Genomic DNA, 57671 nt, shown 5'->3' on the forward strand with positions numbered 1-57671 from the left:
AACCGTCGTTATTGTTTCTTTTAACGGAGTATAAAAATCAGATTCATCAACAGCAACATATTTTTTTTGATTTCCAAGATACACTTTAAATGAAAAATTAGACTGATTGGAATTCACATAACTAACAGTATTGTATATATCCGAAACATCCCAAACTTGACTTATAGATGTGGCATTTGAAATCGTATATTGACCTGTACCAATGTTATTTTCTTGCTCCTTATTATAAAAAACAAATTGCTTACCAAAACCTTGCAAATTTCTTTTAGATTTCAGCATAATAAAATCAAGATAACCATTAGAAGAAGGAACACCTCCATTATTATATTGCAAGCTTATTGTTAAAGCAGAAGAACCTTGAGTTGTTGCATTCAATACATTTTCAAAACCTTCTGCTGTGCTACTTGATTGTAATGCAGGAAAACCAACATTCCCTAAAGATTGATTATTGGCTCTAATTTCAAAAGATGTATTCCCAAAAGAAACGGAAGCCATATTAATCTTAACAGAAATTGGAACAGTCGTATCAATATTAGGAATTGAAAATTCAAAACTTTGAGAGTTATTCACATTAAATTGCTCACCAAACCATCTTCTACCTACTTTTGCCACATTCACTAAATCCTTTTCATATATAATTGTATCATCATAATTTGTAAAGTTTAATGTAGGGGAATTTGTAGGCTCGGATGCAGGAATAATCCTTTTACCTTGTCCGCCACCAGTAGTAACATAATAATATGATTTGTCTGAGAAAAGATTGTTTTTAGTTAAACTTTCTGTATTCCAATTATCAACCCCTTCAGCATAAAACAGAATATAATCGGTATCATTAAAAACACCATCTTCTTCTCCTACAAACTGAATAGCATTCTCAACAATATCATCAGGGTAAGGCGTACTATTTAACAATGGAAGCATTCGACCACCATTCCCATAAATTTTAATAGTTCGCGGATCAACAGAAACATCCACACCTAAACTTTGAAGAAAAGATTTAGACACTTTATAAACCCCAGAATTTTCAACATAAAAACGAAACCAATTCCCAGAAGCGAATACAGAATTTGTAATATTTCTTCTATTCGTAAAACGAGAACCAATTGATTTATAAGAATAACTATAATTTAATGAAACTACCTTCTTATAACCATTACCATCTTTAATAATAGGTGAAAATGTAAACAATGAAACCACTTGATCTTTAGCATAGAAAGATTCAATTTTTGGCTCTATAGTTGTAGGTATTTTTCCCTTATTCAAATTAAACAAATCTTGTTCAGATATAGTTTGAAAAGAAATATTTGTAATTTTTAAGGAATTTTCATCAATAAGCTGAGAAATTAAATCTTCTTTTTTAAAGAAAATTTGTTCATCCCCTAAATCTAAAGAAAAATACAACCCTTCAAAACTTGGATATTTAAAAACCAAATTCTCATTTGAGAATACTCCTCCTGCATTCCAATTTAAACTAATCGAATTTGTGTTTTGCGCAGTCAACACTGTGCTAATCAACAGAAAAAAATATATAATTTTCTTTTTCATTAGAAGAATAACGTAATTTGTAATTTAATATTACAAAGAGAAATAAAAAAAATTAAATATCGACTAATGCACAATAAAAAAAGAAATTATTCGTTGTAATTAAGCAATTTTAACATAAAATTAATTTTTTTTACATTTTTTAAAAATCATGTTGCAAATTAACACATAATTACTATCTTGCGACACTAAATTTATTACCTACTAGAGTATGAAAATTAAGCAAATTATGACTTTGAAGGCGTTATTGATGTTGTCGATAACTATTGGTTTGAGCAGTTGTAGCAAAAGTTCTAACACAAAAGGAGCCTCAAGAGCTACTGGATGGAAGATTAACGACAAAAATGGTGGCTTCCAACACAATTCTAAGTTTACCAAACAAGAGACCCCTCCTGGAATGGTCCCGGTTGAAGGTGGAACTTTTACTATGGGTAAAGTACAAGATGATGTAATGCATGACTGGAACAATTCTCCAAGTCAACAACACATTCAATCTTTTTATATGGATGAAACTGAGGTAACTAATTTAATGTATACAGAATACTTATTTTGGTTAAAAACAGTTTTCCCTCCAACAGAAGAAAATTACAAAAACATTTATACAGGAGCTATTCCTGACACATTAGTTTGGAGAAACCGTTTAGGTTACAACGAAACTATGACTAACAATTACTTAAGACATCCTGCTTATGCAGAATATCCAGTGGTTGGTGTTAACTGGATTCAAGCGGTTGAATTTAGCAAATGGAGAACGGATCGTGTTAACGAAAACATGCTTGAAAAAAATGGATATCTTAAAAAAGATTCAAAAGTTAAATTAGGTTCTGAAGTAACAGCTGAGTCAACTTTCAGTACTGACACTTATTTATCAGCTCCAACAAAAACTTTTGGAGGTAATGAAGATATTCTTTTAAAAAGAGAAATGAATGGAGGAAGAAGAGAAGTTGCTGACACCGCTAAAAACGTGTATGCTCAAATTAACTCTGGTATCATTCTTCCTGAATATAGACTTCCAACTGAAGCGGAATGGGAATATGCTGCTAGTGCTTTAGTAGGAAACAGAGAGTTCAACATCTATAAAGGTCAGAAAAAATATCCATGGAATGGTCAATATACACGTTCTGGTTCAAGACAACAAAGAGGAGATCAATTGGCTAACTTCAAACAAGGAAGAGGAGATTATGGTGGAATTGCTGGATGGAGTGATGATGGCGCGGATATTACTAACAAAGTGAAAAGCTACCCTGCTAACGACTTTGGTCTTTATGATATGGCTGGTAACGTTGCTGAGTGGGTTGCTGACGTTTACAGACCTGTTGTAGATGATGAAGCAAATGATTTCAACTATTATAGAGGTAACGTTTACATGAAAAACAAAATTGGTGAAGACGGTATCGTAGAAGTTGTAACTGCTGAAAACATCAAATATGACACTTTAAGTAATGGTAAAATTTTAGCAAGAAACTTCCCTGGACAAGTTGCTCAAGTTCCTGTTGATGACAATGAGACTTACTTAAGACAAAACTTCTCAACTTCTGACAATAGAGACTACAGAGATGGAGACAAACCTTCAACTAGATTCTTTGACTTTGGTTCTGAAGAAGACGGAGAAGATAATGCTAAAAGAATGTATGAATCACCTAAACACACTATTTCTGTTGATAGTGCATCTGGTGAATTATCTAAAAAATATGATAAATCAGACAAAAGAACAACTTTAGTAAATAATGAAGTACGTGTTTACAAAGGAGGTTCTTGGAGAGATAGAGCATATTGGTTAGATCCTGCGTCTAGAAGATATTTCCCACAAGATATGGCTACTGATTACATTGGATTTAGAAATGCAATGTCAAAAGTTGGACCAAAATCAAACAAGAAAACACCTAGAGGTAATCCAAAATTCTAAAAAAAATTAATTTTCATATCTATAAAAGCCCATTTTAAATAATGGGCTTTTTTATTATATTCGCTTTATGAATATCCAAGAATTATACGACAAATTCCTCGAGTGTAGAGCCGTTACAACTGACACCCGAAAAATCGCACAAAACGATCTATTTTTTGCCTTAAAAGGAACCAATTTTGATGCAAACTTATTTGCTAAAGAAGCACTTGAAAAGGGAGCCAAATATGTAGTCATTGACAACAAAGATTATTTCATTGAAAACAAAACAATTTTAGTCCCTGACACTTTAAAAACCTTGCAAGAGCTAGCCAATTATCACAGGAGGGTTTTAAACACAAAAATAATTGCTTTAACAGGAAGTAATGGCAAAACAACCACTAAAGAGCTAATCAATTCCGTTCTTTCTAAGAAATATAGAACTACGGCTACAATTGGTAATTTAAACAACCATATTGGCGTACCTTTAACTCTTTTATCTTTCAACAAAGACACCGAGATAGGAATTGTTGAAATGGGAGCAAATCACAAAAAGGAAATTGAATTTTTGTGTGAGTTAGCTGAGCCTGATTTTGGGTATATTACAAATTTTGGAAAAGCTCATTTGGAAGGTTTTGGAGGTGTTGAAGGTGTAATTGAAGGCAAAAGTGAATTATATAAATACATTGAAAACAATGAAAAAATTTGTTTTGTAAACCTAGACGATACCATACAAAACGAAAAAACAAAACACTTAAAAAGATTTACTTTTTCAACCAATAAAGACAGTGATGTAAAAATTACAAATATCACAGCAAATCCAATGGTTTCTGTTACCTATGAAAATTTAGTAATTCAATCTCACCTCATTGGAATTTATAACGCAAATAACATTAACATTGCAATTACTATTGGCAACTATTTTTCAATTGCATCCAATTTAATCAAACAAGCAATTGAGAATTATATTCCAACTAACAATAGATCTCAGTTACTAAAAAAAGATTCCAATGAAATTATTTTAGACGCTTACAATGCCAATCCAAGTAGTATGGCTGCAGCTGTTCAAAACTTCACTCAATTAGAACACTCTAATAAAATAATTGTATTTGGTGATATGTTTGAGTTAGGAGCAGAAAGTACTAGCGAACATCAAAAACTAATTTCGTCTTTACAAAATGAAGCTCAAATTCGTTGTTATTTCGTAGGAAATGAATTTTACCAAAACAAAATAGAACAAAGTAATTTCTCTTTTTTTAAAACTTTTGAAGATTTTTCGACTATCTTTTTAACCAACAAGCCTCAAAATGCACTTCTTCTAATAAAAGGATCTCGAGGAATGGCTTTGGAGAGAACACTCGAACTATTATAGGATAAAAACCTTTTAAATTGAAAATCCATATTTAGAAGGTTTTTCTTTCTTTTTTTACACTGTAAATTTCGTAGCCTAAAAAACCTAAAAAAGCAGTATATTCTAATAAGATTAGCATCATATTTTCTTGAAAAGATTCCTGACTGTAAGCAAAATAACTCAAAACAATAGTTAAAGTCCAAACCAATATGAATTTATATTTGGTAAACAGAGAAAGAAAAAGCAAATTGATAACATACCAAGGATGAATAGTAGTAGACACTAAAAAATAAACCAACAATCCAAATAAAGCGTGTTTAAAAAACATTTGCGGCAGCATATTCTTTCTAATTAAAGCATAATAAAGAAGTACTAAAACAGAAAAAACAGGAATAATTTTACCTATAACACCTATTGCATTATATCCTACAAACCAATACCCTATCTCTCGAAATACATAATAAAAGCTAGCATTGAATTCAAAATTAACAAACCACAGCGCAATTGTTTGAGAATAGTTATCTACTAAAGACTCGGAAATAAAAGGCAAAAAAAGGAGGTAATTGAGCAGTAGAATACAAGCATAAAATACAACACTCTTTTTAAATCCTAATTTTTGATAAAAAAAAGGCAATAACAATAAAGGTAATAATTTAGTAGTTATCGACAACGCAATAAACAAGGCTGACCAAATCCATTTATTAATAAAAAAAGAATAGATTCCTAACAATAATAAAAAAAGCATTAGTCCTTCAAAGTGTGTATTTCCTACTAATTCAACTATTACTAATGGATTTAAAAAATACAGAAATACATTTTTAGTACTTATACCTAATACAGCCAACATTTTTTTTCCAAAATGATAAATTCCAATGTCAGCAAAGAGCAGTATAATTTTAAAAATTAAGACGGATAAAAAAATAGATTTTGATGCTAAAATGGCTGCAATAAGAAAAACAAATTGGTTTACAGGCGGATAATTTGAAAAATGAGACGCACTTAAACTTCCCATCTTTTCATACAATTCATAAGAATGCGAAAAATGCACTGAATTAATAATAGCATCTGGTTTAAATTCGTAGGGACTTAAACCTGAACAAACTAATCTTCCATCCCAAATAAAACGATATACATCTTGTGACCAAAATGGCAAACAAAATAGGAGTACAACTCTAAAAAAAATACCATAACCAAATAATTCCTTTTCAGATATATTTGAAGTATTATATAAATAGTAAAAAGAAATAAAAGCTATAGCATAGCATCCAATTAGTAGCGTAAAATTTTCTCTGGGCACCAAATAACCTAAACATCCATAAGCCAAAAAGGATAAGCCTACAGCAAACCAAACTGCATATCTCTTATCTGAAAGGTTCAAAATTAAGTGGATTTAAAAGATTTAACAAATACATATCCATACCCTATTAATAACATTAAATGAAATGGAAGCAAACCAAAATCATTCAAATGGTAAGCACTGTAAATCCCAAATAAAAAATACAACACTAAAACACCTTCAACAATAGTATTTTTAGAAACTTTACGAGAAATATAAATGTTTTCTTTCCATTTTTCTTTCAAAGCTTCAATATTAAATTTTGGTGTTCTTACAAATTCACTCTTCTTTCCAAATAATCCTTCTAAAACCGCTATAGAATTTTGAAATGAAAACCCCATCGCAATAGTATAAAATGTAAAGAACATACTAATATACCTCAAAAAATTAGACACTCCTCCTCCATTTATTTTTTTATAGGTAAACCAATAACAAATAAAAAAGATGACAGAAGTAATTACAAAAAAAGCGGCAACATTAAAAAGTATTTTTAATTGAGGAAATTCATTTTTTATATATAAAACGGGTACACTTAAAACTGCCATTGCAAAAATACACAAGAACATAGAACTGTTTAAAAGGTGTAACAAACCATGAAATTTAGTCTTTGCTTTTACATGATGTGCTTCCAGTACTTTTCTTGACATCTTTTTAAAATTTTCTGCACCACCTTTATTCCAACGAAATTGTTGTGAACGGGCAGCACTTAAAACTGCTGGAAGTTCTGCAGGTGTTTCTATATCTTCTAAATAAACAAACTTCCAGTTTTTTAATTGGGCACGATAACTTAAATCCAAATCTTCCGTTAAGGTATCACTCTCCCAATTTCCTGCATCAATAATACATGATTTTCTCCAAACTCCTGCTGTCCCATTAAAATTTATAAAGTGCTGTTTTGAATTACGTCCCACTTGTTCCAAAGTAAAGTGAGCATCAAGAGCAAAAGCCTGAACTTTAGTCAATAAAGAAAAATCCCTATTAATATGTCCCCAACGCGTTTGCACAACTCCTACCTTATCATCTTTAAAATAAGGTATTGTTTGTAGTAACCAATCATTTTTAGGTACAAAATCGGCATCGAAAATGACAACAAAATCTCCTTTTGCAGTTTTCAACCCTTCTTTCAAGGCACCTGCTTTAAAACCCACTCTATCTGTTCGTCGAATATGCTGAATCTGTATTCCTTTTTGGGCAATTTTAGCAACAATATTTTGTGTTTCCAAAATAGAATCATCAATAGAATCGTCTAACACCTGTATCTCAAATTTATCTTTTGGATAGTCCAATTGCGACACAGTGAGCAATAAGCGTTCTACCACATATTTCTCATTAAAAATAGGAAGTTGAATGGTAACAAATGGAATTTCAGAAGAATTATTAAAATCGAATTTTTCTCTCTTAATACAGTTTTTTTTACTCTTTAAATAATTGAGTAATAAATTAAACTGGGCTAAACTATAGAAGAAAATCAAAACTATGGCTAAGCTGTAAAAAAACAAAATAATATAAGAAAGTAGTAAGTATGCCATTATTTTTTCAAACTATATTTTAGGATCCATCCTATAATTTTTATTCCAGCCATGATGGTTCCTTTTACGGTTCCAGAAACTTTTGAAACACCAATCCTGTTTTTATAACGAACTGGGATTTCAATATAAGACAATTTTTGTTTTAGTGCTTTTAGTTGCATTTCAACCGTCCAGCCGTACGTCTTGTCCTCCATTTGCAAAGCTATCAATTTTTCATACTTAATAGCCCTAAATGGACCTAAATCAGTAAACTTAGCTTTAAAAAAAAGTTTCATTAAAAAAGTAGCCAATGCATTCCCGAAAATTTGCTGAGGGGTCATCGCTCCTTTTTCTCGTAACGCTTTCACACGTGCACCAATCACCATGTCATAATTATGATGCCAAATAGGGTCAATTATTTTTAATAATTCTTCAGGACAATCAGAATAATCTCCATCTAAAAACACAATGATATCTGGTTTCTGATTTTGTTTTTCAATATATTCCATTCCTTTTAAACAAGCATATCCATAGCCTTTCCTATGTTCAAAAAGGACAGTTGCGCCCGCAGCTTTAGATACAGAGGAAGTGGCGTCAGAAGAATTATTATCTACTACAATTATCTCAGAAACTAGATCAGGAATTTCACGAATAACATTTACAATTGCCTTTTCTTCATTGTAGGCAGGAATTATTACTTTAACTAAAGGTGTCATCATAAAAATAAAAACGGATTATCTTTCTTGAAAGCTTCAACACTTTCCCATTGGTTGGTTTTTTTATTCATTGTATACTCTTCGGCTCGTATTATTTTATTTTTATCATACACTATAGTAAATCCATTCAGTTTATTATTTTCAAATTCACTTTTCTTAAGAATTTTGCCTTTACCATCGTAAAATATCCACCACTTCACTCTTTGATTATTTTGATAATGACCTTCTTCTTTTTTGGTCCCGTTTGCATTATAAAAAAACCAATAATCTACTTTTTGATTTCCCTCTACCCATCCTTCTTCTTTTAAACGACCATTATCATAATAATTTTTAACATATGATTTTTGACCGAATACAAAAGACATAGATAAGAAAAAAAGAAAGAATAATAGTTGTTTTTTCATGAGTTTCTAATTTAAATTTGGTACATATCTATTTTACTTTATAACTTCTTGAATTGTGTTTAAAGAACTAAAGCATATAATACAGATATACGTTAAAAAAGCACCCTTGGTTTTGGAAATTACTTTTGATTTACCAAATCCATTAAATCCAAATCATTACCTAATAAAATTTCATTTGGGTTAATTCTGCCTTTTTCTGAACTATTCTCTAATTTCAAAACGCCACGTGGGCAAACAGCAGCGCAAACACCACATCCTACACAAGAAGCTCTTACAATATTTTCTCCTTTCTGCGCATACGCCCTCACATCTATTCCTTGTTCACAATATGTAGAACAATTACCACATGAAATACATTGACCTCCATTTGTAGTAATTCTAAATCTTGATTTAAAACGCTGAATAATTCCCATATAAGCGGCTAATGGACACCCAAAACGACACCAAGAACGATTTCCTAAAATGGGGTAAAAACCTGTCCCAATAACTCCCGCAAATATAGATCCAATCAAAAAGCCATATATTTCATTGATTTTATATGCATTAATCCCAAATAAAGTACTATCTCCAACATTTGATGGATTGTAAACAATATTATAGGTATTATAACCCACTACTACAGTCATTATAATGGCAAAAATTAAAATAGGATAAATGGTCCATCGCTCAATTTTCCATGCTATTAATCGTTTATCCGAAAGTTGTCTGTAAGGATCTCCTAAAGTTTCTGCCAATCCACCACAACCACAAACCCAAGAACAATACCATCTTTTTCCATACAAATACACCATAACCGGAACCACAATCAAACTTAATACAACACCCCAAACCAACATAAATTTTCCTAAATGACCGGCTTCTAAATGTTTCTTTACGTTCCAATCAGTTACAAAATTATAATCCAAAGGCCATGCATTTTTCAAATCAACACCTGGTAAATCAAACAATGGTAATATTTCAACTAATAGAAATGCAAAAATGATTTGAAAAAATAAAACACTAGCTGTTCGTACAATTTGATAGGTATTATGTCTGTATTTGATAAACATTCGTACCCCCATAACAATCATTGAAACACAATATAAAATTCCATAAAGAAACCATTGTGATGCACTAGCGCCTTTAATAAAAATACCTTTTAAAGGATCTACAATACGAGTCCAATTAACAATATAAAAGGGATAGAAATAGAGCAAAATATAAAAAGACACTAAAAAAGTAAATACAAATAATGCGACCCAACCTCTATTAGTAGCTTCTGAAAGATAAATCCCATTATTTTTTATTCCTGGAATAGGTTCTAGAAACAAACCCGTAAGAATAAACATTAAGGAACCTATGATTCCTAAACCGAACGTTAAAAACAAATACAAGGTGTTATTTTCTTGTAAAGCCCCTACGATCGAAGCTTTCACTAAGTCAAACTTGGTGTATTTGTTTGGATATAGTAAATATTCTTGTGCATTATTTCTATTAATATCAGAAATTTTAGAAGTAAAATCATTTTTAAAATCGGCTGGCTTTTCATATTTTTTAGTTCCAACATACATCCAATTCGTTGCTTCATCTAGTAATTTTACTTTAGCAGCATCATTTGGAAATACATTTTGCAAAATTTCTTTAGAATATACTACTGCATCACCTTGAATGCTTTGTTTAAAAATCTGATTTATTTCCTCTTCAGACAATCCTTTTTCTTTTGCTATTGCAGCAGTAACTTTAGTATTGTAGCTTTCTAATAAAGATTCTATTTCGTTAGTAAAAACAAAAACGTTGTCAATTTCTTTATTTAAAATTTCTTTTTCTTGAGCAACTTCTTTTAAAGTAGTTGTTACATAATCCGTTTTACTTGAAAAAACAGTCTCTATTGTTTTTTCAGTTAAAGCGTATCCACCAATGAACAATGTTGCTATAAAAACCAGAATAGAGGCTATAAAGACAACTAATCCTAATAATCGTAATGTTTTTAATATTTTCATGAGATAGCTTTTAAATTGGATAAATCATTTTTAAATTGAAGCGCGATATCTTTCTCGTAATGCTTATAAAATTCAGGATCAAAATTAGCTTGCTTTAAATTCTCAATTACATACGTAACACTTTTTTGAGCTGTTAAAATGGCATCAAAAAATTCATGTCGCATCCGAATTCCAAAAGTATTTATACCTAAAAAAGCATGTGTTTCTTTATGATACGCAATTCTTACGGCTTTTTTACCAGATGGGTGTTCCCAATACAAATGTTGTTCATATTCTTTAGGTTTCGCCCAAACCCAACCATACGTTTGATATTCAATATCCAAAAATTTAGCAGAGTTAAACCAATGACCCGGATTATAACGCATTTTATTGCCACAAATGGTTTGTGCTAATACCTCTCCCATCATTCTTCCTGTGTACCAAACTGCTTCCACTGGCCTTCTGTAACCAATAGCTTCACTTTGCTCGGCACAATCTCCAATAGCATAGACATTGGAATAATTGGTTTCCAAATAACGGTTTACCAAAACTCCTTTATTGGTTGCTATACCTGAATCTTTTAGAAAATCAATATTAGGAGATACTCCAACAGTTAATCCTACAATATTACAAGGTATTTCTTCACCAACTTCTGTAATTACAGCTTTTGCTCTTCCTGTTTCATCAACAACAATTTCTTTTAAATTAGTGGCTAATCGCAAATCAATATGATGTTCTTTGATATGCTTTCCTATTAATTTTGCTTCTCCTTCTGGCAAAACACTTCCCCAAAATTGAGATTCTCTGACTAAAAAGGTAACGGGTATTTTTCGAGTAACTAACATTTCCGCTAATTCTATACCTATCAATCCTCCACCAACAATCACAGCGCTAGTTGCATCAACAGATAACGATTCTAATTTCTCTAAGTCTTGTTTATGATACAATCCTAATACTCCTGTAGCATCTTGTCCTGGCCAGCCAAACTTATTTGGTTTTGAACCCGTAGCAATCACTAAACGATCATATTTAAAATGGGTATTGTCATCTAATCGCAAACTATTTTCTTCAGGCAGTACTTGAACTACTTTTTTAAACAATAGTTCAATCCTGTTTTTTTTCCAAAAATTAGCCTCATAAGGTTGTGTATGTTCAAATTTCATGTGTCCCATGTAAACATACATTAAAGCTGTTCTAGAGAAAAAATACTCTGATTCTTCAGAAATTATAGTAATCCTTTTATCTGAGTTTTTACGAATATGCCTTGCTAGCGTAACACCTGAAATTCCATTTCCAATTATGACGATGTGTTCCATATCAAAAATTTAACTGGGTAAAAATAGACTATTAAGATACTAATTAAAGTTAGAAATCTTACTTTTATTTAAAAAATGGCCCTCAAACCCATATTAAAAGACTGCCCAAGACCACTTTCATAACCTCTAACGAATTTAGAATATAATAATTCTACATTTAGTATCTCAGATAATTGATATTTAGTTCCAGCACCTAAGGCAGAATAATTTTGAGAAAATTCGTTTCCTAAATCGATTAATTGAGCATGTTGCACATAACCTAAAATGGTAAACTTAGAAGTCGGAAAATAACTTAAGAAAACTCCTGGAGCTACTTCTAAACTTGTATTGGCAAAACCACCATTGGGATTAAAAGACCCATCTTCATTTTTATTTTTTTCACCTAAAAACAAACGGGTACCTAACTCTGAAAACAATTGAAACTTCTCACCTTGAAAAGTATAATCATAAAAAAAGTGATTTTGCCAAATAAAACTCTTTTGAGCTAAATATCCATTTTCATTCGTTTCTTTATCAAACAAAGGAATGTAAAAAGAACTTTGTATCGAAAATCTTGGCAATTGATGAAACGGAGCCACTTTAATAGAAGGTGCAATATGCGCAACTCCGCTTCTAGATTTTTCTACTTCATTTTGAAAAGAAAATACACTTGTTGCTTTTTGATTATTAAAGGTATTGGAACGAAATTCAAGAATAACTCCAGCATTCCATTTTTTATTCTGACTTATTCCTGTAAAAATTTCTAGTGAAGTATTAAAAAAGGTAGATCGAGGCACTTTTAAATTTTTTCCATTGGCATTGGCTCTTGTTTGTGTATATAAATTATTAAACCATTTGATATCCCATTTTCCTTTTTCTAATAATTTGGAAGGTGTATAATTTTGAATATTACTAGTCCCTTCGAATAGTTCCTCTTCTTCTTGGGCAAATAAAAACAAGGAATTAAACAACAACATAAAACTAAGTATAAAGACATTTTTTATCATAACAAGTACTATTAATTAATAGTTGCTTCTTTTGTAAGAGACAACAAATTGAGTAGAAGTACAAAGGGGAAATAAATTCCCCTTTGTAAAAAATAAACTAAAATTAAGTCAATAGTTGGTTAATTATCTACTTACTGTTCCTGAAGGAAAAGTATTTAAACTTGTCATCATACTAATAGTTTGACCCGTTACTGCAGGATTAGCAATGGTATGTACTAGTGGTTTTAAAGCAAAAGGCATGGGCGAATTATCTGGTTCAGGCTCTACAGAGATTACTACTGTAGCACCACTTAAATTACCAGGAAAAGTTAATCCTGCAGGAGCATTCATCAAAAAATCTTCTCCTGGAAATGGAGGAGCCATTTGAGACCCAGAATATGGAGCCGCTTCATCCGAATCATTTGGTGAAGAAAATCGCCCCGTACTCAACACAGTACCATTGGTTACTATCCAACCTTCATATTTCCAACCAGCATCTAAATCAGGTAAATTTAAGCCTACCATAGCGGAGCCACTCGTATCATCTAAAAACCAAATTCCCGATTCTGGATTCGCATTGCCATTTGTAGGTGTACCTAAAAAATAGTTTCCTGATACATTACTAAAATCCCCAACAACAGCAGTAGAAACAGTTGCTGTATTTCCTGAAAAATCACCTACTAGGTATTTTGTATTAGAAGGAGCCGGACTTGGGTCAATTGCAGGTTCAATACTTAAAACAAATTTGGTCGCTTTAGCTAAATTAGAAGCATCCACCACGAAAGAATTTTGAGAAAGCATTCCTGAATCATCTACTGTAAAAATTCCTGTAGAAATTGGGCTGCCTTCTACAATAATCCAGCCTTCATACTTATAATTGGCACCCAAATTTTCAAGACCGGTTACATTTAGTTTTAATTCTGATGTTGAAGACACCTCATCATCATTATTGCAAGAAGTCAGGAATAGACTCAATACAAAAAGTGTTAAAAAAAGTTTTTTCATAGCATTTTTTTTAGTGTTTATTATTTGTTCTTTTTCATTTTTAACAAATTTCATATTAAAATTTTAGAGACGAATTTTCGATTTTTCCTATATACTTGGCAATTTTACCTCAAAACATTAATCGATTTACTTTTTTATTGATATTTGAAAAAAAACTATGAAAAATAGTATTTACATATTTAGTTTCTTATGGTGCTGTACTCTATATTCTCAAGAAAATAGTATTCGCAAAATTAACTGGGTCGGACAAAAAAAAATGGATGTTACTTTCATGGCTCATTTCATCCAAAGCAAAGAAGGAGAAGCTTTAGACAGCACAAAATTGAATTATGACATACAAGCATTGACCCGTTTAAATGGTATTACCAAAGCTACCTATACAGTTGAGAAACAAACAGAGAATGATGAAACGTATGAGATTACATTTTCTCTTATCGAAAATTACACTTTGATTCCCAATTTAAGCTTATGGACAACGGATGATACTGCTGCAGCCTATCGATTAGGACTTTATGAATTCAATTTATTAGGTAAAAACATAACTATAGGTGGGTTTTATCAGTTTAATGGTGTCAATTCCTATGGCTTACAGTTTTCAGCTCCTTATCTTTTTAATGAGAATTGGGGTTTAGAGACCAGCGTTCAACAGATTGGCAGTATTGAACCCATTTTTTTTAATAACACTTCTGCTAAATATGAATATACCAATAAAGCAATTGAATTATTAGGTGTTTATCGAACCAATTTTAAAAACACCATTAAAATAGGTGGTTCCCTATTTAATGAAAAATACACCTATATAAATGGAGCAACCAATTCTGAAATACCACAAGATTTTACAATTGACAAGATATTGTTTAAAATAAACAATCAATATGATAATTTAAAATACGAATTTTATTTAGTAGAAGGCATTAAAAACAGTAGTTACTTTCAATTTGTAACACAGACCAATACTTTTCAAAATGAATTTTTAATAGGTTGGAATGATTTTGTATATTTAAAACGTTATGGGAAAACCGGAAATTTTGGAACACGAATACGATTAGGATTAGCTTCCAATGATGTGTCACCCTTTGCTCCTTTTGCTTTAGACAATAATATTAATTTAAGAGGTGTCGGAAATATCATAGATCGAGGCACAGGATCTTTTGTGATGAATACAGAATATCGGTATACGCTCTATGAAAAAAAATGGTTTGTGCTCCAAAGCAACACTTTTATAGATTTAGGTTCATGGCGAAAACCTGGTGGTAATTGGAATGATTTTGTGGCTTCTGAAAATTTTAGAATCTTCCCTGGTGTTGGATTACGTTTTATACATAAGACCTTTTTTAATGCTATTTTTCGTATCGATTACGGTATTGGTATTCATGAAAATGGAGCTAAAGGATTGGTTTTTGGAATTGGTCAATATTTTTAAAAATGAAAAAAATATATTATTTCGTCTTTCTTCTTTTTACTTTTTGTGCATCACAAGAGAACAAAATCAATGGTATTAGTTTTGTCGCTTCCAATACCTTAACGAGTCAAAAAGAAGTACTTCCTGTTTTAGAAACCCATGCCAATTGGGTTACCCTTATGCCTTTTGCTTTTATGAAATCGGTACAAGACACCACCATTCATTTTAATTCTAAAAGGCAATGGATTGGCGAAAGAAAAGAAGGAATAGAACATGCAAGTACCGTTTTTCATAACAACCAGATGAAAATTATGTTAAAGCCTCAAATTTGGATTCACAAAGGTTTTACTGGTCATATTGAAATGAAAACAGAAAAAGAATGGGAAGTTTTTGAAGAAAATTATGCGCAATTTATTCTTTTTTATACGTCAATTGCTGAAGAACAACATATTGAATTGTTATGCATTGGCACCGAATTAAATTCTTTTGTTAGTCAAAGACCGCAATTTTGGAATCAATTGATTCAACGTATCCGAAAAATTTACAAAGGGCAACTTACTTATGCTGAAAATTGGGATACCTATCAAAATGTTCCTTTTTTTACCAAATTGGATTATATTGGAATAGACGCTTATTTCCCTTTAGCAAATGAGCAAACGCCATCAATTGAATTACTTGAAAAAGAATGGAATCGTCATAAAAACAGTATGGAATCCTTTGCCGAAAAACTCAATAAAAAAGTTTTGTTCACCGAATATGGTTACCAAAGTACAGATTATACTACACACGAACCTTGGAATTTTTCTAAAGAAAAAAAAGTCAATTTAGTCGCTCAAACCAATGCTTTAACTGCTTTGTATAATCAATTTTGGAAAGAAGATTGGTTTGCTGGTGGTTTTTTATGGAAATGGTTTGATGCCAATGAACAAGTTGGCGGTGAAAATGACAGCGATTATACGGTTCAAAACAAACCTTCATTAGAAGTGGTAAAGCAATTTTATAAAGAATAAAAATCGTAAACTAAAATACCTACAGCAATTTTTTGCCATAGGTATTTTAAATAAAAAACAAACAGAACTAAAAGGTTTAGACTAATTCTTGTTCAATCGGAGTTGCAATTGGAAAATCGATAGCAAAATCTGTTAGATTATGAATATAATTACTAATGATTTTATCGCCTATTACTAGTACAACATCAATCATATTCGCTTCATTATAACCTGCTTGGAAAAAAGCTTCTTTTGCTGAAACTGTAGCTTTACCTTTATTCACTACTACAGAAGCAGCAAATTTCACTAAGGCATCTAATTTAGAATCAAAAGAAGCTGTTCCTTTTCTTAATTCGATGATTTGTTCCTCAGAAAAACCATTCATTTTCCCAATTAAGGTGTGAGCAGATTGACAATATAGACAATTGTTGATTTGACTTGTCACTAAGTTGATTACTTCTCTTTCTTTTGCTTTTAATGTACTTTTTCTGTTTTGTAGTGCTAAATAATCGCCTAAAGCAGTTTCATTCTTAGCAAAGTAAGCATATAAATTTGGAACAAATCCTAATCCTTTTTGAAGGTTATCAAAAATAGCTTGATTGTTTTCTGAAACTTCTTCTCTTGTTGGTACTGTGAAATTTGACATAATTTTAAAAATTTAAATGAATTATTGTTCGTTTAATTTGACAGTACAAAGTTGCATCAAAAAGCGTCTTAAGGGTTAGACCATATTTCCTTGAGTTTTGTCTATTTTTCCCTTTAGGCTTTTTTCTTAAATTCAGAAGGAGAAACGCCTTTTATTTTTTTAAAAAAACGACTAAAGGTTTGTATATCTTCATAACCTACATCGTAGGTAATTTCTTTAATAGACTTGTCAGTATATCGCAATAGCCGAATTGCTTCTAGCATAATTCGGTCTTGGATGATTTGTAAAGGTGTTTTCTTACCAACTTTCTTAAACACATTGGATAAGGTTTTGGGGCTTTTATGTAATAAAGTAGCATAATCCGCAACTTGATGTTTGGTTCTAAAATGAACTTCCACTAAATAATTATATTCTCTAATCAAATCAAATTGTTGTTTGTCAAAATCAACTAATTCTGTTTGTTCTTTATAAATCCGAATACAGAGAATAAGAAGTCGCTTTAACATCATTTGTAGCATTTCACTTTTAAGTTCGTCTTTGGAATGCATTTCAATGACAAACATTTTCCAAAGCGCTTCAAATTTTTCCAATTCAAGATTGGGTATTTGGATTTTTGCCAAATGGGAAGCTCCAAAAAACAAAATCCCTTTACAACCTACTTCACTATCATGGTCTAAAATACAATAGAAAGCTCTATTAAAACGGACTAACCTTACTTTTTGAACCTCAATCAAGGTTACATTATGATATTCCGTTACAAAAATGATTTCATTTTCTTTTAAAACGGTATTAACGCCATCTACTAGAAGATGTACTTCTTCGATAGCCCAAATAATGCTGAGTCCTTCTTTTATTTTTTCTTTTAACAGCTCACAATTTTGTGGTGTAATTTCTTCTAATCGAATGAATTCATTTATTTGACCTGTGTAAATCATAATCGAGCGTTTAAGTTGAAAATTTTCCTTCCTTTTATTTTAAAAACAATAAAACTGATAGTAAAAAGCACTATCAGTTTTATTCTAATTTTTATAAAACGATTTATTTTAAGGTTACTGGTATTTCAGCAATGGTTTTGTCCCAACCTATTTTAATGTGTACTATATTTTTACTTTTTTCATATAATACAATAGATAAAGCTTCTATTTCAGCATCCGAAGTTGAAGTTGGAATCGTCACACTAGCAATATCAAAAGCAGGATCATAAGAGTAATTTCCCCAACCATCGTTTACGGTATTTAATTTGATAATCCATTCTTTTTCAGTTGGAATAGCAATTAAAGTATAGCGACCTGCTTTAACATTGGTTCCGCCAAAAACAGCATCCGTTAAAAATAAAATTTCAGTTGATTCATTGGCTCCAATTCTCCATGCTTCACCAAATTTTACAACATCACCAAAAATTGTTCTCCCTTTTTTTAAAGGACGTGAGTATAAAACTCTTATTTTAGGTTCTGCTTCTAATTGTTTTTCTTTGTCTTTAATGAAAGCTCTTTTAGTTGCATTATCTGGAAAATAAGAGGCATCCATAACACTTTTATCTATTTTAGGAAATTCTTGAGCATTACTAAATAAGCTACATGCACCTAGTAACAGTGTAAGTACGATTTTTTTCATAATTGTTTGCTTTAGTTGATATTAGATTGATTGTATATTTTTCACATCGCGATAGGCTTTGGGAGAAATTCCCATTTTATTTTTAAAAAAGCGACTAAAAGAAGGCATATCTTCAAAGCCTAACTCAAAAGTAATCTCTTTTATAGGAATTTCGGTACTAATTAACATCCTTTTAGCTTCCAAAAGGATACGATCTTGAATGACTTGTAAAGGTGAGCGATTACTATGTGACGAAAAAAGATTAGTAATCGATTTAGCGGGTTTATTCATTAAATCAGCATAGTCAGCAACCAAATGTTTCTTCTTGAAATGTACTTCAACCAAGAAACTGAAATTTCGAATCACATCCATTTTAGTTTCTTGTATAGTTATACTTTTATGTTGGCATTTAAAGATTCTGGTACATAAAATTAAAAAGCGTTTTAGGAGCATTTGTAACATTTCACCTTGCATTTCATCTGTTGCTTTAAATTCGTTATGAAATACCTTCCAAAGAATTTCAATAGCCTTCTTATTTTCTTCTTGTAATGTAATCATTGGAACTTGGGAAGCACCAAAAAACAAAAGTCCTTTACAGCCTATTTCACTATCATGATTTTCTAAACAATAAAAAGACCGATTAAAGCGAATAACATTTAAGGTATTAATTGACGATAAATCCACTGAATGTAATTCCGTTAAGAAAAGAATTTGATTGGGTTTCAATTCATAGGAAACATTATCTATAATTAAAGAAGACGTTGCTTTTGTATTCCAAAAAATAGAAAGATAACTTTCTTGATCTTGGGTTACTTCTGAAATTGTTTCTTTTGTTATTGTGGAGAGAAGAAAAAATTCTCCGTTTTCACCTTTGAATTCCATAGCTTCTTATTTTATGTTTTTTTTATAGTACTTGTAAATTTCTTGGTGATTGTAGACTTTTATATGATATAAAAGATGAATCATCATGAAATGAAATTGCAGTTTCCAAAATCCGTTTTCTTGGTATCGTCTGCTAGAAGTTACAATCGGTTTTTGTATTACATGAAAGCTTGCTTGCTTATACAATCTATGAATAAACTCATTGTCTTCATACACTATAAAATTAGTATTAAAACCTCCTAAGCTGTCAAACAATTCTTTTTCAATAAATAAAGATTGATCACCTCCTCTAAAATATTGTAAATTAAATTGGGTAAACCATTCCGATATTTTTAAAAGCAAATGATTGGATTCAAACTTCATTTTAAAACAACCTGAGAGCTTTCCATCATAAATAGAATCTAGAATTAACCCATCAAATCCTTTGGGAGGAATGGAATCGCAATGCAAAAAATACAACACTTTTCCAGTAGCATAAGAAGCCCCGTGATTTAATTGTTTTGCTCTTCCTTTACCACACTGTAAAATAGTAACAGACTCATATTCTTTTGCAATTGAGATCGTTTGATCTGTACTACCTCCGTCAACAACAAGTATTTCTTTACAATTTTTTGGATTGGTATTTTCCAGTAAGTAAGTAATTACTTTACCTATATTTTTTTCTTCGTTGAATACAGGGATAATTATTGAAATCATTACTTACTCATTTAAACTCCAATTGTATTTTAAATAGCGTACTTTAGCATTTGCTTCAACTTTTACTGCAGCATATTTATTAATATAATCTATTATATCAGAAGATGTAGTTTTAAAGTCACTAGAAAACCAATTGAAAATTTCTGAAATTTTAATTTCATCAGTAGTAATACTATTTTTAGAACCATCATTGATGAAATTTCTAGCTGCTTTATCCAATTGAGTATCTAATGTAGCTGGCAAATAAGGAACATTTGCTAATTGTGGACAAGAAAAAGAAGCACAATTGATTGCAAAATGGATTCTAGGTTCGTTCATTTTTCTAAGAATACCATGTTCAATATAGGAAAGAGACACTTTCTTTTTTCCTAAAACAATAAATTTATCATCCCAAGCATTATTAATATTTTTAATACTCTTCGTCGGATAATTATCTACAACTTTTTTTAGCGTATACACATTATACGCATTAATATAATACGCTAAAATCTCCTCTTTAGCCCAACTTTTAGTAGGGTAATTACTTTCAAAACCTATAATCACTTGATTCAATTCAGCTGCATTCTTTTGTAACAGTTCATAATTTACGTTTCCATTAGAACTAACATATTTCGCTAATAAATTTCCATAATTTTTGTAATCAAAATTCTGACTAAAACCTTGAATACTGATTAGCAATATAACTACTATTTTTTTCATGCTTCATTTTTTAATTTTAATGGATATAATTCTTGTTCGATAAAAGAATTTGGAAATTTTTCATCATCCTCAAAACCTAATTCAATATCCTTGCCATCTTTTGGAATATAATTACTTCCAAATAAATAATCCCAAATACTCAACGATATTCCAAAATTGGCTCCGTACTTTCTAGGCATTTCTTTACTATGATGCCAAATATGCATTTTTGGATTATTAAAAATATATTTTAAAGGTCCGTAATCCCAACCAATATTAGCATGATTTAGGTGTCCAATGGTAATTGCAACAAAATGAACTATAAACACATCTTGAATAGAATAACCTCCTATAATTGCCATAGGCACATATAATAAGGTTTTATAGACAACTGGTTCCATCCAATGGTATCTCAAATGAGCTGCAAAACCCATTTGTTTCACCGAATGATGTACTTTGTGAAAATTCCAAAAGAAATCAACTCGATGTAATAATCGGTGCGTATTCCATTGTACAAAATCAGCTACCACAAAGAAAATCAATAAAGCGACAACTTTTGGCACATGAGATAAGTCAATCAAATGCAAGGATTCTAAATTCATACCAAATACTCCTAAAAAGTCATTGAACAATTGTGCGGTTACGTTATTCAACGCCATTAGAATAATGAGATTGAGAAGGAAGAAATTAAAAAACATATAAAAGGTATCCAACCAAAAATCTTTTCTAATTATAGGCTGATTTTTTCTCCAAGGAAATAAAAGTTCCAAAATAAAAACGAGTAAAGAAATTATAATTAACCCATAGAAGTAATTTTCTATATGTAACGTTATCAATTCATTTTTTAAATAATTGAAATAATCGGAATAGGATTGAATTACAACTTCTTTGTACTTATTCATTTCTTATAATTTTGTATAAACACCAATATTTATTGTAGGTGCCAAAGGTGCATTATCAATTCCAAAAGCACCAAAAACAGAAGCATTAGCACCTAGTTTATTTTCTATAAATTCATAATTTGCTTTTAATCCAATTGCATTATACGTTTGTCTGTCTAAATGAGACGCCCATTGTACGGAATCCTTCTCATAAGCATCTTCTTTAGTGACAGGATTTCTTGTATCTAGTACAAACATTAGGTGTCCATTAGGAATAATAGTATACCCCACTTCTATTGTTGCTTTCAAGTAATCAGAGTAGTCATTATCCATGTAACCATATCCTATGTTTCCAAAGTAATACCATTTGTTATGACTGGTACCAATACTAAAATAAGGCAAAAAAGTAGATGCATTTATTCCTGTTGAACTTACAAATAAGGTTTCATCCTTTTTAATAGAATTAGCCGAATAAAGCAACCCTGAACTTATTTTCCAATTGGTATCTGACAGTTTATATTTTAATCCTAATCCAATATTACCAATTCCGGAAATACTTTGGGAAACACCTACATTTTCATAACTAGCCGTTTTGTAAGGTAAGATTACTTGTGCTTCTAATTTACCACTAATACCATATTCTGCATATACTTGTAAAGTAATATCTGAATAATCCCCAATATTTTCTAGTTTTTCTCCGTCAAATTGGACTGCACTATAGGACAAACTTGTAAAACCTAATTGTACATAGGCTTTCCCTTTTTCTCTTGTCCAAGGACTTTGTGCCTGCAATACGTGCCATCCAAAGACACAAACAAATAATAAAATAGCTGTTTTTCTCATAGTTTTGTTATTGAATGGGATAAAAGTAAGATACAACAAAAAAATAAAAAGTTAGCTATCTGACATAACTTAAATTTGACCCTTTCAAAAAAAATGAATCAACAACAACCTCCACCATTATAATGATAGGTACTTTCACTTATAAAAATATCTTCTCTCTTTAAATCTGCTAATGCTTTAGCTGTTTTATCACAAACAGACAAAGGTTGGTTTTTTAACAAAACATGCCCTTTTTTATCATCGAAATAATTCTCTTTTCCAAAATAAATAGCCGCTTTACCAGTAAAAACACAAGGTCCATCGATTGGCATTGGGTCTTTAATTGCACATACTTCAATACTTTCAATATAAATTAATTCGTCTGTTGGATAATTAACTGTATCTAATATACGATAAGGACGTCTTCCTCGGATTTCTATTGTTCCAAAACCTACATCTGTTAAAGCTTTAATATATGCTTTAATAGGTATACTTCCACTCAAACACAAGGCTCTCAAATGGTCGTCATTGCGAAGGGTTTCATTCATTTCTTGCTCGCAAGTAGGATCACTCATAACTAATCTTCCATGAGGTTTTAGCACACGATACATTTCTTGCAATGCTTTTTTTAAATCTTCCGCTTTAAAAATATTAAAAAGGCAATTTTGAGCAGCTACATCGATACTTCCATCTTCTATAGGTAATTGTAAAGCATTTCCTTTTCGCAATTCAATAAAATCACTCCGGAACCAATCGTTTTGCTCTTCGGCAATTTTACAATTATTGCGAGCCGCTTCAAGCATTTCATCAACCACATCAACCCCTATTACACCTCCTTTTTGACGCGAAAAGTAAGCAAATTGCAACAATTCCATACCGCCACCTACACCTACGTACAAAACCTTAGGATTGTTAATTAAGTCCTGAGCAGAAATAGTACTTCCGCATCCATAATTCATTTCTTGCATGATTTTTGGAATTTCAAGTCCTGGAAATTTCCAAATGGGAGTTGTGGTACAACATAATCCTACATCTGGTATTAATGCTGCATTTTTATACAAATCGTTGGTTGCGTTTAAATAACTCATGTTGTTTGCATTAAGTTGTTGTTCTTTAAATTTGACCAATTAACGTCTTAAAGAGTGTAATCATTTTTGGTTCAGCTTCACCAGCAACTGCAATAATTTCTGGTATGTTAACGGGTTTTAAATCGTCTGGATTACATTCATCAGTTAAAACAGAAACCGCAATAACGGGTAAATTCAAATGATTCGCAACAATTACTTCTGGAACGGTACTCATACCTACTGCATCCGAACCTATTATTTTCAAATAACGATATTCAGCTCTCGTTTCTAATTGCGGTCCAACCACAGCTGCATAAACTCCTTTGTGTAACACGATGTTTTTTTCTTTGGCTATTGCCAACATCTTTTCGTTTAAAGTTGCATCATAAGGCGCACACATGTCGGTAAAACGCTCTCCAAAGTCGGAAACAGTTGCAAACGCTAAAGGAGAACCGCCTTGCAAATTGATATGATCGTCTAAGAGCATTAAATCTCCCTTTTTATAGTTTAAATTAATTGCACCAGCTGCATTAGAAATTAACAAACTTGAAACACCTAATGCTTTCATTACTCGCACTGGAAACGTCACTTCTTGCAAATTATACCCTTCGTACAAATGAAAGCGACCTTGCATTACTATTACTTTTTTGCCTTCTAAAGTTCCGTAAACTAATTTACCTGAATGAAACTCCACTGTACTTACAGGAAAATGTGGAATATCACTATAATTAATTGCAACCTCAACTTGTAAATGAGTTACTAATTGGCCTAAACCAGTTCCTAAAACAATACCTATTTGAGGTTCTAAAAATCCTTTTTCTTTTAAAAAGGAGGTCGCAGTGTCTAAAATTGCTTGTGTCATTACTGTATGTATTTTTTAAAAACTGGAATATCTTTGATATCCTCAAAAGTATCGATATCATTCTTTTCTTCCAGCAAACTGTATTTTAAATTTTTAATATTTTTTAAGGTGTCTTTTAAAACGGTATGGGTTCCCCATTCTTTATTTTTAAATATATTTTCTGGAATGCTTTTTAATCCTAACAAATAATAACCTCCATCTTCAGCTGGACCAATTACCACATCATTCGTATCTAAAGCTGCAAATGCTTTTTCTAAATCATTAGCTTCTAAAGTGATTAAATCGGAACCAATTATTACGATTTTTTGATAACCGTCTTCAATTCCTTCTCGAAAAGCATTATACATTCGTACTCCTAAATCTTTACCAAATTGCTCTTTTTTTTGAAACAAATGATTGTTCCACATATCTTTAGTATTTATCGCATCAGAATACAAAACCCGTTTATCATAATCGGTTTCCAAAACAACTTTTCTAGTATGTTGAAGCAGTTCAATATACACTTGCAAAGCATTTTCTTCACCTATTGAAGCAGCCAAACGTGTTTTAACTTTTCCAAGCTCAGGATTTCGGGTAAATATTAAAATTAGATTTTTATTCATTTTAAAATAAAATGGGTTTTCCCTGCATTTTTGTTTCTGTTTCAGGTAAAATTTCGGTATTATCCCAAATACCTGTTAGAATGGTTTTCGCATATTCCTTTGGCAAACCATTTTGCAACATTAATGCATTCGTTAAACTATGGTTATAAGTCAGTGATTTATGTTCGAAAGTTACTAAATTATTCTTTTCCTCTAAAATAACATACCAAACAGCTGTATTCCCATCATTGGCTGGCATACCAATAACACCTGGATTTAGCCATAGCAGATTATTTTGTTCTTGATGAAAGGGTAAACCGCAATGTCCAGCAACAATAATATCACTCTGAGTTACATTAAAATTAGCTTGTTTCTTTTCCCAAGGAGTCGATTTAAAAATAAATTCTGAAGTGTTAAAAAAAGAGCCATGCACCACAGTAATTCGTTTATTAGCAAAAGTAAAATGAATGAATTCGGGTAGTTTTTTGATAAATTCTAATGAGGCATCGGTGAGTTTACTTTTAGCATAAGGATACCAAAGTTGGGAAAATCGATCACAACGTGAGCCTTGCGTAAAATCACACCCACAATCCTCAGCATTTTCACTTAATTGAAGCTCTACATTACCCGCAATGCTTTTAGCTTTCCAATGCTTAAAAAATTGAATCGTTTCTTCAGGTTGTGCACAATAACCAATGATATCACCTGTTGCAATACAATTTTCAGGTGCAATGTTCTCAATTTTTGCTATTTCAGCAATAGCTTCTATAGCTTGAAGATTACTATAAACACCTCCAAAAAGCAATACTTTTCCTTTTAACACTCCTAAGTTTTCTATTTTTTTATCCATTTTGGCAAACAATATAAAATGATACAAGTGGTAATTCCCCAAACATTTACCCACAATAAATCGGCATACTTGCCATTGGTAAACTGTAATTCATTGGGAAACCAATTAAAAACTAATAAAAAACCAAACAACAAACCCGTAATCACACTAAGATAGAAACTAATACGCGGAACTTTCATTTTCCAAAATAAAAAGACTGGAGTTAGTCCAATAATCATAGTACCAGAGATTGTTGTAGCCGATAAAATTTCGGCATTTAAAAAAACGGGAATAGTACCTAAAACTGCCAATACAATCATTGAAAGTCTTCCAAAAGTGACAGTTTTGCCCCATTTTAAATCGATTACTATTAATTTCGAAAAAGAAGAGAACGTAGAATCGATTGTAGAAGCTGCAGAAGTAATCATAATAAAATTAATCACTACTAAAATGAGTACACCAAAAGCTTTTCCAACCGCAATGGCTGCATCACCACTCATTCCTTCAAATTTTGCATATACACCAATAGTACTAAATAAAACAATACACAAACCACCTAAAAAACTTGCCCAAAGAAAACTTTTTCGGGTTACTTTTGGACTACTAATAAAAGCTCTATCAGTTAAAACTGGATCATGAAAAGGATAACTAAAAGACTGTAAAAGAGCTGCAAAAAAAAGATTCAATCCGAATTCGAAGCTCCAAGTACTGGACTGTATTACTTTCGTAATGGTAAACGATTCTACGGAGAAAACGTTCCATAAAATTATAAGTAGCAATATGGAAAATAAAACCATTTGAATGACATCTGTAAAAATCGAACTACTTAATCCTCCTTTTAAGGAATACGCGAGTATCAAAAAAGTAAATACTAATATGGATACATAATAACCCCAACTTCCTGGTGTTCCAAAATAACTTCCAATGACCATAGTATTGCTCCATACTTCATTAAAAAGGCGAATGGTTATTAAGATTGAAAATAAGAGCATGGCTTGTTTACCAAATTTATGCGTTAAAAATTGATGAATACTTGTGTAATTTCCTTTGGTACGCAATTGATAAATTAGAATTCCTGCTACCGCAAATGACAAGTAATAGGCAGCGTAAGCTAACCCTCCAAGAATTCCAAATTCCAATCCGAGATTAGCCGCATTTGTAATGCTTTTGGCAAAAATCCAAGAAATAATTAAGCTCCCTGTAAGCACCATCGTATTTGGTGCTTTACGGTTTTGTATCGCTTTATAAAATTGATCAGTTGTTTTAGCAAATGGAGAAAGAAAAAAAAGTATCAAACTAGACACTATCATAATTATCCATTGCCCATCCATTATTCCCATTCGTTCAATTATTCATCCCACCAAACTGGGAAATTAATACTATTATTATTTGTTGCATTTGCAGCCAGAATATAATTTTCTCTATTTAACGCTTCTTCTTCAGCGGGATAAGGCATTCGTATTGGCAAAAGATTATTATTTAAACTGGCAGCTATCGTTCTTAGTTCCGGAAAACCTGTTCTTCTATATTCTACCCAACCTTCATAACCGTTAATGATATTGGCTATCCATTTTTGCGTAATAATTTGCTGTATTGGAGAAGTTCCTAATGCATTATAAGCAGCGGGTCCTGTTAAATAATTTGTTGGTAAAGGTGTGTTCCAATATTCAAAAGCTAAAGCCACTCCGTTTTCGTATAAAGTTTGAGCATCAGCTGTGATTAAACCTCTTTCTGCTGCTTCTGCCAAAGCAAATTGCACTTCCCAAGCCGTTAAAAAATTAGCATCAAGCAAAGAGGTATCTTCCCTAAATACAGTTCCTGCTAAAGAATAATTGGATACTGCTACCGATGTATTAGAAGCATCAATTCCATTCAACAAGCCATTGAACGCATCCGAATTTGAATTGGCAAAAGGACGAAATAATTTTTCAACCCGTGTATCATTCAAATCGGTTAGTATATCTTCCATAGTTTCCGACAATACAAAGTTGTTAAAATCACCTACTCTTAGCTGAGCTAGTCTAAAACTATTTGGTGCCGTATTTGTAAAATTGAAAATAGCATTTTGTGAATTGGTCATCATATAATTGCCTTCATCAAATAACGCTTGCAACTGTTGACTTACATCTACTTTTGCAGAAATGCGCAATAAATATTTTATTTTCAAAGATTTTCCAAAACGAATCCACGATTCTAAATTTCCATTAAATAGAATATCGCCTTGTAGAGGTATGGCATCGGTATAACTTTCCAACTTTTCAATTCCTTTATTTAAATTATCTAAAATACCACCAGCGTCTAAATAAATACTCTCTTGAGAATTGTATGCTGGAGTAACTTCCCCTTCGGTTCCATTGAAAGCATTAAAATAAGGCACATCTCCAAATAAATCGGTTAAACCAGCAGCCATGTAAGCTTTTAAAATTAAAGCTGGACCTTCATATATTTTTAATGTATTACTTTGTCTTGACAGCTTTAAAATGATTTCATTATCTCTTAGATTTTTATAAAAAACAGGCCAGGGATTACCTCCTAATTGAGGTGATTTTAAGGCATGTCGATCGAAGAGATTAAAATCGAGAGCCGTTCGGTGTTGGGCTAATAAATCACCTGCCACAAAACCTTCATAACTCATGTTTTCACCAAAATCGTAAATTACTTGACGCAATAGCAAATTTGGTTGTACAGAATTTGGTGCATTTGGATTCGTATTTATTTCCTCGAAATCTTTGGTACAACTTACAACTATAAAAAGTAAAGATAGAGGTACTATATATTTTTTTATTTTCATTATAATTCTTTTTTTAAAAGTTAAAACCAAGTTTAAAACCAATACTTCTAGTGGTTGCGTAACTCATATCTTCTACACCACTTACAAAACCATTTCCTTGAACAGCTAACTGTTCTGGGTCAAAATGAGGGTTTTCGGTAATTGCAAATAAATTGTTACCAATTATTGACATGCTTATTTGTCCTTCATCTTTTAATCCCATGAAACCTTCTTTAACTTTAAAAGTATAACCGAGTGAAAATTGTCTTAACTTAATAAATGAAGCATCATAAACATTATTTTCTTCATGATTTCGATCATAAAACTGGCGGTAATAACTTTCTGCCGAAACAGCAACTGTATTAGGTTGACCCGAAGGAGTTACACCTTGCGCCACAATTCCTTCTAATGGTCTATACGCTGTTTCTGCTAATTGCCCTCCAACATTTCCTAATGCTTTTGTTCTTGAAACCAATTGTCCTCCTTGTCTCCAATCAAAAAGAAAGCTTAAATTCCAATTTTTATAGTTTAAATTATTGGTCCAACCCAATGTAAAGTCAGGGTTATAGTTGCCTAATTTTTGTAAATTATTATCGGCAATATAACGCCCATTTTCATCAATAATAAATTGTCCTTGCTCATTTTTCAAGTACCCTGTACCATAAAAATCACCTATTCTTCCACCTTCTTCTACTTGAAACCAAACGGTTTGATTGGCACTATCATAAATTCTACTATAGGCTAGCGTTAAACGACCACTTTCTTGAGGTAAACTTTTAATAACCGAACGACTTTGAGCAAAATTAAAGATGGTATTCCACTTAAAATGTGCAGTTTTAATAGGAATCGCATTTAAAATAATTTCTACACCTTGCGTATTTACTTTTCCACCATTCACTACTTGTTGATTGTAACCAGAAGAAATGGCAATGGGTAACGAAATAATCTGATCTTTAGTTGTAGCATTATAATAAGTAATGTCAAAATTGAGACGGTCATTAAAAAAACGAATATCTGTACCCACTTCATAAGAGGTTGTTTGCTCTGGTTTTAAATTCGCATTGGGAATAAAATTTTGATTACTGAAAGCGGGCTGACTATTATAAGGTGTTTGTGATACAAATGCTCCTGATGTTTGGTACGGACTTGTATCATTTCCTACTTGAGCAATACTTGCCCTCAATTTTGCAAATGAAATAGGCTTTGGTAAATCAATTATATTAGAAATTATAAAACTAGATGATAAAGAAGGATAAAAAAAGGAAGTACCACTTACTGAAAAAGGAGTTGCCAAAGCGCTCGACCAATCATTTCTCCCTGTTATGTCTAGATAGAGATAATCTTTGTAGCCTAATTTTACTAAGCCATATAAAGAATTAATTCTTTTTTTACTTTCGTATTGAAAAATTTCAACTGGAGAAGCCGCGTTATTAAGGTTAAAAATTCCAGGTTGTGCTAAATTAACGGTTTGCGATTGCTTCGTTTTAGCCAATTGATCCATTCGGTTTCCACCAAAAGAAAAATCATAGGAAAAATCAGAAATTACATTAGAATAATTAAATAAAAAATCTGTATTTACTTCTCTATATTGAACATCATGCTCGGCATAACCTCCATTTTTAAAACGATTACTGCTAAAGTTACGTATCATTTGTCTTGATTCTGTACTGTAATCCATCCCTGTTCTAACTGTAACACTTAATTTATCAATGATTTCTTGTTTGAATAAAAGGTTCCCAAAAACACGATCTCTATCAAATGAATTGCGATTTTCTAACAACGTAAAATACGGATTATCAAAATAGGTATAATTAAAAGAATACTGTTGGATTCCTTCTAAACCAGGTTGCCAATATTGCTTTAAACTATGTATATCGAGAGATCTTGGTCCCCAACCCACCAATGCGTAGTTAACGTTTTCACTTCCGTATCCATTAGAAGGTCTATTCTTACTACTTGAATGCACATAATTTATAGAAGAGGAAACGGTGGTTTTATCAGACGGATTAAAATTTAGTTTAGCCGCAACTGTTTGACGGTCTAAATTTACACCTGGAATAATCGCTTCGCTTCTTAAATCGGTGAAAGACAAGCGATAGTTCCCTTTATCAAATCCATTAGATAACGCAATATTATTAATAGTAGTCGTACCTGTTCTATAAAAATCTTTTAAGTTATTTGGATGCGAAATAAAAGGTGTAGGTGTAATGGATAAACCATCATATAAGGAAGTATCACCACCACGAACAAAATCTCCATTTGGCAATTGAACTGGACTATCGAATTGAGAAATTAACAAACCTTGATCCAATCTTGGTCCCCAAGAATAGCTAATTAAATCATTGGTTCCTCCTCCTAATCCATCCACAAAAGCAAATTGGCCCGAATTCCCTTGTCCGTATTCGTTTTGAAAATCAGGCAATTGAAAAGCCGAGTCTACCGTTAATGAAGAATTAAAACTAACGTTAAATCCTTTCTTTTTATGACCTTCTTTTGTTTTAATCACAATAACACCATTAGATGCTCTTGTTCCATATAAAGCTGCTGCACTTGGACCTTTTAAAACTGAAACCGATTCAATATCATCTGGATTTACTTCCATAGCACCGTTTCCATAATCTATTTCTTGAAAACCCGCTGCTGCTTCATTCGTAAAATTAAAAACCGTTTCATTATTTATTGGAATTCCATCAACAACAAACAAAGGATTATTATTAGAAAAAGAAGCTTCTCCTCTAATCGTTATTTTAGAAGAAGACCCCACACCTGTAGGGCCTTGTGTAATGGTAACACCAGCAACTTTCCCAGCTAAATTATCTAAAAAGTTGACTGTTTTTACTTCTTCTAATTCTTTGGCTTGAAGGGTTTGAACAGTATAACCCAACTCTTTTGATTCTCTTTTTAAGCCAAGAGCTGTAACGACTACTTCATTCAAAATTTCACTTTCTTCTTCCAATGCTACATCAATTTGAGTTTGATTCCCAATCATTAGAGTTTTCGTTTTAAAACCCAAATAGGAAAAAGTTAGTTTCGTTGCAACAGAGGGAACTGTTATGGTATAATTTCCTTCTTCATCTGATGTAGTCCCTTCAGTTGATGTGGAAGTAATATTTACAAAAGGTAAAGCAGTACCATCATTGGAACTGGTAACTTTTCCTTTAACTGTAATTTGTGAATAGCCAGCCCACGAAAATGTGAGTAGCAATAGTATATAAATTTGCTTCATTTAGGTTTTAGTATATAATTAATTGTAATCTGATTCTCAGAAAAATAAATTAGTATACTAATGGCGACCCTTTATTGAATCTATGCGTTAAAAAAACAGAGGTCTTTTTTTCTACAACATGGGTTATGATTTGATTCGCTTCAAAAACCAATTGGTTTAATAATTGGTTTAAAGTAGCATACACTTTTTTAAAGCTATTTACAAAATCAAAAATATCGTTATATGTATCTAAATCCGCTAATGTTTTTAAGTGCGTTACCGAAATAGACTTCAATTCTAAAAAGCTACATAATGAAGCACTTAAAGTTTGCTTTTGCCATGGAAGCTGCAATAATAGTTCGGGTTGGAAATCTTCCTTTTTTATACCTAAAAGATAAAACCCTCCGTCTTTTGATTTCCCTATGACCGAATGATTTGCAAGTAGTTCTTCATGCGCTTTTAAGAGTTGTTTTGAGGTTAATTGAGGGGTATCATTACCAATAGCTATAACTGATTGGTAACCTAAATCGTAAACAGATTGAATCGCGTTTACAAATCGCTCTGCGAATGAATCACCAACTTGATTCTGCTCGGTAAATAAGAAAAAAGGCAATTGTGTGTTTTGGACCAATTGCATGGTGCGTTTTTGTAAGGATTCAAAAACTGCTTTTGAATTTTGAAAAGTTTTTATTTTTGCTTCATATGCTGCCGAATGTGCAAAAATTAAAATAGCTGTTTTTGAATCTTTTATCATACTCTTTTCTTTAAACAACTACACCTTGACAGCTACTTCCTGCTCCAGCAGTACATCCATAGCAATGTTGAGATATAACAATATTTCTTTGAGTCAATTCCGTTTCATTAAATTCGGCAATGTGTTTTGATTTTGAAGCAACTTTTAAACCCAACATTTGATTGAAGTCGCAATCGTATAACCAACCATCCCAACTTACCGAAATAGTATTGGTACACATTACATTAGCCACCGCTGCAGGATTATATGCTTCTACTAAAGCATACATATAATCTTCATAATTATCGGAAGCAATTAGATAATCTAAAAAGCGAGAAATAGGCAAATTGGTAATCGCAAATAGATTATGAAAATCGATATTAAAATCTTCTTTCAAGGCTTTTTTAAAATCTTTTTCCATAGCACTTTGATCTGCAGGTAAAAAAGCTCCCGAAGGGTTGTAGACCAAATCGAGTTTTAGATTACTTCCTGGCCTACCATATCCTACTGCATTTAAATCCTGTAAGGCTTGAATGGATTTATCAAAGACTCCATCACCTCTTTGCACATCAGTTTTACCCTTTGTCCAATGCGGCATTGAACTTACCACATGAATATTGTGTTTTTTAAAAAACTCTGGTAAATCGTAGTACTTCTTATTGGCTTTTATAATAGTTAGATTGGAACGCACTATAAAATCTTTAACACCTAGTTTGGATGCTTCTTCCACAAACCATCTGAAATGGGGGTTCATTTCTGGTGCACCTCCAGTTAAGTCTAGTGTAGTTACCGCTGTTGTTTTTAGTACTTCTAAAATTTGCAGCATGGTTTCTTGGGTCATAATCTCTTTTCGATCAGGACCAGCATCCACATGGCAATGGGCACAAACTTGATTGCACATATAGCCAACATTAATTTGTAGAATTTCAATTTTCTTGGGTTGCAAAGGAAATTGATTGGATTTTGCAATTTGGTCGGCAAAAGTGGGTAAAGAACCATCTTTAAAAATACCATTTGAAAGTATCTCCAATTGCTTTTCAGTTTTAGACAACGGACTTTCTTTGGCTTGAAGTGATTTCAACATAGTTTTTTTGTTTCTTCTAATTGTGTAATCTAAACAAAAATAGACCAACATTTGTAATAAAAATGTTAGCTATTTTACATATATACGAAAAAACTACATGGATAGTTTTTTATATTTATTCATCATTTGAACACCATGCACTAAAGCGGCACCACTTTTTATAGCAGCTGTAACATGAACTGCTTCCATCATTTCTTCTTTGGTAATTCCTCTTTTTAAACCATCTCCAGTATAAGCATCAATACAATAGGGACATTGAACAGCATGTGAAACCGCTAACGCAATTAAAGATTTTTCTCTTGCAGATAAGCTACCTTCTTCAAAGACTTTTCCATAATATTCAAAAAAACTATTTCCCAATTCTTCACTCCATTCTACAATTTTTCCAAATTTTTTTAAATCAGCAGGATCGTAATACGTTTTTTCCATCGTTTATTTTTTATTTTGATTATATATTTTTATTCCTTTCAAGAGATATTTACCCCATGTTTTTGAAAAAGCATGGACTTCATCTGTTATTTCACCATTCGCATTTACAACTGTATAATTCTTGTTTTTCCATTCAAAAATACCTCCATATAAATTTTTAACATTGGTATACCCTAATTGAATTAATTTTTCACCAATATCTTCGCTTCGCACCCCAATAGAACAATACACCACTATAGGAGTTTGTTTATTCGGAATTGCTTTTAATAATAAATCTGTATCAAATTTTTGATAACCTACATGGATTGCATTTTCCAAATGACTAACATTGAATTCTTCCAATTCTCTGGTATCTAAAACTGTACTATTTTTGCTACTTTTCAATTCTTCAGCACTAATATAAGGAACCGAATTTGTATTGAATTTTTGGAGTACCTCAGGAATGTTTTTTTGTGCTACACTTAACTGTAGGAATAAGAGTAGCATTAAGAATAAACTTTTCATTGCAAAATAATATTAAAATTAGAATACGTTTGCAAACCACATTGAAGTTACAAAATATAAAAGGATATAAATGACCTAGCAATTAATTTATACTTGCATTTTATTTTTTTGCTCCCTTTACATGTACTTTAGTTTCACCTGTAATTTTAAAAGAATTGATCATTTTGTCCATTACGGCTTCATAATCTGACCTTCTATTTAAAAGGGTCCAAGTCATGATTTGGTAATAATTGCTTACACCGTTAACGAAAGCAATTTCATAGAAAACCTCATATTCTTCAATTTTACCTTCGAATTTGAATAATTTCGCTTCTAAAGAATTAATAACTGTATCTTTTTCTTTTTTATTTTTAAATTCTATATTATTTTCTAAGCTTGTGGTGAGTAATTCAACGTAACCATTAAAATCGTTAGAATAAATATCTTCAAGTTCATTTACAGCAATTGCTTGTTCAAATTCTTGTTTGCTTTCATCAATAACAATTATATATAATTCTCGAAAAGGATTTTGATATTGCAAAGAAGCATCCTCATTTAAATCATTCGTTTTAGAAAGATAACTTGGAAGCTGTAAAGCATAATTTTTAACTTCAATTTTTTTTAATTCTTCTTCCTTACTACAAGAAAGCAATACAAGTGTTACAAATAAAAAGTAAATTTTTTTCATTGACATATTGTTTATATTACAAAAATATAGAATAAAAAATGAAAAAAACGCATCTTTTTATAGCATAGTACAATTTAATTGAACTGTTCTCTAAACATCATTGGAGTTAAACTCGTCTTGGCTTTAAAAAGTTTACTGAAAGATTGCGAATGTTCAAAGCCTAATTCATAAGCAATTTCACTTACCGAAAGCGCTGTAGTAGAAAGTTTTTCTTTGGCTTTTTCAATTAATTTTTCATGAATGTGTTGTTGTGTAGTGTGTCCTGTAAGCGATTTCAACAAACTACTAAGATATGTAGATGAAATATGTAGTGCATCTGCAATATATTGAACTGTTGGTAAACCAATATTATTCTCATCATTAAAATATTCCTCAATCATTTTTTCAACCTGATCTAAAATCTTATGATTATTTACTTTTGTTGTGAGAAATTGGCGTTGATAAAAACGATTGGAATAATTTAACAAGGTTTCAATTTGCGAAATGATAATATTTTGACTGAATTGGTCTAAATTTCCATTATATTCTAATTCAATATTAGCAACAATTCCTTTTAAAATAGCTTCTTCTTTTTCAGTTAAAAACAAGGCTTCATTGACCGCATAATCAAAAAAATCATATTTTTTAATGGTTTGTGCCAAAGTAGTATTCCAAAGGAAATCGGGATGAATCATTAAAATCCAGCCGCTTTTAGGACTTGCTATTTCGGCTATAGGTTCAATACCAAAGACTTGATTAGGTGCAATGAAAAACATTACACCTTCATCAAAGCCATAATTACCTTGTCCGTATTTATATTTTGTTCCTACACTTCTTTTACAAGAGATATGATAAAAGTCGAAAACAAAATTTTTATGATTTACTTCTTTAGAGCATTCCACTTTGCTATAGTCAAAAAGACTAATTAAAGGATGTTGAGGAGCAGGCAGCCCTTTCATTTTATGAAATTCTGCAATAGATTTTACGCGATGCACATTAGGCTCATTCATAACTCAAATTTACATAATTTTACACCATCATACCACCAGAAAGTTCGATACGTTGGCCATTCATCCAACCTGCTTCAGGAGTACAAATAAAAGCCACAACACCGCCTATATCTTCTGGTTCCCCTACACGACCTAAAGCCGTTATACTAGCGATTGCATTTCTTTTCCCTTCATCTGATTTGTTTGAACCGCCACCAAAATCAGTTGCAATTGCTCCTGGTGCAACACAATTAGCTGTGATTTTTCTTGGCCCTAATTCCTTTGCCAAACATTTGGTATACGTTTCAATAGCACCTTTCATACTCGCATAAGCAGAAACATTTGGAAAAGAGACTCGGGTTAAACCAGAAGAAATATTTATAATTCTTCCTCCATCATTTAAAGTAGGCAACAATTTTTGTGTTAAAAAATAGACCCCTTTAAAATGAATGTTCATCATGTTATCGAAAGCTTCTTCAGTAGTATCTGTTACCGAACCATATACACCAGTTCCCGCGTTATTAATTAAAAAATCAAAATTAGGTGATCCTTCATGCTCCCGTAAATGTTGGCTCACTTTTCCAACAAAAGTATCAAAAGTATCTACCTTACTTGTATCGAGTGGATACGCAATAGCTTTTTGTCCTAAAGCCAACACCTCAGCAACCACTTTATCTGCTTCAATTGCATTTGTATGATATGTAAAAATGATGTTGTTTCCATTTTTAGCTAGGTTAAGAACCATGTCTCTTCCTAACCCTCTACTACCACCAGTAACTAGAGCAATTTTTGTTTTTGTTTCCATAAGTACTTCTATTATTAACTATTTATGGTACAAATTTCAGAACTCTAACTTGAGTTGAAGTAGCCAAATCTTTGAATATTGTAGCTGAAACTATTCTTCGTCTAATCTTCTCATGGTTCTATATTCTATTCCCCAATCTGCTATGGTTTCTGTAACTTTTTTTAATGACAATCCTATTTCAGTTAAAGAATATTCGACTCCTATGGGTTTCGTATCCAACACTTTTCTTTCAATAAGCTTATTCATCTCCAATTCTTTCAACTCTCTACTTAACATTTTTCCTGAAATTCCTTCTACCTCATTTAAAAGATCAGAATACCTTTTATTTCCGTAGCACAAAGACGTAATAATCGAAATTTTCCATTTCCCTCCTATTATATATATTACATCGTGAACGGCTTTTATCTTGAGTAAACAAGTACCGTTTGTTGTTGCTTTTTCAATTGTTTCTTTCATAACATGTTACTTTGTTACCTCTTTGTTACTATTACTTTTTGACACAAAGTTACTAAAAGTTACAAACATTCTATACTTTTGAAAAAAAATAATCACAATACTATGAGTTTAATAAATGATTTACATTGGCGATATGCCACCAAAAAAATGACAGGTGAAAAAGTCTCTCAAGATAAAATAGAATATATTTTAGAAGCCGCACGATTAGCACCTTCTTCGTCAGGTTTGCAACCCTACGAAATTTTTGTAATTAGTAACCCTACGCTTTTAGAAAAATTAAAACCCTATTCATTTAATCAAGAACAAATAACACAATGTTCTCATTTATTAGTTTGGGCAGCTTGGGACAGTTACAGTTTAGAAAAAATTGAAAAAGAGTTCAACTATATTTTATCAGAAAGAGGTTTGCCATTAACACAAATGGATGATTATAAAAAACTTTTATGGGGTATGTATGAACCTTTAGGTGCAGAATGGCATGCAATTCATACCGCAAAACAAGCCTATATTTCTTTTTCCATGGCAATTGCTGCTGCTGCTGAACAAAAAGTAGATGCAACTCCAATGGAAGGTTTTGATCCACAAGCTTACGATCAAATATTAGGCATGAAAGAAAAAGGTTTAAAAACAGCTGTTATCTTACCTATTGGATATAGAGATAGTGGTAATGATTGGAATGAAAACTTGAAAAAAGTAAGAAGACCTATGGACCAACTGGTTACAGAAATGGAATAATAAAAAAAGCACTTAAAGTGCTTTTTTTATTTCCAATTGTATACCAATTATTCCATAATAATTATTTACTTTCTTAATCATATTACCTTCTAATTTTTAACGCAAATGGTATCAGGCATGACCTGACATTCAAAACCCATTTGACGCACCATTTGCACTATAGATTCTAATGATATCTTTTCACCCTCTACTCGAATTACCGTATGACCACAAGGGAAATGCAACGCGGTTTCATTCAAATCATAATCAATTTTAAATTCTAAAAAACGATTCGAAAGCTGTTTAACAACCTTTTTTGCTTGATACTTTTTAGTAATATTGGTAATAAAAACTTCAATCATAATCTATTATCTAAAATTCCTCCTTAATTAATTCCATATTAACCATTGCGCCGCAAATATTCCCTGTAGCAACTGCATTAGCTACCGAACGTATCAAGGAACTAGTATCACCACACGCATATATACCGGAAACAGTTGTTTTTTGAAATGCATCTACTTTTAAATGCCCCGTTTCAGTTATAGCACACCCTAATTCAACAGGGATAGTACAATGCTGTTGGAAAGGTATAGCAGCATAAACGGCTTCAAAATTTTCTCGACTTCCATCGTTAAAAACCAATTGGCTTACATATCCTTTTTCATGTATGACTTCTATGATTTTTTTATCTATAACTCTAATGGTATGGTTTTCCAATTTTTGCAATTGCTCATTGGTAAATAAATGACTATCTGAAGTAATTAAAGTAATATCTTGGGTTAAATTATTAACCAAAGAAGCCAAATGAAATGCTTTTTCACCCTGTGCCAAAATAGCAGTTTTTTTGTCTCTTATTTCATAACCGTGGCAATACGGACAATGCACTACTGATATTCCCCAGCAATCTGAAAAACCTTTGACAGCAGGAAATACATCTTTTATACCTGTGGCAAAAATTATTTTTTTTGCATAAAACACATCTGATTTATCAGTTAAAATACTAAAACAATTCTCTTTCTTTTCTCCTTTTACAGCGATACCTTCATAAAATGAAACTGTATTATAGTGGAGTACTTGATCCTTAGCCTTTGTAGTAATGTTAGCAGGTTTTTCTCCATCTAAAGTTATAAAGTTATGGGAATGTGGTGTTTGCCGATTACAAGGTAATCCACTATCAATAATTAATACTTTACGCAGAGAACGCCCTAAAGCCATAGCTGCAGATAAGCCTGCATAACTACCACCTATCAGTATAACATCGTATTTAATTTCATCTTTCATGATTTTATGTATTAAGGATTATAAAATATTAATGCAACTTAATCGCGTTAAATAACTTTGCAAATGTAAAATTATTTTATAATATTGCAACTTAATCGCATTAATTTATTGCAACTAAATCGCATTTGTCATGAAAAGAAGAAATACAGCTAGCCAGGAAGTTGTTTTAAACGTATTAAATAGTACAAAAAAAGCTATGAGTCATGATGCTATTGAAAAAAAAATAAACATAGCTATTGACAGAGCCACGATTTACAGAATTTTAAATCGTTTTTGTGACGATGGGATTGTGCATAAAATAATAGCAGATGATGGAAAACAATATTTTGCAGTTTGTATGAAATGTGATGAAAATAAATTGCCAAACAATCATTTTCATTTTAGATGTACTCATTGCGACACTATTGAATGCCTTCCTTCTGTTGTAAATTTCTCCCTTCCCGAAAATTATCAAGTAGAAAAAGTGAATTGCGTTTTAGTAGGAACTTGTAAAGAATGTTTCAATGAGATGGAATAATAAAAAAGTTTCTACTAACCTATTCTTAAATTTTTAATCAAAAGTTGATTATAAAATAAAAACAAAAAAAACCTTACAAGATTGTAAGGTTTTTTAATTAGAGCCGTGCTCTGCGGAGAAAGAGGAACTAACATCTACTTTATTTGGCTTTACCTCATCTTACTAAAACAGCTGTTAACCCTTGAAAAATAAGAGATTTTTAAAAATATGTAATAAAGTAAAATTAAGCTAATTATATATAAAAATGACAAATGTGGGGATTATGTGGGGATAATTTTGTATCTTTAAAGTGTTGAAAAACTTAATGATACCGTACCAATGGCAACAATTAACTACCTTATAAAAGGAGAAAAAAACGCAACAAATATACTTTTGCGTTTCAAAAACGGAAGAAAATTCGATTTAACAGCATCAACCGATTTAAAGGTAGAGCCTAAAAGATGGAGTTCTGCAAAGCAAAAAGTTAAGCTTACAGCTGACGATACTACAAAAGATGAAATCAATCAAAAACTTTCAGAGCTTGAAAAATTCATATTTGACGAATTCAATTCAGATAATAGCAAAGGTGAGTTTATCGATAAACATTGGTTAAGAAAAAAGATAGCTAATTTCTTCAATAGACCTATTGACGAAACAGCCGTTGACCAAATATTTTTCATTCCTTTCATTGATACTTTTATTAAACAAGCACCAACACGCATAATAAAAGGTAAAAATAAGCCAATTGCTAAAGGAACTATCACAAAGTATAATACAACACTTAACAAGCTAAAAGAGTACGAAGAACGCTTTAAAACGAAGCTGAAGTTTACCGATTTAGATTTAACCTTTTATGATAGATTTGTAAACTTCCTTTCACAAGAACAAAAGATAAATTTGGGTACAATTGGAAACTACATTGGAACCATTAAAACGATTGCCAGAGATGCAAAATTAAAAGGCTTGCCGGTACATCCACACATCGAGCATCCTAACTTTTTTGTGCCAAAAATTACAGCCGATAGCATCTATTTAAAAGATGAAGAAATTAATAAAATATTCAATCACAATTTTAAAGGAGTTGAAAGATTAGAAAACACAAGAGATTTATTTATAATTGGATTACGTACAGGATTAAGAATTTCAGATTTTTTAAGATTGAAAGATGCTAATATCAAAAACGGCTACATTGAAATTGAAACGCAAAAAACAGGTCAAACAGTTACTATTCCATTACACCAACAAGTAAAAGCAATTTTAGAAAAAAGAAACGGTTTCCCAAGAGCAATTTCAGACCAAAAATTCAATGAACACGTAAAAGAGTTGTGCAAAGTAGCAGGATTCAATGAATTAACACAAGGCTCAAAAATAAATAAGGACACTAAACGAAAAGAAGAAGGAGTTTTTGAAAAATGGGAATTAGTATCATCGCACATTTGTAGACGTTCATTTGCCACAAATCTATATGGTAAGTTGGACAATTTAACCATTATGGGAATAACTGGGCATCAAACAGAAACTCAATTTTTGAAATACATTAAAATAACAAGAACCGAAAAAGCAGAAAAACTAAAAGAATATTGGAACAAACAAAACGAAGAACAAGAAATTGAAGAGAAAAAAATGAAAGTAGTAAAGTAAGGTAAAGTTTAATATATTTAGCTTTTTAATTTTGTATGAAAAGTGTTAATTCATTTATAAAAGCTTTAAGTGAAAATTATTATTCTGAATTTCTTACTGATGCAATAGCTGAAGAAATTGATTTTCATAGATATTTTTTGCCTGTTAATTATCAAAGTCATTATTATTATGAGTTGAGAATTAATGAAATTCATTTAAAAAGAAGAGAGATAATAAACAATGTAAAAAAGCTATATCAAAATGCTTTATCTCAAATTTACATTGAATTATCTTCACAAGACCCAGACAATTTTGATTCTTTTTTAGCATTTAATATTGAGGCAGTAAAATTGCAACTAAAAATATTAAGAGCTGATTTTTATGTAGATGATAAACAGTCAAGATACTTTTCAGTTATTGATGATAATCCAAATCTTCAAGAATTAATTGCAAGAACTCACGATAGAACAAGTTCAAACGAAATAGAAATTGATAAAAAGATTTTTGATTTAATTTCTGATTCTAATTTTAGAAAAGTTGAAAGTATTTATTATTTAGGAGCACTTTATGAAAGATCTAAAGCATTAAGTTTTCTTCCATTATCATTATTTGTAATAGGACATGATTTTGTTGTTCAGCTTAAAAAAATACAACAAATCTTATTTGATTTAAAAGAAGAAAAAGCAGTTAATCCAAAAATCAATTGGATAGGCAAAAAGACGCATATCGGATATATCTTGGGAACATTAGCATTAAATGGTTTTATTGATGCGCCAAAAAATAAAAACGGTGAAATTAATTATACAGCTTATGCAAGATTGATAAAACAAAACTTCAATGCTGAAATTTCCGAAGAGTCATTAAGAAAATACCTCAACCCTGAAGATGATAAATTCGAAGAAAATAGAAAATCTTTTGAGAAAGCAAAGTTCAATATGCCTAACATTATTGAAGTAAGTTAAAGCGTTCCGGAACGTAAAGGAACGTTTGCTGAAATATAACCAACCTTACTTTGTACCATCAATAACGATAAAAGCGTATCACGATGGAACAAAGTAAAATCACACAAGTATTCGGAGTTTCTCCCGAAGAATTCAAAGAAAGCATCTTAACCGATGTTAGAGCAGAAATTAAATCCTTAGCTCAAAATTTCCAACCTATTGCACCACAAGAATATCTTACACGCCAAGAAACGGCAGAAATTCTAAAGGTGTCATTAGTAACACTTTCCGACTGGAACAAAAAGAAAATCCTTAACCCATATCGTTTAGGAAACCTCATCAGGTACAAACGTTCCGAAATTGAACAAGCTTTAGTTAGTATTAATGCAAAAAAACAATAACTATGAGCCATCCATTTCAAGAGAGTTTAAGCAATATCGAAAAACGATTGGAAGAACTAACCCAAGCCGTTTCCAAAAAACAAGAAAGAATATTCGATAAGGTAATTATAGATAACGATGAGTTTCAAAAACTGTTTAAAATTAGTCCAGGAACAGCTGCTAATTGGAGAGAGAAAGGATTGATTGCGTACAGCCAAATAAACAATAAAATTGTCTATAAAATCGAGGATATAAATAAAATGCTTGATGATAACTATCGACCATTTAAAAAGTAATTCTTTAGGTCATGTTAGACTTTATCAAGTTTAAAATTACTGATGAAGTCTTGATAAATGAAATTTGGAGAAACCCTATTTTAGTATATGATGGTAAAGCCGATAAAATCATTGATAATAAACTCAAAAAGAGAATCACAAAAAGATATGAAAATCTATATTTTACAAAGTTTTTCAACAGGTTAGAAATATCAGGAAGCATTCATAAATTTTACAATAATGATGTACACAATGCGGACGATTTTACAATAAAAAAAGTAATCCAAGTAATAGATCATCTCAAAGAAATATTCGAGTTAGATTTAGAAAAATGTTTCATTATAAACTTGGAATACGGAATCAATATCATTTCGCCAATAGCCATTAATAAACTAATAGCAAATTTAATTTATCATGAAAAACGTCAGTTTTACAGAACAACAAAGCATTTATATTACAAGATAGCGGGTGTTGATGCCTACAAAAACATAAAAGTGTACAACAAACACATTCAACATCCTAAATTTTGCAAAGAAAATACCTTTCGATTTGAAGTAAAAAGCAAACAAGCTAAATTTATAAACAAGTTAGGAATACACACCTTAAGCGATTTACTTAGCAACAAAACCCATCAAGCGTTAGGTTGCTCTTTACTTCAAGAGTGGAACAATATCCTTCTATTTGACAAAATAGCGAATGTAGATGAAAAATATTTTAATACTAATTTTTGGGAAAATACAATAACAGTTAAAAGTAGAAATCTATTTAACTATCATAAAAAAAAGTATTTCAAACAATTAGGTAAAAACAATTTACATTCAAAAATTCACGGTTTAATTCATCACAAAATCCTTCAATTAATGTAGTGCAGTTTCCAACTAATATATACTTGGAAATTGCACTATAATTATTGTGATATAAAAACAGGAATTGCATTATTTTTTGTATAAAAATTAACTAAATTTACCCTTTCTACAAAAATAAGTGCCAGAACCATGATAAAAAACATCGAAAAAAGCAATGAAATCGTTGCTATCAATGATAAAGAAATTGCCATATTAAAAGAACATTTCCCAACTTGTTTTAAAAACGATGGAAGTTTTGATATAGAACGATTCAAAGAAACATTGAAAGATAAATTAGATGTAGTGCATGAAGGCTACGAGCTTAAATTCTTAGGTAAAAGTTATGCTAAATTATTAGCTTCTTTAGACACTACAACAGTGATTACACCTAATGAAGAACACAATAGCCAACCCGAAAACACTAACAGCGAAAACATCTACATAAGTGGCGATAATTTAGATGGGTTAAAACATCTTCTAAAATCCTATGCTAAAAGTGTAAAATGTATTTACATTGACCCACCCTATAACACGGGTTCTGATGGTTTTGTGTACAAAGACAATTTCAATTTTACTACCGAAGAACTACAAGATAAATTGAGTGTAGATGAAAACCAAGCCAACCGCATTTTAGAGTTAACTCAAAAAGGTTCTGCTTCACATTCTGCATGGTTGATGTTTATGTATTCTCGTTTGCAATTGGCAAAGGATTTATTAAAGGACGATGGAGTTATTTTTATTTCTATTGATGATAACGAGCAAGCGAATTTAAAGTTGCTTTGTGATGATATTTTTGGGGAAGAGAATTTTGTTTCTAATATTATATGGGAAAAGAAATACTCTCCACAAAATGATGCAAAATGGTTTAGTCCAAATCATGACTATATTTTATTATATTCCAAATCAAAAGAAATTTATAGACCAATACAATTAAAAAGAACTCCAGAACAACTGGCTAGATATAAAAACCCTGATAATGACCCGAGAGGAGTTTGGAAAATGAGTGATTTATCTGTAAAAACTTATTCACCTGAATATGATTATCCAATAATTACTCCATCTGGTAGGGTTGCAGAACTACCTTCTGGTAGATGTTGGATGACGAACGAAACAAAAATGAAAGAATTAATTTCAGATAATAGAATTTGGTTTGGAAAAGATGGAAATAACATTCCAGCATTAAAAAGATTTTTATCAGAGGTTAAGGATGGGGTAACTCCCATGACAATATGGAATAGAAAAGAAGTGGGCGATAATCAAGAAGGGAAACAAGAATTGTTAAAAATTATGCCTGAAAATGTTTTTCAAACGCCAAAACCAATTAGACTATTAAAAAAAATATTAAGTGTTACAGTTGATAAAAGTGATTATATCTTAGATTTCTTCTCAGGTTCTGCTTCAACAGCTCATGCAGTATTAGAATACAATAATGAGAATAAATCAAATTTAAAGTTTATATCTGTACAACTTCCAGAGACACTTAATCAAAAAGATTCAACTCAGAAAACGGCATTTGAATTACTAAAATCAAATAATTATCCACCTACCCTTGATTACATCGGTTTCGAAAGAATCAAAAGAGCATCAAAAAAAATAAAGGAAGAAACCAATTCAGAAATAGATTATGGTTTCAAGCATTTTATTCTAAACGAACCTAATCCTAATACTTTAGACAAATGCGAAACATTTGATAAAGCGAATTTAATAGCTAATGATTCCATTTTAGACGATTTTGGAGTATCTACGGTTTTAACCACATGGTTAAATTATGATGGTTATGGCTTAACTACAAAAGCAACCGAAATAGATTTAAAAGGTTATACGGCTTATTATCATCAAAAACATCTGTATTTAATTCACACCGATTTTACCCAAGAAGCCGTAATGGAGCTTTTTGAAAAATACGATACCATACCACATTTTAATCCTGAAAATATTGTATTGTTTGGATACAGCTTTAACGAATGGTCAGTTACCGAAATGTTAGAAAAGAATCTAAAAATCTTAAACGACACCGAAAAGAATTTAAAAATTAACATCGAAGTAAGATACTAAAAGTAAAAGCTATGGAGTTAATTTTAAAAAATGGCTTACCACATCAAGACAAAGGTGTTCAGGCTGTAGCCAATGCATTTTCGGTAAATAGTTTCTCAAAAAACAAAGTATATTATGCTAACCCTACTTTAGAGTTAGATAAAGAAGCTTTATTGCATAACATTAAGGAAGTTCAAAAAACAAACGGTATTCATCCCGAATATACAGCTTTAAACGGCATACAAGATTACTTGAACTTAGATATTAAAATGGAAACCGGTACAGGAAAAACCTATGTACACACGGCTACTATTTTTGAGTTACACAAACAATACAAAATCAATAAATTCATAATTGTTGTGCCTACTTTAGCCATTAAGGCAGGTACACGACAATTTATACAAGACCCATATACAAAAAAGCATTTTAAAGATGTTTGTGGTTATGGCACAGAAATAGAATTACAAGTATTAGATGCAGCTAAAAAGAAAAAAGGAAAACAATTTTTCCCAAGTGCTGTGCGTGAATTTGTTTCGGGTTCCAGTCAAAATCAAAATAAAATTTATGTTTTATTGGTTAATATGGCTTTGCTAACCAATAGTAAAATGCTAAAAGACCAATACGACTCTGGAGTAGAAGATTTTTATAAACCTGTTGAAGGTATAAGTGCTACAAAACCTTTTTTATTAATAGATGAACCACATCGATTTTCTAAAGCACAAAAAACATTTGAATTCATCACAAACGAAATTCAACCGCAATGTATTATTCGTTTTGGTGCAACTTACCCTACGGTTACTATTGGAAAAGGCACAGTAAAAAAAACAATTAAAGACTATCATAATTTATTATATGATTTGAATGCTTGTGAATCGTTCAATCAAAATTTAATTAAAGGAATAGCCAAAGAACACTTTGAACCGCTTTCTAAAAAAGAAGACAAAGTAAAAATAATGGCAATCCAAAGTAAAACCAGTGCAAAGTTCAATCTAATTCAAAAAGATGGACCAACTAAGAGTTTTGAACTAAAAAAAGACGATAGCTTATCCATTATTTCAGAAGAGTTTGAAGGAATTGTTATTGATGCTATTGGTTCTAATTTCATTGAATTGTCAAACGGTCAAACAAAATCACAAGGCGAAGAATTTAGCACCGATATTTATTCGTCATCGTATCAGGAACAAATGCTAAAATTAGCCATTGACCGACACTTTGAAACAGAACGTATAAACTTTGATAGAAAGTTTAAGATTAAAACATTAGCCTTATTTTTTATAGACGATATTTATTCCTATCGTCAAGATGAAAAATCAGGTAAAGAAACTTATTTAAAAAATACGTTTGAAAAACTGTTATTGGATAAAATAAACCAAGTAATACCAACACTTAATAAGGATACTGAAAAAGAATATTTAGAATTTTTAGAAGCTTCAAAAAAAGATATTACAGCTTGTCATGCGGGTTATTTTTCACAAGACAACAGTAGTTCTGATGAAGAAATTGCAAACGAAATAAACGAAATACTTTTCGAGAAAAAGAAATTATTATCCATTAAAAAAGAAGATGGTAGTTACAATACACGTCGATTCTTGTTTTCTAAGTGGACATTAAAAGAAGGTTGGGATAATCCTAATGTATTTACAATTACAAAACTACGTTCAAGCGGTAGCGAGTCGAGTAAAATTCAAGAAGTAGGACGAGGATTGCGTTTACCTGTAGATGAATTAGGAAACCGTATTTCAAATGAAGAATTCAAATTAAATTACATCATCGATTTTACTGAAGCAGATTTTGCAGATAGATTAGTGAAAGAAATAAATGATGAATTACCAAAAGGATTTGTCATTACTGAAGAAAAACTAAATGAAGTAGCTAAAAAATTAGAACACGATCCAGACGATTTATTCTTTGATTTAATTTCTAAAAAATACATTGACAGAAAGTACAACATCAATATTGAAAATCAAATTCAGTTCTTTGAAGAATATCCTGATTTTGCTATGGGATTAAATGGCAATAAAGTAGTAGATAGAAACACTAAGAAAGATAAAAAGATAAAAATTCGTCCAGCAGTTTATAACGAATTAAAAACACTATGGGAAGCCATCAATCAAAAGTATGTGTTGTTTTACGACAAGATTGAAGAAGATAATTATCTTAAAGAAGAATTGGTAAAATTATTTGAAAACAATGTATTTACTGATGTAATCATTACAAGTAGACGTCAAGTAATCCAGACTACAGATGACAACCAAATGATGGCAAATGAAGATAGTGGTGTTCAATATACAATCAGTCGTCCATTACCTTACAGTGAATTTTTAAAACGAATAAACAAACAAACTAATATACCAATTCAGTTGATTCATGAAGCATTAATAATCTATGCTTCAAAACAACCAATTGATAATGATAAAATCAATGAGTTTAGTGTAGCAAACTTTGTATCACGTTTCAACGATTGGAAAATAAATAAACTACAAGGAAGATTCAGTTACAGCAAATCGAATATTAAATTATATGGTACAAAACTGTCGTTTCCTAATGGTCAGCCAAAAGAAGAAATTACCCAAGGAATTATTGGAACTAAATTCATTGAAGGCACACCTGTAGAAAAATATTTGTATGATACTTATGCTTATGATTCTCCATTGGAAAAGGATAATATTCAAGCAGTAATTGATGAAGTAGTAGTTTACGGAAAAATTCCAAGAAGCAGTATTTCAATTCCAACAATTACAGGACAATCATACAGCCCCGATTTTATGTATGTAGTCAAAAAAGTAGATGGTTCAAAAACATTAAACATTGTAGTAGAAACAAAAGATGTAGAAAACCAATCCACGTTAAGAAAAATAGAAGAAGTAAAAATCAATTGTGCTAAAGAGTTTTTCAAACAATTAACCATTGACGGCTACACAGTAGAGTTCCACGAACAATTGAATAATAAAAAGATTAAGCAAATAGTTGATGAGGTTTTAATAAATAATTAGTAAAATGAGTTTTGCTGAAAGTATAAATAAATTTGAAGTTGAAAATAATTTTCAGTTTGGAAAACATATAAATGGTAAAAGAGGGTTTAATTTAATAGAAGGGTTTTACAATGCTTTTGTTGATTATAAAGTTGAAACACAAAGAATTGAAAGTTTATATTTTGATTTTTTTAATGGTAAAACTTATAATAAAATAGAAATTGAATATGATAGAGTTCAATATAATTCAAGTTGGTTTTTAAATATCTTTTCTCAAATATCTGAACACTACTACAATAAATTAAACATAGAAGAAGCAAAATTAGTATCAAAATATAAAATTGAAATTATGAATTTTAGTTTTGCTTGTTTGGACTTTAGTATCAAAAACTTTAATGATTTATCATTGTACAACTATTATTTTTTCAGATTAGATAACAATGTAGGTTTCAACTACGATAGTTATATAACATTTATAGAATTTAAGCAAGATTGGAAACTGATTGAAAAAATGGATAAAGACGATTTCATTAGATGGCATAATGCACAAAAACTCATGTAAATTTGAATAATAAGTATTTGATATAGATGTCAAAAATTTTACATAAAATTCAAAAATATTTTATTCATGGAAATAAGTATAAAAAATAACATATCATACACTGAGATTGAAAAGGCTTATAAAGAGTTAAAAAAATCTTCAAATGTAGATTTATATATTCCAGCTAATATTACAGGAAAACAACTTGGTATTTACACTGAGATAATACAATTAATTATTACTTGGAGTAGATTAAGTAAAGGAAAACTATATATACATTACAGTTCCGACACAGATGAATTAGATGATAAGATTGATAAAATGTTCAATCGATATTGGAATTTTGTAGCTGGATGTATGGGTTATAAAAACGGTATTTTTCTGCTTGATCAAGTGGAAGTTTCTGATAAAGTAGCAAATGTTATAAAAGAAAGAACTTCATTTTTTAAGATTAATGAAAATTGGAAAAAGGGAACGAATAGTTTTATTTCTTCAGTACAACATTCGATGAATCCTTATCCATCAGCATTTTACTTATCAAATGGTATATTAAAATCAAAAAAAGAAATTATTGAATTATCAAAAAACATATTAATTGATATTTCAACAAGCTATAATTCTAATACTTCTACTTTTGTAATAGAACACTATGAAAAATTAATAGGTGAAATAATATTTGAACTTATAGAGAATACTCATTTTTGGAGTCAAACAGACTATTCTGGAGAAACCACACCAACAGGTTTTAGAGGATTATTATTTTCATCTCATCAAGGAAATAAAGATACATTACTCAGCAATTGCAAAGATGACAAACCAATGTTTAATTACATAAATAGCTTAATAACTAATAATGAATCTAACAATGCTATTGTTGAAATTTCAGTTTTTGATTCAGGTTCAGGTTTAGCAAGTAAATGGTGTAAAAAAGATGTTACTGATTTTAATTCCCGAGAAGAAATTTATGAAAGTATAATTGATTGCTTGATTAAAAATAATACAAGTGATACATCAAGTAGTTACGAAAGAGGTTTTGGATTACATAATATAATGTCATTATTAGGAGACAGAAAAGGGTATCTTAAATTAAGAACTAATGGATTAAAACTTTATAGAGATTTTAAAGAAAATCCCTTTAATGGTTATATTGAAAACTGTCGTGAAAATTATAAATTGGAAGATTGGCATAGTGTTCAAAAGAAAACAATTCCAAATTACAGAACCGAAGGAACAATGTTTTCAATTTTTATTCCAATTCAAATCAATTAATCTATGATTATCACTTCATTTAAACATTCAAATAAATTACATTGGTGTATTGCAATTTCTTCTTGTGATAATGGTGTAGAGTTAGAAACAGAAATAAAAAACTTTTTAAATTATAATTATACTCCGGAATATATTCATTTATTGAGACCTGATAATTCCGAAAATTATAAAATAACAAAAGAAAGAATACCAAATTTTGAGAAAATTAAAATCGATGAATTTAAATATAGTTCTGATGGAAAAATAATTAATACATCAAATGGTTTAGAAATTAATGAGAATATTTATTCAGAAATTTCAAAATCTATATGTACATATTTTTTAGTTAAATATGATTCAATTCTAAAAGCGGGTTTAGAATCCTACTTTTTATTACCTTCTGGTGTTCATGCTACACACTTTATTAGAATTGCAAATATTTTTAAAGAGAGCCATGATATAAATATTTTAGCAATTTTTTTGCTGCCTTATTTTAAAAATAATCCAGATATAATTTATTCAGATACGCCAACAATTTTTCCTTTAGTATATTCTTGTATACTGTATAAAAACATGAATAATGATAAGGTATATAATCCGAGAGTTAAATTTTATTCATCAAATAGAGTTACAAAAGATGAAATTGAAAATATCGGTAATTCTTTATTCATTGTTTCAACCTCTATAAATGGTTCTTTACCAAAAAAATTAAATGATTTAGGTGTAGATTGGTCTAAAATTACTGTTTTGTTTTCTTTTGATAAAAATAATGAAAGTTTATACTCAGTCATGAGTAAACAAAATTCATTAGAAATTTTGAGCACTGAATTTGTTTCTAAAAAGCCAGAAGAATTTAAGAAGCTATTTCCCAATAGAACTTTTGAAATAAAATTTGAAGATGAACAATTTATACCTTCTCCACCAACTATATCTCGATTCAAAATAATTTTAAAAGACGCACCTGAAAATTTAAGTGATTTGATGTATAATTACTTGAAATATGACTTTGTAAGTTGTTACAAAGGGCAAAATTCCTTAGGTAAAACAAGAGATATTTATATTGATGTAAGTAAACTTTTTATAGATATTAATAAAGATAATGAGGATTTAAATCATTTTGAAAAAAAGACAAAAAATTTAATAATAAATCAACTTCCAATCAATATTAAAAGTATAATTTATGTTGATGATGCAGAATCAAAATACATTGCTGATAAAATTAAAGAATACTATAAAATAGCACATTCTAAAGATGTAGAATCAGTTTTTTATAAAGATTTAAAATTAGACGATTCGTTTTCTGAACCCTCTTGTTACCTTGTTTGTTCATCATGTATATCAAATGGTAAAAAAATATCAGATGTTAGTCGAAAATTGAGGACACAAGAACATTCTCAAATTATATATTTTAATGGTTTTGTTAGATGTATTGATGAAAAAGCATATTCAAACTTAATGAGCAATATTAAGTATGGTAAATACAATGATTTTTCAACATATAGTTTTATTACAATAGATAAAATATTATTGCCTAATGAAGATAGTGATAGTATAAGCTGGGAGTTTGAAAAAGAATTACTAAAAAGTTTATTACACGGTTTTAATGATTTTGGAACAAATCAAATAATTAATGAAAAAACAAAATCATTTTTTCAAGAACGCTATGATGCTTTAATTAAAAATAAAGAAGGTCTAATAAATAATGTATATCTTAATAAGTCTAATGGTAGTAGATTATTTTTAAATAAGAATTTTGCATTTTTTAAGTTTACTGATTGGAAGCCTGAAGAAATTCAACAATCTAAAGTATATTTTTCAATTTTATCTGTATTGCATAATTTTAGAATTAAAAAAAATATTAAGCAAACTATTTACGAGAGACATATTTTTGATCCTGAAAATTTTAATAGATACAATGATGGGATAATTCAGGCTTCATTTTTAAGAGCAGCAACAAATAAAGAATTAAATTATGAAATAGATAGAGATTCAAGTTCATTAATGACTACTATTATAAATAGTTCTATTGAAGAAAATGAAAACAAAGACACTGCACCATACGAGTTTTTAATGGCTATTTGTATAGGTAAGCTAACTCTACAAAAAAATGATTTGAATTCAATTTATGAAAAGTATAAAGAACATCCTGATAATATAATTGGAGTTTTATTACAGGTTATTTATTCTAAATATCTTGAAAAGAATGAGTAAATTAAGAAATAAAATAATTCACGATTCAAAATTAAATCCATTCAATGATAATTTTGATATTAATTATATAAAATCAGTCGTTTCAGAATTAGAAGATAATGAAGAATCTCATAAACTATTTCCTTTTCTTTTACTTGCAGATGATTTTAATAGTTTATTTCAAAGTACTTTTAATCAATTAAAGAAAATAATTATTGAATCAAATTTGAATTATAATGAACTTATTGAATTCATAATTTCTTCATCAAATAGACACTATTTACTTCTTCATAAAACTTCAAGCACAACAAAACATGAGCTTAATTTTCAAGATTTTTTCAAAAGAACAATTGAATCTATCGACAAATCAATCGGTAAAATAGATGCAAGAGCAGCACTTGAAACAGAAATAGACAATATTAATACATTAATAAACTATCTTAAATATTTCGAAGGAGAATTAAAACCTTCACATGAAATTGAAAATGATACGTTAAGAGTTGATAGTATAATTAAATTAATGCTGTCTACAAATTATTACAATGTAATTAGGTTTTCACATGAAGATGCATTGTTCAACAATGGTTATATCGAATACATAAAAGATAGCAATACAATTCACTATAAATATGATAATGTAAATGAACTATTTCTGGGCAAGATTGGTTACTTCAGGCTCAATAGAAATGTTTCAGCTCATTTTTTTATTTTAAAAGAACATTTAGATAATTATTCAGATGTTAGAAGTTTAATTTCTAAAAATTATGAAGGTAAGAACCAAACTAAAAGAATTAAAAAAACAAAAATTACTCAGGGATTAGTAGAGTTTGAATTAGCTTCTGGTCTTGATACAAATGAATTTTACAATTTCCTGTTTTTGGATGTGCAACTAAGAACATATTATGATTTCATTTATAATGTAATAATGCCAAATGCTGAAGGTCTTACTTTAAAAGATTGTCTTATTCTGTTTAATATGACACAAAGCATTTTTAACAATGTTGTAACCTTTAATAACGTTGAAGATGATAGTGTAATGAGAATAAAAGAGTTTGGTAAATTTCCTTCTAAAATAAATTCAAATAATTTAAAATTTTACTTAAAATCAAGAACAAAATATTCTGCTAAACAAATAAATTATTTTTTAAATTTATTAGTAAACAAAAAAGACCAAAGATTAAATTTCTGGAGTTATCCATTTCTTGAAAAAAATGGCTTTTATTATGTTCCACTATTATCATTTTTAAGCCCTCTTATTTTTGTTTTATCAGATAAATGGTTAGAAGATAGCGGCTTTGATTTAGAAGAAAGAGGTTCTTACTTTGAAAAAAATATCAAAGAGAATTTTACTGAAGCATTAAAAAATAAAAAATACGATTTTATTATTCCTAATATCTCAAAATACACTTTATCTGATGGTAAATTTGAAGAGATAGATCTAATTATGAATCTTAAAAATGTAGTTGTCATTGCTGAGGTAAAGTGTATTAAATACTCATTAACTCCAAGAGATGAATTTAATGCTTTAAAAAGATTAAGAGAAGGAGCAAGACAAATAAATAGAAAAACAGAATTTATAGTAAACAATTCAGAAAAATTTAAAAAAGAAATTGGAGATATTTCAGGAAAAAAAATAATCAAAATTGTATTAACAAACTTTCCAAGTTATAGTGGTTATATCTTTGAGGATGTTCCAATAGTCGATTATTATTTAATCGAGTCTTACATTAAATCAGGTAAAATTTCAAGTTATAAACTTGTAAGTGAAAATGGTAAAATAACTGAAAACAAATTAAGAGCTGAAGAAAAATTCTATGATAATGAAGATGAGTTTTGTAATAATTTTGAAAGTTTTGTTTTTAAACCTGGTTACATAGAAAAGTGTAGAGATTATTTTGAATTTAAAGCAAATAAATTATCAGTTGAAAATGACGCATATAATATTTATTTAGATAGTGTTGAATTTAAAACAGTGTAATTCATAATTTAAACTTTAACACTTTATTTGTAACTTTATGAATATTATAGCGTTTAATACATAAAAGCAACTTAAGTTCAAAATGAAGTAAATAGCAATTTTACACTATTTAGATATTGTTTTATTAATAAAAATAGTTACATTTGGAACGTAATTTGCATTACAATCAGCATTATGTACTTAACTATCGACATACAAGAAATGGCACAACCTGTAGTAAATGATACTAAAAGGGTTCCATTAGTATTAAAGTTTCTTTACTTTTTAAAAGGTAGATTAGTAACTAAATACAATAAACATCTTACTACTTTTAATTTAGCTTTAGAAGGCGCTATCAATCGTGTTGATGACATTTCTGTTGAAAAATCTAAAAAACTTTTAGATGAGACAAAGAAGATTATTCTTTCTATTGAGAATGCAGAATCTGATTTGTCTAAATCTAACTATTTAGATAGTGAAGAAGTAAAAGAGAATATAAAATATTCACTTAAATGTTTATATACTTTTGAAAGTAAACTTCATAAACAAGCTTATAAATCTTCACCAACAATCAAAGTTGATAAGGATTTAAAAGAAGGTATAGCAAGAATGAATAAAACTAATATTCATAATTTACTTTCTTGTTAATGAGTTTTCAAAAAGGAGACATCATTGAGGTTTATTTTGATTTACCTTATTCAAAAGAAACAAAAACTCACCCAGCAATTATTATTTCTAATGAAGACGTTTATGATAAAGACGATATTTACGTCTGTGTTATGATGACTTCGAATAATCAAATTGATGCGTTTTCTTTTGAAATTACTCAAGATATGCTTAACCATACAAACAATAAAGATTTTAGTCAAGCACGTTGTCATTTAATTTCTTATGTTATGGACAAACATATTGTTGGCAATAAACCTAAAAATTCTTTAAAAGAGAATGCATTAAATCGATTAATAGTTAGAATAAATAATACTGTTTTTTAAATTGAATAGGTACGCTATCGCTGTCGTATTTGCATCCCACCCGTCCAACGCTCCCCAAAGCATTAGTGTTTTTTTTCCCAACGCAATAAGCACTTGTTTTCCCATAAGTAAGTCAATAAAAAAAGGTTTTCTGTTTTTCCAACCCCACGCGCACAGTAAACCTTTTTTCATCCACTTACACCCAAGCTAAAAAACAAGAGCTTCCCAACGCTAAAAACCACTCCCAAGCTATTTTACATAATGATGGCAACATTATAGTTCAAAAAAAAGCGGTAATAATTTTAGTGGTAATTTTTTAGAACTATAATTTCATTATGTAAAATATCCGCTCAGCCAACGCTCCCACCCGTAATAGGAACAGTATTTTCATTGTTTTTTGAAGATGCTTCACATTTTCATTAGACTTTAACTGTAAACTGCGACTGACAACTTCTTACTGACTTTTCAAGCATCCTCAAAAATCAAAATTGCCCGCAAGAGTATAGTTTTTCATTTGCCACACCGATAGAATTAAAATCAAAAACACAGTAAGCAAATAAAAATCTATACCCTTGCTTCGCTACTGCCAACGCACTCGGTAAGCTCAGTAGGGGCAATCTCCCATTTCCCCAAACCCCTATGGATGCAATTTTTTTTAAAATAATGCCAGACGTTTTTCACTCCGATTGAAATTAATCAATAAGCATTCTTTCAAAAAAAACAGCTAAAATTTTCACCATACTGGAAACATTTTTACCAAACGGAAAAACAAGTACATACTTGCGATTGTGGAATGGTTAAAAAAATAATGTTCTTTTTCTTAATACTGAATTCTAACAATTTATGATAATTAATAACAAATTTTGACAAAACAATTAAGATTTAAAAAAATAATGTAAAGAAGTAATAATTTTGAGTAAGTAAAAATCAATACCAAAGCCGTACCAAGTCCGCAAAATTGAATTTTTAATTTTTAAATTATATAGACATGGGTAAAATAGGTAGAGGTATTCTTGGAGGAGTATCAGGAAAAGTAGCCAATATTGTTGGTTCAAGATGGAAAGGAATTGATTACATTAGAGCTAAACCTCAAAGTGTAGCTAATCCAAGAACACTATTACAAGTGAATCAAAGAACAAAATTTGCTTTAGTGTTGAGGTTTTTACAACCTAACTTAAATTTCATTAAGGTTGGTTATAAAAATTATGCGGTTAAGAAATCACAGTTTAATAGTGCGATGTCTTATATTTTGAATAATGCAATTACAGGAGTTTCTCCTGATTTTGAAATTGATTATTCAATGGCGTTATTGTCAAGAGGTAATTTAGCAGGAGCTTTAAACCCTGTTTTCGATTTAACTACACCAGGACAAGTGCAATTTAGTTGGGATGATAACTCAGCTGAAGGTAATGCGTTAGCAACTGATAAAGTTATGGTAGTAGCTTTCAATCCATTAAAAGGAGAGAGTGTTTACTTAACTGAAGGAGCTACAAGGGCAGATTTATCACAAACGGTAATTATACCTAATAGCTATGCTGGGGATGAATTACATATGTTTATTTCGTTCATGAATGCAGAAGAAACACAATTATCAAATAGTATCTATATTGGCTCTGGTACGGCTTCATAATAATATTAGATACTTATTTTAAGAACCACCTGTAAAAGGGTGGT

The 57671-nt window shown here is 30.5% G+C and carries 54 protein-coding genes (1 of these 54 only partly in view); 20 read left to right on the forward strand and 34 right to left on the reverse strand.

Translation table 11 applies throughout. The annotated features are described in order from the left end of the window. On the reverse strand, nt 1-1545 hold the beginning of the coding sequence (gene porU / locus FHG05_RS02055) for a type IX secretion system sortase PorU (protein ID WP_140996339.1). It extends 2364 nt beyond the left edge of the window; only the first 1545 of its 3909 coding nucleotides appear in the window; the start codon lies at nt 1543-1545; its stop codon lies off the left edge, out of view. A gap of 208 nt (nt 1546-1753) precedes the next feature. Here porU and gldJ point away from each other — a divergent pair, with 208 nt between their 5' ends. Then, nucleotides 1754-3448 (forward strand): gliding motility lipoprotein GldJ, encoded by a 1695-nt coding sequence (gldJ, locus tag FHG05_RS02060; RefSeq protein ID WP_140996340.1) that lies wholly within the window; start codon nt 1754-1756, stop codon nt 3446-3448. Nucleotides 3449-3515: 67 nt separating this feature from the next. Further along, on the forward strand, nt 3516-4796 hold the full coding sequence (locus FHG05_RS02065) for a UDP-N-acetylmuramoyl-tripeptide--D-alanyl-D-alanine ligase (protein ID WP_140996341.1): 1281 nt from the start codon (nt 3516-3518) through the stop codon (nt 4794-4796). A gap of 31 nt (nt 4797-4827) precedes the next feature. Here the strand turns inward: FHG05_RS02065 and mptB are convergent, their stop codons facing one another. From mptB to FHG05_RS02105, 8 genes are all read right to left on the reverse strand, one after another. Further along, nucleotides 4828-6153 carry a polyprenol phosphomannose-dependent alpha 1,6 mannosyltransferase MptB gene (gene mptB, locus FHG05_RS02070; RefSeq protein ID WP_140996342.1) on the reverse strand — a complete coding sequence of 442 codons (1326 nt, stop codon included), beginning with the start codon at nt 6151-6153 and terminating at the stop codon, nt 4828-4830. A 2-nt stretch (nt 6154-6155) separates the two neighbouring features. Further along, nucleotides 6156-7640, reverse strand: a complete 1485-nt coding sequence (locus FHG05_RS02075) for a cellulose synthase family protein (protein WP_140996343.1) — start codon at nt 7638-7640, stop codon at nt 6156-6158. Next, nucleotides 7640-8335: a glycosyltransferase family 2 protein gene (locus FHG05_RS02080; protein ID WP_140996488.1), complete on the reverse strand. Its 696-nt coding sequence runs from the start codon at nt 8333-8335 to the stop codon at nt 7640-7642. The genes FHG05_RS02075 and FHG05_RS02080 overlap by 1 nt, the downstream gene beginning before the upstream one ends. Beyond that, nucleotides 8335-8739, reverse strand: coding sequence for a toxin-antitoxin system YwqK family antitoxin (locus FHG05_RS02085; RefSeq protein ID WP_140996344.1), 405 nt, complete (start codon nt 8737-8739; stop codon nt 8335-8337). Before FHG05_RS02085 ends, FHG05_RS02080 begins: the two co-directional genes overlap by 1 nt. A gap of 119 nt (nt 8740-8858) precedes the next feature. Then, nucleotides 8859-10718, reverse strand: a complete 1860-nt coding sequence (locus tag FHG05_RS02090; protein ID WP_181369129.1) for a 4Fe-4S binding protein — start codon at nt 10716-10718, stop codon at nt 8859-8861. Further along, nucleotides 10715-12013, reverse strand: a complete 1299-nt coding sequence (locus FHG05_RS02095) for an NAD(P)/FAD-dependent oxidoreductase (protein ID WP_140996345.1) — start codon at nt 12011-12013, stop codon at nt 10715-10717. Before FHG05_RS02095 ends, FHG05_RS02090 begins: the two co-directional genes overlap by 4 nt. A 68-nt stretch (nt 12014-12081) precedes the next feature. Beyond that, complete coding sequence (locus FHG05_RS02100; protein WP_140996346.1) at nt 12082-12999, reverse strand: hypothetical protein; 918 nt, start codon at nt 12997-12999, stop codon at nt 12082-12084. A 123-nt stretch (nt 13000-13122) separates the two neighbouring features. Further along, nucleotides 13123-13983: an anti-sigma factor gene (locus tag FHG05_RS02105; protein WP_140996347.1), complete on the reverse strand. Its 861-nt coding sequence runs from the start codon at nt 13981-13983 to the stop codon at nt 13123-13125. A 157-nt stretch (nt 13984-14140) separates the two neighbouring features. On the opposite strand from FHG05_RS02105, the gene FHG05_RS02110 reads away from it, so the two are divergent. Together FHG05_RS02110 and FHG05_RS18300 are read left to right on the forward strand one after the other, a co-directional pair. Continuing rightward, nucleotides 14141-15406 carry a BamA/TamA family outer membrane protein gene (locus FHG05_RS02110; RefSeq protein WP_140996348.1) on the forward strand — a complete coding sequence of 422 codons (1266 nt, stop codon included), beginning with the start codon at nt 14141-14143 and terminating at the stop codon, nt 15404-15406. Nucleotides 15407-15408: 2 nt separating this feature from the next. Further along, on the forward strand, nt 15409-16395 hold the full coding sequence (locus tag FHG05_RS18300) for a glycoside hydrolase family 113 (RefSeq protein ID WP_181369130.1): 987 nt from the start codon (nt 15409-15411) through the stop codon (nt 16393-16395). A gap of 76 nt (nt 16396-16471) precedes the next feature. Here the strand turns inward: FHG05_RS18300 and FHG05_RS02120 are convergent, their stop codons facing one another. The 23 genes from FHG05_RS02120 to FHG05_RS02230 all read right to left on the reverse strand — a co-directional run bounded on the left by FHG05_RS02120 (nt 16472) and on the right by FHG05_RS02230 (nt 37532). Beyond that, entirely contained in the window at nt 16472-17020 is a 549-nt protein-coding gene (locus FHG05_RS02120; RefSeq protein WP_140996349.1) for a carboxymuconolactone decarboxylase family protein, read from the reverse strand. Nucleotides 17021-17133: 113 nt separating this feature from the next. Beyond that, complete coding sequence (locus FHG05_RS02125) at nt 17134-17955, reverse strand: helix-turn-helix domain-containing protein (RefSeq protein WP_140996350.1); 822 nt, start codon at nt 17953-17955, stop codon at nt 17134-17136. 103 nt (nt 17956-18058) lie between these two features. Continuing rightward, nucleotides 18059-18634, reverse strand: coding sequence for a DUF2911 domain-containing protein (locus FHG05_RS02130; protein WP_140996351.1), 576 nt, complete (start codon nt 18632-18634; stop codon nt 18059-18061). A gap of 21 nt (nt 18635-18655) precedes the next feature. Further along, entirely contained in the window at nt 18656-19495 is an 840-nt protein-coding gene (locus tag FHG05_RS02135; RefSeq protein WP_140996352.1) for a helix-turn-helix domain-containing protein, read from the reverse strand. Nucleotides 19496-19501: 6 nt separating this feature from the next. Beyond that, nucleotides 19502-20191 carry a TIGR04283 family arsenosugar biosynthesis glycosyltransferase gene (locus FHG05_RS02140; RefSeq protein ID WP_140996353.1) on the reverse strand — a complete coding sequence of 230 codons (690 nt, stop codon included), beginning with the start codon at nt 20189-20191 and terminating at the stop codon, nt 19502-19504. 3 nt (nt 20192-20194) lie between these two features. Then, nucleotides 20195-20890, reverse strand: coding sequence for a DUF547 domain-containing protein (locus FHG05_RS02145; RefSeq protein WP_140996354.1), 696 nt, complete (start codon nt 20888-20890; stop codon nt 20195-20197). After that, complete coding sequence (locus FHG05_RS02150; protein WP_140996355.1) at nt 20887-21771, reverse strand: sterol desaturase family protein; 885 nt, start codon at nt 21769-21771, stop codon at nt 20887-20889. Before FHG05_RS02150 ends, FHG05_RS02145 begins: the two co-directional genes overlap by 4 nt. Before the next feature lie 3 nt (nt 21772-21774). Continuing rightward, a complete protein-coding gene (locus FHG05_RS02155) occupies nt 21775-22593 on the reverse strand; it encodes a hypothetical protein (protein WP_140996356.1) in 819 nt (272 codons plus the stop codon). Between the two features lie 98 nt (nt 22594-22691). Further along, the gene (arsM, locus tag FHG05_RS02160) at nt 22692-23660 is read right to left on the reverse strand and encodes an arsenosugar biosynthesis arsenite methyltransferase ArsM (protein WP_140996357.1); all 969 of its coding nucleotides are present in this window, start codon (nt 23658-23660) and stop codon (nt 22692-22694) included. A 25-nt stretch (nt 23661-23685) separates the two neighbouring features. Continuing rightward, nucleotides 23686-24501 carry a purine-nucleoside phosphorylase gene (locus tag FHG05_RS02165; protein ID WP_140996358.1) on the reverse strand — a complete coding sequence of 272 codons (816 nt, stop codon included), beginning with the start codon at nt 24499-24501 and terminating at the stop codon, nt 23686-23688. Then, complete coding sequence (locus tag FHG05_RS02170) at nt 24501-25103, reverse strand: TIGR04282 family arsenosugar biosynthesis glycosyltransferase (RefSeq protein ID WP_140996359.1); 603 nt, start codon at nt 25101-25103, stop codon at nt 24501-24503. The genes FHG05_RS02165 and FHG05_RS02170 overlap by 1 nt, the downstream gene beginning before the upstream one ends. A gap of 1 nt (nt 25104) precedes the next feature. Further along, complete coding sequence (locus tag FHG05_RS02175) at nt 25105-25932, reverse strand: metallophosphoesterase family protein (RefSeq protein ID WP_140996360.1); 828 nt, start codon at nt 25930-25932, stop codon at nt 25105-25107. Next, nucleotides 25917-27251, reverse strand: a complete 1335-nt coding sequence (locus FHG05_RS02180) for an SLC5/6 family protein (protein ID WP_140996361.1) — start codon at nt 27249-27251, stop codon at nt 25917-25919. The genes FHG05_RS02175 and FHG05_RS02180 overlap by 16 nt, the downstream gene beginning before the upstream one ends. Before the next feature lie 8 nt (nt 27252-27259). After that, nucleotides 27260-28702 (reverse strand): SusD/RagB family nutrient-binding outer membrane lipoprotein, encoded by a 1443-nt coding sequence (locus tag FHG05_RS02185; RefSeq protein WP_140996362.1) that lies wholly within the window; start codon nt 28700-28702, stop codon nt 27260-27262. A 13-nt stretch (nt 28703-28715) separates the two neighbouring features. Beyond that, on the reverse strand, nt 28716-31907 hold the full coding sequence (locus FHG05_RS02190) for a SusC/RagA family TonB-linked outer membrane protein (protein ID WP_140996363.1): 3192 nt from the start codon (nt 31905-31907) through the stop codon (nt 28716-28718). Nucleotides 31908-31956: 49 nt separating this feature from the next. After that, the gene (locus FHG05_RS02195) at nt 31957-32640 is read right to left on the reverse strand and encodes a TIGR04282 family arsenosugar biosynthesis glycosyltransferase (RefSeq protein ID WP_140996364.1); all 684 of its coding nucleotides are present in this window, start codon (nt 32638-32640) and stop codon (nt 31957-31959) included. Nucleotides 32641-32650: 10 nt separating this feature from the next. Next, nucleotides 32651-33703, reverse strand: a complete 1053-nt coding sequence (gene arsS / locus FHG05_RS02200) for an arsenosugar biosynthesis radical SAM (seleno)protein ArsS (RefSeq protein WP_140996365.1) — start codon at nt 33701-33703, stop codon at nt 32651-32653. A 93-nt stretch (nt 33704-33796) separates the two neighbouring features. Next, nucleotides 33797-34132 (reverse strand): arsenosugar biosynthesis-associated peroxidase-like protein, encoded by a 336-nt coding sequence (locus tag FHG05_RS02205; protein ID WP_130734070.1) that lies wholly within the window; start codon nt 34130-34132, stop codon nt 33797-33799. 3 nt (nt 34133-34135) lie between these two features. Continuing rightward, nucleotides 34136-34636: a rhodanese-like domain-containing protein gene (locus FHG05_RS02210; RefSeq protein WP_140996366.1), complete on the reverse strand. Its 501-nt coding sequence runs from the start codon at nt 34634-34636 to the stop codon at nt 34136-34138. A 100-nt stretch (nt 34637-34736) separates the two neighbouring features. Beyond that, nucleotides 34737-35303: a hypothetical protein gene (locus FHG05_RS02215; protein WP_140996367.1), complete on the reverse strand. Its 567-nt coding sequence runs from the start codon at nt 35301-35303 to the stop codon at nt 34737-34739. A 74-nt stretch (nt 35304-35377) separates the two neighbouring features. After that, nucleotides 35378-36292 (reverse strand): helix-turn-helix domain-containing protein, encoded by a 915-nt coding sequence (locus tag FHG05_RS02220; protein ID WP_140996368.1) that lies wholly within the window; start codon nt 36290-36292, stop codon nt 35378-35380. 19 nt (nt 36293-36311) lie between these two features. After that, nucleotides 36312-37076, reverse strand: coding sequence for an SDR family oxidoreductase (locus tag FHG05_RS02225; RefSeq protein WP_140996369.1), 765 nt, complete (start codon nt 37074-37076; stop codon nt 36312-36314). 90 nt (nt 37077-37166) lie between these two features. After that, complete coding sequence (locus FHG05_RS02230) at nt 37167-37532, reverse strand: winged helix-turn-helix transcriptional regulator (protein ID WP_140996370.1); 366 nt, start codon at nt 37530-37532, stop codon at nt 37167-37169. Between the two features lie 102 nt (nt 37533-37634). On the opposite strand from FHG05_RS02230, the gene FHG05_RS02235 reads away from it, so the two are divergent. After that, nucleotides 37635-38267: an NAD(P)H-dependent oxidoreductase gene (locus FHG05_RS02235; protein ID WP_140996371.1), complete on the forward strand. Its 633-nt coding sequence runs from the start codon at nt 37635-37637 to the stop codon at nt 38265-38267. Between the two features lie 89 nt (nt 38268-38356). Here FHG05_RS02235 and FHG05_RS02240 read toward each other — a convergent pair whose 3' ends face one another. Beyond that, a complete protein-coding gene (locus tag FHG05_RS02240) occupies nt 38357-38608 on the reverse strand; it encodes a hypothetical protein (protein WP_140996372.1) in 252 nt (83 codons plus the stop codon). 10 nt (nt 38609-38618) lie between these two features. Beyond that, complete coding sequence (locus FHG05_RS02245; protein WP_140996373.1) at nt 38619-39527, reverse strand: NAD(P)/FAD-dependent oxidoreductase; 909 nt, start codon at nt 39525-39527, stop codon at nt 38619-38621. A 130-nt stretch (nt 39528-39657) separates the two neighbouring features. On the opposite strand from FHG05_RS02245, the gene FHG05_RS02250 reads away from it, so the two are divergent. From FHG05_RS02250 to FHG05_RS02320, 15 genes are all read left to right on the forward strand, one after another. After that, on the forward strand, nt 39658-40044 hold the full coding sequence (locus tag FHG05_RS02250; RefSeq protein ID WP_140996374.1) for a Fur family transcriptional regulator: 387 nt from the start codon (nt 39658-39660) through the stop codon (nt 40042-40044). 318 nt (nt 40045-40362) lie between these two features. Further along, nucleotides 40363-41664, forward strand: a complete 1302-nt coding sequence (locus tag FHG05_RS02255) for a site-specific integrase (protein ID WP_140996375.1) — start codon at nt 40363-40365, stop codon at nt 41662-41664. 35 nt (nt 41665-41699) lie between these two features. After that, nucleotides 41700-42605, forward strand: coding sequence for a hypothetical protein (locus FHG05_RS02260; RefSeq protein WP_140996376.1), 906 nt, complete (start codon nt 41700-41702; stop codon nt 42603-42605). Nucleotides 42606-42688: 83 nt separating this feature from the next. Then, nucleotides 42689-42985: a helix-turn-helix domain-containing protein gene (locus FHG05_RS02265; protein ID WP_072780602.1), complete on the forward strand. Its 297-nt coding sequence runs from the start codon at nt 42689-42691 to the stop codon at nt 42983-42985. 2 nt (nt 42986-42987) lie between these two features. Further along, nucleotides 42988-43260: a helix-turn-helix domain-containing protein gene (locus tag FHG05_RS02270; protein ID WP_140996377.1), complete on the forward strand. Its 273-nt coding sequence runs from the start codon at nt 42988-42990 to the stop codon at nt 43258-43260. Between the two features lie 11 nt (nt 43261-43271). Beyond that, nucleotides 43272-44105, forward strand: a complete 834-nt coding sequence (locus tag FHG05_RS02275; RefSeq protein ID WP_140996378.1) for a hypothetical protein — start codon at nt 43272-43274, stop codon at nt 44103-44105. A gap of 129 nt (nt 44106-44234) precedes the next feature. Next, nucleotides 44235-46139, forward strand: coding sequence for a site-specific DNA-methyltransferase (locus FHG05_RS02280; RefSeq protein WP_140996379.1), 1905 nt, complete (start codon nt 44235-44237; stop codon nt 46137-46139). A gap of 11 nt (nt 46140-46150) precedes the next feature. After that, nucleotides 46151-49111: a type III restriction-modification system endonuclease gene (locus tag FHG05_RS02285; protein WP_140996380.1), complete on the forward strand. Its 2961-nt coding sequence runs from the start codon at nt 46151-46153 to the stop codon at nt 49109-49111. 4 nt (nt 49112-49115) lie between these two features. After that, a complete protein-coding gene (locus FHG05_RS02290; protein ID WP_140996381.1) occupies nt 49116-49652 on the forward strand; it encodes a hypothetical protein in 537 nt (178 codons plus the stop codon). Nucleotides 49653-49718: 66 nt separating this feature from the next. Beyond that, on the forward strand, nt 49719-50900 hold the full coding sequence (locus FHG05_RS02295) for a hypothetical protein (RefSeq protein ID WP_140996382.1): 1182 nt from the start codon (nt 49719-49721) through the stop codon (nt 50898-50900). A gap of 3 nt (nt 50901-50903) precedes the next feature. Then, nucleotides 50904-53090 carry a hypothetical protein gene (locus tag FHG05_RS02300; RefSeq protein ID WP_140996383.1) on the forward strand — a complete coding sequence of 729 codons (2187 nt, stop codon included), beginning with the start codon at nt 50904-50906 and terminating at the stop codon, nt 53088-53090. After that, a complete protein-coding gene (locus tag FHG05_RS02305) occupies nt 53083-55047 on the forward strand; it encodes a hypothetical protein (protein WP_140996384.1) in 1965 nt (654 codons plus the stop codon). The genes FHG05_RS02300 and FHG05_RS02305 overlap by 8 nt, the downstream gene beginning before the upstream one ends. A gap of 174 nt (nt 55048-55221) precedes the next feature. Beyond that, nucleotides 55222-55674, forward strand: coding sequence for a hypothetical protein (locus FHG05_RS02310; protein WP_140996385.1), 453 nt, complete (start codon nt 55222-55224; stop codon nt 55672-55674). Further along, a complete protein-coding gene (locus FHG05_RS02315; protein WP_140996386.1) occupies nt 55674-56018 on the forward strand; it encodes a type II toxin-antitoxin system PemK/MazF family toxin in 345 nt (114 codons plus the stop codon). The genes FHG05_RS02310 and FHG05_RS02315 overlap by 1 nt, the downstream gene beginning before the upstream one ends. A gap of 967 nt (nt 56019-56985) precedes the next feature. Further along, entirely contained in the window at nt 56986-57627 is a 642-nt protein-coding gene (locus FHG05_RS02320; RefSeq protein WP_140996387.1) for a DUF6266 family protein, read from the forward strand. Nucleotides 57628-57671 lie beyond the last annotated feature (44 nt).

This window comes from Flavobacterium profundi (genome assembly GCF_006491645.1).
GTDB classification, from domain to species: domain Bacteria; phylum Bacteroidota; class Bacteroidia; order Flavobacteriales; family Flavobacteriaceae; genus Flavobacterium; species Flavobacterium profundi.

Bases quoted from the DNA above. Each gene is read 5' to 3' on its own strand.
- gldJ (WP_140996340.1), top strand. From the start codon at position 1,754: ATGAAAATTAAGCAAATTATGACTTTGAAGGCGTTATTGATGTTGTCG.
- FHG05_RS02065 (WP_140996341.1), top strand. From the start codon at position 3,516: ATGAATATCCAAGAATTATACGACAAATTCCTCGAGTGTAGAGCCGTT.
- FHG05_RS02075 (WP_140996343.1), bottom strand. From the start codon at position 7,640: ATGGCATACTTACTACTTTCTTATATTATTTTGTTTTTTTACAGCTTA.
- FHG05_RS02080 (WP_140996488.1), bottom strand. From the start codon at position 8,335: ATGACACCTTTAGTTAAAGTAATAATTCCTGCCTACAATGAAGAAAAG.
- FHG05_RS02085 (WP_140996344.1), bottom strand. From the start codon at position 8,739: ATGAAAAAACAACTATTATTCTTTCTTTTTTTCTTATCTATGTCTTTT.
- FHG05_RS02090 (WP_181369129.1), bottom strand. From the start codon at position 10,718: ATGAAAATATTAAAAACATTACGATTATTAGGATTAGTTGTCTTTATA.
- FHG05_RS02095 (WP_140996345.1), bottom strand. From the start codon at position 12,013: ATGGAACACATCGTCATAATTGGAAATGGAATTTCAGGTGTTACGCTA.
- FHG05_RS02100 (WP_140996346.1), bottom strand. From the start codon at position 12,999: ATGATAAAAAATGTCTTTATACTTAGTTTTATGTTGTTGTTTAATTCC.
- FHG05_RS02105 (WP_140996347.1), bottom strand. From the start codon at position 13,983: ATGAAAAAACTTTTTTTAACACTTTTTGTATTGAGTCTATTCCTGACT.
- FHG05_RS02110 (WP_140996348.1), top strand. From the start codon at position 14,141: ATGAAAAATAGTATTTACATATTTAGTTTCTTATGGTGCTGTACTCTA.
- FHG05_RS18300 (WP_181369130.1), top strand. From the start codon at position 15,409: ATGAAAAAAATATATTATTTCGTCTTTCTTCTTTTTACTTTTTGTGCA.
- FHG05_RS02120 (WP_140996349.1), bottom strand. From the start codon at position 17,020: ATGTCAAATTTCACAGTACCAACAAGAGAAGAAGTTTCAGAAAACAAT.
- FHG05_RS02125 (WP_140996350.1), bottom strand. From the start codon at position 17,955: ATGATTTACACAGGTCAAATAAATGAATTCATTCGATTAGAAGAAATT.
- FHG05_RS02130 (WP_140996351.1), bottom strand. From the start codon at position 18,634: ATGAAAAAAATCGTACTTACACTGTTACTAGGTGCATGTAGCTTATTT.
- FHG05_RS02135 (WP_140996352.1), bottom strand. From the start codon at position 19,495: ATGGAATTCAAAGGTGAAAACGGAGAATTTTTTCTTCTCTCCACAATA.
- FHG05_RS02140 (WP_140996353.1), bottom strand. From the start codon at position 20,191: ATGATTTCAATAATTATCCCTGTATTCAACGAAGAAAAAAATATAGGT.
- FHG05_RS02145 (WP_140996354.1), bottom strand. From the start codon at position 20,890: ATGAAAAAAATAGTAGTTATATTGCTAATCAGTATTCAAGGTTTTAGT.
- FHG05_RS02150 (WP_140996355.1), bottom strand. From the start codon at position 21,771: ATGAATAAGTACAAAGAAGTTGTAATTCAATCCTATTCCGATTATTTC.
- FHG05_RS02155 (WP_140996356.1), bottom strand. From the start codon at position 22,593: ATGAGAAAAACAGCTATTTTATTATTTGTTTGTGTCTTTGGATGGCAC.
- arsM (WP_140996357.1), bottom strand. From the start codon at position 23,660: ATGAGTTATTTAAACGCAACCAACGATTTGTATAAAAATGCAGCATTA.
- FHG05_RS02165 (WP_140996358.1), bottom strand. From the start codon at position 24,501: ATGACACAAGCAATTTTAGACACTGCGACCTCCTTTTTAAAAGAAAAA.
- FHG05_RS02170 (WP_140996359.1), bottom strand. From the start codon at position 25,103: ATGAATAAAAATCTAATTTTAATATTTACCCGAAATCCTGAGCTTGGA.
- FHG05_RS02175 (WP_140996360.1), bottom strand. From the start codon at position 25,932: ATGGATAAAAAAATAGAAAACTTAGGAGTGTTAAAAGGAAAAGTATTG.
- FHG05_RS02180 (WP_140996361.1), bottom strand. From the start codon at position 27,251: ATGGGAATAATGGATGGGCAATGGATAATTATGATAGTGTCTAGTTTG.
- FHG05_RS02185 (WP_140996362.1), bottom strand. From the start codon at position 28,702: ATGAAAATAAAAAAATATATAGTACCTCTATCTTTACTTTTTATAGTT.
- FHG05_RS02190 (WP_140996363.1), bottom strand. From the start codon at position 31,907: ATGAAGCAAATTTATATACTATTGCTACTCACATTTTCGTGGGCTGGC.
- FHG05_RS02195 (WP_140996364.1), bottom strand. From the start codon at position 32,640: ATGATAAAAGATTCAAAAACAGCTATTTTAATTTTTGCACATTCGGCA.
- arsS (WP_140996365.1), bottom strand. From the start codon at position 33,703: ATGTTGAAATCACTTCAAGCCAAAGAAAGTCCGTTGTCTAAAACTGAA.
- FHG05_RS02205 (WP_130734070.1), bottom strand. From the start codon at position 34,132: ATGGAAAAAACGTATTACGATCCTGCTGATTTAAAAAAATTTGGAAAA.
- FHG05_RS02210 (WP_140996366.1), bottom strand. From the start codon at position 34,636: ATGAAAAGTTTATTCTTAATGCTACTCTTATTCCTACAGTTAAGTGTA.
- FHG05_RS02215 (WP_140996367.1), bottom strand. From the start codon at position 35,303: ATGAAAAAAATTTACTTTTTATTTGTAACACTTGTATTGCTTTCTTGT.
- FHG05_RS02220 (WP_140996368.1), bottom strand. From the start codon at position 36,292: ATGAATGAGCCTAATGTGCATCGCGTAAAATCTATTGCAGAATTTCAT.
- FHG05_RS02225 (WP_140996369.1), bottom strand. From the start codon at position 37,076: ATGGAAACAAAAACAAAAATTGCTCTAGTTACTGGTGGTAGTAGAGGG.
- FHG05_RS02230 (WP_140996370.1), bottom strand. From the start codon at position 37,532: ATGAAAGAAACAATTGAAAAAGCAACAACAAACGGTACTTGTTTACTC.
- FHG05_RS02235 (WP_140996371.1), top strand. From the start codon at position 37,635: ATGAGTTTAATAAATGATTTACATTGGCGATATGCCACCAAAAAAATG.
- FHG05_RS02240 (WP_140996372.1), bottom strand. From the start codon at position 38,608: ATGATTGAAGTTTTTATTACCAATATTACTAAAAAGTATCAAGCAAAA.
- FHG05_RS02245 (WP_140996373.1), bottom strand. From the start codon at position 39,527: ATGAAAGATGAAATTAAATACGATGTTATACTGATAGGTGGTAGTTAT.
- FHG05_RS02250 (WP_140996374.1), top strand. From the start codon at position 39,658: ATGAAAAGAAGAAATACAGCTAGCCAGGAAGTTGTTTTAAACGTATTA.
- FHG05_RS02255 (WP_140996375.1), top strand. From the start codon at position 40,363: ATGGCAACAATTAACTACCTTATAAAAGGAGAAAAAAACGCAACAAAT.
- FHG05_RS02260 (WP_140996376.1), top strand. From the start codon at position 41,700: ATGAAAAGTGTTAATTCATTTATAAAAGCTTTAAGTGAAAATTATTAT.
- FHG05_RS02265 (WP_072780602.1), top strand. From the start codon at position 42,689: ATGGAACAAAGTAAAATCACACAAGTATTCGGAGTTTCTCCCGAAGAA.
- FHG05_RS02270 (WP_140996377.1), top strand. From the start codon at position 42,988: ATGAGCCATCCATTTCAAGAGAGTTTAAGCAATATCGAAAAACGATTG.
- FHG05_RS02275 (WP_140996378.1), top strand. From the start codon at position 43,272: ATGTTAGACTTTATCAAGTTTAAAATTACTGATGAAGTCTTGATAAAT.
- FHG05_RS02280 (WP_140996379.1), top strand. From the start codon at position 44,235: ATGATAAAAAACATCGAAAAAAGCAATGAAATCGTTGCTATCAATGAT.
- FHG05_RS02285 (WP_140996380.1), top strand. From the start codon at position 46,151: ATGGAGTTAATTTTAAAAAATGGCTTACCACATCAAGACAAAGGTGTT.
- FHG05_RS02290 (WP_140996381.1), top strand. From the start codon at position 49,116: ATGAGTTTTGCTGAAAGTATAAATAAATTTGAAGTTGAAAATAATTTT.
- FHG05_RS02295 (WP_140996382.1), top strand. From the start codon at position 49,719: ATGGAAATAAGTATAAAAAATAACATATCATACACTGAGATTGAAAAG.
- FHG05_RS02300 (WP_140996383.1), top strand. From the start codon at position 50,904: ATGATTATCACTTCATTTAAACATTCAAATAAATTACATTGGTGTATT.
- FHG05_RS02305 (WP_140996384.1), top strand. From the start codon at position 53,083: ATGAGTAAATTAAGAAATAAAATAATTCACGATTCAAAATTAAATCCA.
- FHG05_RS02310 (WP_140996385.1), top strand. From the start codon at position 55,222: ATGTACTTAACTATCGACATACAAGAAATGGCACAACCTGTAGTAAAT.
- FHG05_RS02315 (WP_140996386.1), top strand. From the start codon at position 55,674: ATGAGTTTTCAAAAAGGAGACATCATTGAGGTTTATTTTGATTTACCT.
- FHG05_RS02320 (WP_140996387.1), top strand. From the start codon at position 56,986: ATGGGTAAAATAGGTAGAGGTATTCTTGGAGGAGTATCAGGAAAAGTA.